The sequence below is a fragment of the Marinomonas spartinae genome, from assembly GCF_900089775.1.
GTDB classification, from domain to species: domain Bacteria; phylum Pseudomonadota; class Gammaproteobacteria; order Pseudomonadales; family Marinomonadaceae; genus Marinomonas; species Marinomonas spartinae.
Map to the genome: position 1 here is coordinate 115,343 of NZ_FLOB01000005.1, position 57,671 is coordinate 173,013.

54 protein-coding genes (2 of these 54 running past the window's edge) are annotated in these 57,671 nt (G+C 43.4%); 46 read left to right on the forward strand and 8 right to left on the reverse strand.

Going from position 1 to position 57,671, the window contains the following annotated elements; translation table 11 throughout:
• Positions 1–3,264: the 5' portion of an autotransporter outer membrane beta-barrel domain-containing protein gene (locus MSP8886_RS12325; RefSeq protein WP_067016830.1), read on the reverse strand. The gene continues 321 nt to the left of window position 1, outside the view; the window shows 3,264 of its 3,585 coding nt (coding positions 1–3,264); the start codon lies at positions 3,262–3,264; the stop codon falls past the left edge of the window.
• Between the two features lie 251 nt (positions 3,265–3,515).
• On the opposite strand from MSP8886_RS12325, the gene MSP8886_RS12330 reads away from it, so the two are divergent.
• From MSP8886_RS12330 to MSP8886_RS12385, 12 genes are all read left to right on the forward strand, one after another.
• On the forward strand, positions 3,516–5,363 hold the full coding sequence (locus tag MSP8886_RS12330) for a M3 family metallopeptidase (protein ID WP_067016832.1): 1,848 nt from the start codon (positions 3,516–3,518) through the stop codon (positions 5,361–5,363).
• A 94-nt stretch (positions 5,364–5,457) separates the two neighbouring features.
• Positions 5,458–6,243, forward strand: coding sequence for a GNAT family N-acetyltransferase (locus MSP8886_RS12335; protein WP_067016835.1), 786 nt, complete (start codon positions 5,458–5,460; stop codon positions 6,241–6,243).
• Positions 6,244–6,519: 276 nt separating this feature from the next.
• Entirely contained in the window at positions 6,520–7,008 is a 489-nt protein-coding gene (locus MSP8886_RS12340; protein ID WP_067016837.1) for a DoxX family membrane protein, read from the forward strand.
• A 158-nt stretch (positions 7,009–7,166) separates the two neighbouring features.
• The gene (locus MSP8886_RS12345; protein WP_067016839.1) at positions 7,167–7,727 is read left to right on the forward strand and encodes a nucleotidyltransferase family protein; all 561 of its coding nucleotides are present in this window, start codon (positions 7,167–7,169) and stop codon (positions 7,725–7,727) included.
• Between the two features lie 414 nt (positions 7,728–8,141).
• Positions 8,142–8,771 (forward strand): TetR/AcrR family transcriptional regulator, encoded by a 630-nt coding sequence (locus MSP8886_RS12350; protein WP_067016841.1) that lies wholly within the window; start codon positions 8,142–8,144, stop codon positions 8,769–8,771.
• Positions 8,755–12,210, forward strand: a complete 3,456-nt coding sequence (locus MSP8886_RS12355) for an acyl-[ACP]--phospholipid O-acyltransferase (RefSeq protein WP_067016843.1) — start codon at positions 8,755–8,757, stop codon at positions 12,208–12,210. The genes MSP8886_RS12350 and MSP8886_RS12355 overlap by 17 nt, the downstream gene beginning before the upstream one ends.
• A gap of 117 nt (positions 12,211–12,327) precedes the next feature.
• Entirely contained in the window at positions 12,328–12,738 is a 411-nt protein-coding gene (locus tag MSP8886_RS12360) for a hypothetical protein (protein ID WP_067016845.1), read from the forward strand.
• 45 nt (positions 12,739–12,783) lie between these two features.
• Positions 12,784–13,884, forward strand: a complete 1,101-nt coding sequence (locus MSP8886_RS12365; RefSeq protein ID WP_067016846.1) for a DKNYY domain-containing protein — start codon at positions 12,784–12,786, stop codon at positions 13,882–13,884.
• Between the two features lie 29 nt (positions 13,885–13,913).
• Positions 13,914–14,360, forward strand: a complete 447-nt coding sequence (locus MSP8886_RS12370; protein ID WP_067016848.1) for a GNAT family N-acetyltransferase — start codon at positions 13,914–13,916, stop codon at positions 14,358–14,360.
• Between the two features lie 37 nt (positions 14,361–14,397).
• Positions 14,398–14,832 carry a GNAT family N-acetyltransferase gene (locus MSP8886_RS12375; RefSeq protein ID WP_067016850.1) on the forward strand — a complete coding sequence of 145 codons (435 nt, stop codon included), beginning with the start codon at positions 14,398–14,400 and terminating at the stop codon, positions 14,830–14,832.
• A 70-nt stretch (positions 14,833–14,902) separates the two neighbouring features.
• Positions 14,903–15,262, forward strand: a complete 360-nt coding sequence (locus MSP8886_RS12380; RefSeq protein WP_067016852.1) for a VOC family protein — start codon at positions 14,903–14,905, stop codon at positions 15,260–15,262.
• An 81-nt stretch (positions 15,263–15,343) separates the two neighbouring features.
• Positions 15,344–15,709, forward strand: a complete 366-nt coding sequence (locus MSP8886_RS12385; RefSeq protein ID WP_217491100.1) for a GNAT family N-acetyltransferase — start codon at positions 15,344–15,346, stop codon at positions 15,707–15,709.
• 37 nt (positions 15,710–15,746) lie between these two features.
• Here MSP8886_RS12385 and MSP8886_RS12390 read toward each other — a convergent pair whose 3' ends face one another.
• Positions 15,747–16,232: a DUF2938 domain-containing protein gene (locus MSP8886_RS12390; RefSeq protein WP_067016854.1), complete on the reverse strand. Its 486-nt coding sequence runs from the start codon at positions 16,230–16,232 to the stop codon at positions 15,747–15,749.
• Between the two features lie 727 nt (positions 16,233–16,959).
• Between MSP8886_RS12390 and MSP8886_RS12395 the strand changes: the two genes are divergently transcribed.
• The 11 genes from MSP8886_RS12395 (at position 16,960) to MSP8886_RS12445 (ending at position 26,600) form a co-directional block, all read left to right on the forward strand.
• Positions 16,960–18,444, forward strand: a complete 1,485-nt coding sequence (locus MSP8886_RS12395; protein ID WP_067016856.1) for an endo-1,4-beta-xylanase — start codon at positions 16,960–16,962, stop codon at positions 18,442–18,444.
• A gap of 331 nt (positions 18,445–18,775) precedes the next feature.
• On the forward strand, positions 18,776–19,198 hold the full coding sequence (locus tag MSP8886_RS12400) for a helix-turn-helix domain-containing protein (protein WP_067016857.1): 423 nt from the start codon (positions 18,776–18,778) through the stop codon (positions 19,196–19,198).
• Positions 19,199–19,241: 43 nt separating this feature from the next.
• Positions 19,242–19,862: a nucleotidyltransferase domain-containing protein gene (locus tag MSP8886_RS12405; protein ID WP_067016859.1), complete on the forward strand. Its 621-nt coding sequence runs from the start codon at positions 19,242–19,244 to the stop codon at positions 19,860–19,862.
• A 34-nt stretch (positions 19,863–19,896) separates the two neighbouring features.
• A complete protein-coding gene (locus MSP8886_RS12410) occupies positions 19,897–20,433 on the forward strand; it encodes an NADPH-dependent FMN reductase (RefSeq protein ID WP_067016861.1) in 537 nt (178 codons plus the stop codon).
• A 23-nt stretch (positions 20,434–20,456) separates the two neighbouring features.
• Positions 20,457–20,873, forward strand: a complete 417-nt coding sequence (locus MSP8886_RS12415) for a hypothetical protein (protein WP_067016864.1) — start codon at positions 20,457–20,459, stop codon at positions 20,871–20,873.
• Positions 20,874–21,194, forward strand: a complete 321-nt coding sequence (locus MSP8886_RS12420; RefSeq protein ID WP_067016865.1) for an antibiotic biosynthesis monooxygenase family protein — start codon at positions 20,874–20,876, stop codon at positions 21,192–21,194.
• 116 nt (positions 21,195–21,310) lie between these two features.
• Positions 21,311–22,003 (forward strand): aspartate/glutamate racemase family protein, encoded by a 693-nt coding sequence (locus MSP8886_RS12425; RefSeq protein ID WP_067017132.1) that lies wholly within the window; start codon positions 21,311–21,313, stop codon positions 22,001–22,003.
• 139 nt (positions 22,004–22,142) lie between these two features.
• Positions 22,143–22,499: a GNAT family N-acetyltransferase gene (locus MSP8886_RS12430; protein ID WP_370737028.1), complete on the forward strand. Its 357-nt coding sequence runs from the start codon at positions 22,143–22,145 to the stop codon at positions 22,497–22,499.
• A 65-nt stretch (positions 22,500–22,564) separates the two neighbouring features.
• Positions 22,565–23,302 carry an SDR family NAD(P)-dependent oxidoreductase gene (locus MSP8886_RS12435; RefSeq protein WP_067016870.1) on the forward strand — a complete coding sequence of 246 codons (738 nt, stop codon included), beginning with the start codon at positions 22,565–22,567 and terminating at the stop codon, positions 23,300–23,302.
• Positions 23,303–23,641: 339 nt separating this feature from the next.
• Entirely contained in the window at positions 23,642–24,979 is a 1,338-nt protein-coding gene (locus MSP8886_RS12440; protein ID WP_067016871.1) for an MFS transporter, read from the forward strand.
• A gap of 466 nt (positions 24,980–25,445) precedes the next feature.
• Positions 25,446–26,600 carry an N-acetylmuramoyl-L-alanine amidase gene (locus MSP8886_RS12445; RefSeq protein ID WP_067016873.1) on the forward strand — a complete coding sequence of 385 codons (1,155 nt, stop codon included), beginning with the start codon at positions 25,446–25,448 and terminating at the stop codon, positions 26,598–26,600.
• A gap of 79 nt (positions 26,601–26,679) precedes the next feature.
• Here the strand turns inward: MSP8886_RS12445 and MSP8886_RS12450 are convergent, their stop codons facing one another.
• The 4 genes from MSP8886_RS12450 to MSP8886_RS12465 form a co-directional block, all read right to left on the reverse strand.
• Complete coding sequence (locus MSP8886_RS12450) at positions 26,680–27,324, reverse strand: SDR family oxidoreductase (RefSeq protein ID WP_067016875.1); 645 nt, start codon at positions 27,322–27,324, stop codon at positions 26,680–26,682.
• Between the two features lie 179 nt (positions 27,325–27,503).
• Positions 27,504–29,384 carry a 1-deoxy-D-xylulose-5-phosphate synthase gene (gene dxs / locus MSP8886_RS12455; protein ID WP_067016877.1) on the reverse strand — a complete coding sequence of 627 codons (1,881 nt, stop codon included), beginning with the start codon at positions 29,382–29,384 and terminating at the stop codon, positions 27,504–27,506.
• Positions 29,385–29,434: 50 nt separating this feature from the next.
• The gene (gene ispA, locus MSP8886_RS12460) at positions 29,435–30,316 is read right to left on the reverse strand and encodes a (2E,6E)-farnesyl diphosphate synthase (RefSeq protein ID WP_067016879.1); all 882 of its coding nucleotides are present in this window, start codon (positions 30,314–30,316) and stop codon (positions 29,435–29,437) included.
• Positions 30,313–30,555: an exodeoxyribonuclease VII small subunit gene (locus MSP8886_RS12465; RefSeq protein WP_067016881.1), complete on the reverse strand. Its 243-nt coding sequence runs from the start codon at positions 30,553–30,555 to the stop codon at positions 30,313–30,315. Before MSP8886_RS12465 ends, ispA begins: the two co-directional genes overlap by 4 nt.
• Positions 30,556–30,726: 171 nt before the next feature.
• Here MSP8886_RS12465 and pomA point away from each other — a divergent pair, with 171 nt between their 5' ends.
• Together pomA and MSP8886_RS12475 are read left to right on the forward strand one after the other, a co-directional pair.
• Complete coding sequence (pomA, locus tag MSP8886_RS12470) at positions 30,727–31,482, forward strand: flagellar motor protein PomA (protein ID WP_067016883.1); 756 nt, start codon at positions 30,727–30,729, stop codon at positions 31,480–31,482.
• A 43-nt stretch (positions 31,483–31,525) separates the two neighbouring features.
• Positions 31,526–32,521 carry a flagellar motor protein MotB gene (locus MSP8886_RS12475; protein WP_067016885.1) on the forward strand — a complete coding sequence of 332 codons (996 nt, stop codon included), beginning with the start codon at positions 31,526–31,528 and terminating at the stop codon, positions 32,519–32,521.
• A 68-nt stretch (positions 32,522–32,589) separates the two neighbouring features.
• Here the strand turns inward: MSP8886_RS12475 and bioA are convergent, their stop codons facing one another.
• Together bioA and MSP8886_RS12485 are read right to left on the reverse strand one after the other, a co-directional pair.
• Complete coding sequence (gene bioA / locus MSP8886_RS12480; RefSeq protein ID WP_067016887.1) at positions 32,590–33,891, reverse strand: adenosylmethionine--8-amino-7-oxononanoate transaminase; 1,302 nt, start codon at positions 33,889–33,891, stop codon at positions 32,590–32,592.
• Between the two features lie 111 nt (positions 33,892–34,002).
• Positions 34,003–34,788, reverse strand: a complete 786-nt coding sequence (locus MSP8886_RS12485; RefSeq protein WP_245659096.1) for a ComF family protein — start codon at positions 34,786–34,788, stop codon at positions 34,003–34,005.
• A gap of 28 nt (positions 34,789–34,816) precedes the next feature.
• Between MSP8886_RS12485 and bioB the strand changes: the two genes are divergently transcribed.
• The 21 genes from bioB to fliM all read left to right on the forward strand — a co-directional run.
• Positions 34,817–35,872 (forward strand): biotin synthase BioB, encoded by a 1,056-nt coding sequence (bioB, locus tag MSP8886_RS12490; protein ID WP_067016891.1) that lies wholly within the window; start codon positions 34,817–34,819, stop codon positions 35,870–35,872.
• On the forward strand, positions 35,865–37,049 hold the full coding sequence (gene bioF, locus MSP8886_RS12495) for an 8-amino-7-oxononanoate synthase (RefSeq protein ID WP_370737027.1): 1,185 nt from the start codon (positions 35,865–35,867) through the stop codon (positions 37,047–37,049). The genes bioB and bioF overlap by 8 nt, the downstream gene beginning before the upstream one ends.
• 39 nt (positions 37,050–37,088) lie before the next feature.
• A complete protein-coding gene (locus MSP8886_RS12500; RefSeq protein ID WP_067016895.1) occupies positions 37,089–37,892 on the forward strand; it encodes an alpha/beta fold hydrolase in 804 nt (267 codons plus the stop codon).
• Positions 37,837–38,682 carry a malonyl-ACP O-methyltransferase BioC gene (bioC, locus tag MSP8886_RS12505; protein WP_083200941.1) on the forward strand — a complete coding sequence of 282 codons (846 nt, stop codon included), beginning with the start codon at positions 37,837–37,839 and terminating at the stop codon, positions 38,680–38,682. The genes MSP8886_RS12500 and bioC overlap by 56 nt, the downstream gene beginning before the upstream one ends.
• Before the next feature lie 94 nt (positions 38,683–38,776).
• Positions 38,777–39,454: a dethiobiotin synthase gene (gene bioD / locus MSP8886_RS12510; RefSeq protein ID WP_067016899.1), complete on the forward strand. Its 678-nt coding sequence runs from the start codon at positions 38,777–38,779 to the stop codon at positions 39,452–39,454.
• A 95-nt stretch (positions 39,455–39,549) separates the two neighbouring features.
• The gene (locus MSP8886_RS12515; RefSeq protein WP_067016901.1) at positions 39,550–40,059 is read left to right on the forward strand and encodes a helix-turn-helix domain-containing protein; all 510 of its coding nucleotides are present in this window, start codon (positions 39,550–39,552) and stop codon (positions 40,057–40,059) included.
• Positions 40,059–41,213 carry a sensor histidine kinase gene (locus MSP8886_RS12520; RefSeq protein ID WP_067016902.1) on the forward strand — a complete coding sequence of 385 codons (1,155 nt, stop codon included), beginning with the start codon at positions 40,059–40,061 and terminating at the stop codon, positions 41,211–41,213. Before MSP8886_RS12515 ends, MSP8886_RS12520 begins: the two co-directional genes overlap by 1 nt.
• Position 41,214: 1 nt before the next feature.
• Positions 41,215–42,564, forward strand: a complete 1,350-nt coding sequence (locus MSP8886_RS12525) for a sigma-54-dependent transcriptional regulator (protein ID WP_067016904.1) — start codon at positions 41,215–41,217, stop codon at positions 42,562–42,564.
• A gap of 89 nt (positions 42,565–42,653) precedes the next feature.
• Positions 42,654–43,016 carry a flagellar hook-basal body complex protein FliE gene (fliE, locus tag MSP8886_RS12530; protein WP_067016906.1) on the forward strand — a complete coding sequence of 121 codons (363 nt, stop codon included), beginning with the start codon at positions 42,654–42,656 and terminating at the stop codon, positions 43,014–43,016.
• Positions 43,017–43,043: 27 nt separating this feature from the next.
• Positions 43,044–44,723, forward strand: a complete 1,680-nt coding sequence (gene fliF, locus MSP8886_RS12535) for a flagellar basal-body MS-ring/collar protein FliF (protein ID WP_067016908.1) — start codon at positions 43,044–43,046, stop codon at positions 44,721–44,723.
• On the forward strand, positions 44,724–45,734 hold the full coding sequence (fliG, locus tag MSP8886_RS12540) for a flagellar motor switch protein FliG (protein WP_067016909.1): 1,011 nt from the start codon (positions 44,724–44,726) through the stop codon (positions 45,732–45,734).
• Between the two features lie 7 nt (positions 45,735–45,741).
• Positions 45,742–46,545 carry a FliH/SctL family protein gene (locus tag MSP8886_RS12545; protein ID WP_067016911.1) on the forward strand — a complete coding sequence of 268 codons (804 nt, stop codon included), beginning with the start codon at positions 45,742–45,744 and terminating at the stop codon, positions 46,543–46,545.
• A 10-nt stretch (positions 46,546–46,555) separates the two neighbouring features.
• Positions 46,556–47,884 (forward strand): flagellar protein export ATPase FliI, encoded by a 1,329-nt coding sequence (gene fliI, locus MSP8886_RS12550; RefSeq protein ID WP_067016913.1) that lies wholly within the window; start codon positions 46,556–46,558, stop codon positions 47,882–47,884.
• Between the two features lie 213 nt (positions 47,885–48,097).
• Positions 48,098–48,535 (forward strand): flagellar export protein FliJ, encoded by a 438-nt coding sequence (gene fliJ, locus MSP8886_RS12555; RefSeq protein WP_067016915.1) that lies wholly within the window; start codon positions 48,098–48,100, stop codon positions 48,533–48,535.
• Positions 48,536–48,570: 35 nt separating this feature from the next.
• Entirely contained in the window at positions 48,571–50,430 is a 1,860-nt protein-coding gene (locus MSP8886_RS12560) for a hypothetical protein (RefSeq protein WP_067016917.1), read from the forward strand.
• A gap of 6 nt (positions 50,431–50,436) precedes the next feature.
• Positions 50,437–52,371: a methyl-accepting chemotaxis protein gene (locus MSP8886_RS12565; RefSeq protein ID WP_067016919.1), complete on the forward strand. Its 1,935-nt coding sequence runs from the start codon at positions 50,437–50,439 to the stop codon at positions 52,369–52,371.
• 33 nt (positions 52,372–52,404) lie between these two features.
• On the forward strand, positions 52,405–52,707 hold the full coding sequence (locus MSP8886_RS12570; protein ID WP_083200943.1) for an STAS domain-containing protein: 303 nt from the start codon (positions 52,405–52,407) through the stop codon (positions 52,705–52,707).
• 3 nt (positions 52,708–52,710) lie between these two features.
• Complete coding sequence (locus MSP8886_RS12575; protein ID WP_067016923.1) at positions 52,711–54,420, forward strand: fused response regulator/phosphatase; 1,710 nt, start codon at positions 52,711–52,713, stop codon at positions 54,418–54,420.
• 45 nt (positions 54,421–54,465) lie between these two features.
• Positions 54,466–56,931: a flagellar hook-length control protein FliK gene (locus MSP8886_RS12580; RefSeq protein ID WP_067016925.1), complete on the forward strand. Its 2,466-nt coding sequence runs from the start codon at positions 54,466–54,468 to the stop codon at positions 56,929–56,931.
• A gap of 103 nt (positions 56,932–57,034) precedes the next feature.
• Positions 57,035–57,568, forward strand: a complete 534-nt coding sequence (locus tag MSP8886_RS12585; RefSeq protein WP_067016928.1) for a flagellar basal body-associated FliL family protein — start codon at positions 57,035–57,037, stop codon at positions 57,566–57,568.
• A gap of 5 nt (positions 57,569–57,573) precedes the next feature.
• On the forward strand, positions 57,574–57,671 hold the 5' portion of the coding sequence (gene fliM, locus MSP8886_RS12590) for a flagellar motor switch protein FliM (RefSeq protein WP_067016930.1). 880 nt of this gene lie beyond the right edge of the window; the window shows 98 of its 978 coding nt (coding positions 1–98); its start codon is at positions 57,574–57,576; the stop codon falls past the right edge of the window.

Genomic DNA, 57,671 nt, shown 5'->3' on the forward strand with positions numbered 1-57,671 from the left:
ATCGTCCTGTGGGTCATATACCTTCAATGCCGATGATCCTCCTGTTTCAGTGAAGTTGGCCGACCCCGTGTGTACATAAGCAGCACTTAAAAAGGGCTCAATTTTGACATCACTGAAGGTGAAACGATAACGGGTTTCCCCAAAGGTTTGAAAGGAACCAGAGTGATAATCCCCTTTAATGTTCTCGTTAAAGCCCGAAAAAGTAACATGGCGTGTGCTGTTAACATGGTGTAAAGAATAGGCGAGCGCGCCGTTCACTGACCAGGCCCCCCACCCTGTACTGGCATAGGTACCCACATCATAAGTGTGTATTTTGCCGGAAGAGGATCGTGCATCAACATCATAGGTACTTTGACTGTAGCCCGTGAACACCCCAAGACGAGTTTGTTTGCCGATCATGCTGTCTGTGCCTATTACCACTCCTCCTACTCGACTTTTGATGTCTGCGGCGTTGGTTTGCCCATTGGTATGATTCCAACCACCATAGGTTTGCACCCAAAAGGATGAAGATGGTGGCGCTTTCTCAAGGTTATTGGCTAACGCAAAAACGTTGATTGGTTTTGGGTGTAGTTTTTCTTGACCGTATGCGACTTGCTGTGCGTAGTCTACCTGTTCTGCGTAGGCTAGTTGTATATGGCTAAGTGCTCTGAGTCGACGTTCAGCGATAGAGGATGAAGAGCGGCCTGACGATGCACGTGCTGCAATGCGCGTATTAACGACGGTACGCAAGCTACTGGTTTGTTGAGTGATGGCAGAGCTTGTTGAGGCTTGAGCTTCACCTGATACGGCATTATAGGCTGTCGCAACATCGGCTTTTTTCAAGGCGATAAAAGCGTCAAACACTGGGTTGTTTTGCCCCAGCGATTGTACTGCACTGGCTGTGCTTTTTTGGTTGGGCGTATCGGCATAGGATACAAAACTGGAGGCATCATCGTAGACTAAGGTTAGGTTTATTTGCTTGTTTTGATAGTCGAGTACGGGTTTGAGGAAGGCGGCATCGGTGTCTATTTTGTTTGAAAATTTACCCGTAATGCCCACATCGGAACGCATAATTTCGTAGCTTTTATTCTTCTCATAAGTGGCATTTTGGGCCTTGATAGTTACTTTTGCGCCGCTATCAATGCTTATCTCATCCGTTGCGGTGAGTTGGCTGACATTGTTAGGCGGTGTGACATAAATTAAGTAAGTCGAACCGGATTTAAAGTCGGTCGTGCCCTTGATGTTGAGAGTACCAGGGGTGACCGAGCTGCCAGGTGCTATGGTGCCGCCATTATTGATAACAGTTGAACCCACAGTGCCTGTTCCTGTTAACATACCGTTGGAGATCGAAACAGAAGAGGATGCTAAAGAAGCGTTGTTTAAAGTGACGGTAGCTGAATCTGTGATGTTAGTGTTGCCGGAAAAATCACTTTGCCCTGACAGTGTCCAAGTGGATTCGCTAGCGAAGGTTAATAATTCGAAGTGTTGATAGGTCGCAGTATTACCGAGTAAGGAAAGGTCAAAAGCGCCGGCTTTCTCCCCTAGTTTGAATGTATCAGTGCCGCCCTCAGCGTCTACATTGCCTGTGACGGAACTGCCATCTTGGTAGACGAATGTATCATCACCATTGCCCATTGCGACGGCAAAGTTTGTGCCTGTGATGGAACCATAGTTGATGATGGTATTCGCGAATGTTCCGGCTGAGTTGACCATCTTAATACCAAAGCCATCGAGGCCTGTAATCGTGCCATAGTTGGTGACAGACAGGGCTTCGAAGGCATCGCCATTATCGCTATTGTCGTCAAGAATACCATTATTAGCGCCGGAAATTAGGGCGTTGGTGTTGTCCGCTGTGCCGTTGATAATAGTGCCGCCACCGATGGCAATGGCTTCGCTGGTACTTGTTTTGGTTTCGCCATCTTTGACACCTTTGGAGCCTAAGCCTTTTATGGTGCCATAGTTACTGATGGTGCCAGCCTTGTCGAAATCGATGCCATCGCCATCGCCAAATGTAGCCGCGTTATCAAACGATCCTGTGATTTCACCGTAATTGGTCACGGTACCAGTACCATTGGAATTCACCCCTGAGCCATTTTTACCGGTTATTTTTCCGCCAGCCTGATTGATCACAGTTAAGTTATCTTCTAATCCCGATGCTTTGATACCGTGATAGGCGCCTGAAATAACGCCACTGGATTGGTTGGTGATAGTGGCGCTGAAGGCGCCTGTATCGCCGCCATCGATTCGAATAGCGGAATTCTTCTGACTACTGGCTTTACCATCCGCATAAGAGGAAGAAATAGTGCCACTATTGTTAATGATGGTGCTTTTGCCTCCTTTGATGGCGTCATTATCTGCCGCAGAGATGGTCGCGTCTGCACGGTTGGTAATGGAAACGTGGGCATTTGTTGACGTGATGTCTCCGAGATCAAGAGCTTGACCATCTTTGTTTGAGGTAATGGTGCCAGCGTTGTCGATATGCACTTGTGCTGAGGCGGTGCTGGTTGCTGTCGATTTGATTTTTAATGCATCACCAGAGCCTTTAATCACACCACCCGTTTGGTTGGTGATGGTCAGTGATTTCAGAGTATCAAAATTTTCGTCGGTATCAAAACTGATGGCTCGATCACCTGACGATGTGCTTTTTATCGTACCTGAATTGGTGATTTTAATGGTCCCACCACCAAGGCGAATCCCATCTGAAGAGGACGATGTAATGGTCCCACCATTATTGTTGATGGTTATGTTCGCGCTACTTGAGGTGGCTGAGTCGAAGTCGAGAGCTTGACTACCACCAGAGGTGATTGAACCGGAATTATTGATGGTAAAAGAGCCGTTTTCAAATGGATTGTTGATCCGAATAGCGTCTGATTTGCTAGAGGTTATCGTACCCGTATTATCGAGTTGAAAAGCGCCAGATGTGTTGCCACTGGTGTCAATGGCTCGCCCTTTGTTGCCATCGATAGTGCCCTTATTGGTGATAGTAATGCCTTTTCCTGTTGCATTGCCATTCCACTCAATAACCGGCTTACCACCTGTTAATGTTGCTCCTGCATTAATGATCCCTATATCCTGACCTGAGACGGTTTGTTGGCCTGAGGCGTCTGGAACGACAAAACTTTCGGCTGAAACTGGTGAAGCGATTAGGAGTAAAGAGCTTAGGGTGTAGATCTGTTTCCTGATCAGATTCTCTTTTCTGTTAAATTTTACGCTTCGTATACTAAGCATCTTTGGCGTTATCACAAGAAGACTATTGGAGGGCTGGAGTCGACCTTTCATTGTCATACTACTTCACCAGTATATTTAAGGAATAAAAGTGTATTCTATATTCTAAATAATGACTATTCAATGACAAAGCCTTGAGGTTTTATAATCAATCTAAGGGGGGGCTGTGTGACTATGATTTAAAAAGATCGAGTAGACTGTTTTTCAATCGGTAACGGGTTGTCACGAACATGTATCGTTTTTTTATTTGATATAGAATCGAAAGCGGTATTACGGCAGCTACCGATACATACATATTATTAAGGACTACCATGACGTCAACTGACTATCTTAATCAGCTCAACCAAGAATATCTTACTATTCATCGTGTTAAAGAAGATTTCTTCTGGGACACCTACATGGGCATCAGTGATGACAACGATGGCGCCACTCAAGCTCAAACAAAGTGGACGCATTTCTTAAGCGATGCCAAGCATATTGACGCGATTAAAGCACAGCTTATCGAAGCAGAAGCGATCAGTGACAGTGACGAAAAAGCACAGACGGTAACCGGCTTGAAGGGTTGGCTGGCCATGTTTGAGTCACATGCGATTTCCTCTCCTGAAGCACAAGCGCTACAAAATCACCTTATCCAGCTTGAAGCGAAACTGTTTGAGAAAAAACAGCAACACGTGATGACTTATCAAGACGAAAACGGCCATGAGGTAGAAGCCTCGTTAGTGGCGATTCGGTCTGTGATTCACTCCAATAGCAATGAAGGCGTGCGACAAAGTGCTCATCAAGCCTTGTTGGATTTAGAGCTATGGATATTGGGCAATGGCTTTATTGAATTGGTCAAACTGCGCAATGAGTTTGCTCGTTCTTTGGGGTTTGATAGCTTTTTTGATTACTCGGTTCGCAAAGGCGAACGTATGTCCAGTGACGAATTGTTTGCTATTTTGGACGATTTTGAACAGCGTACTCGTGAACGCAACTTACAAAGTCTACAAACGTTGGGAGAAGAAAAGGGCGAGTCTGCCCTATTAGGTCATAACTTCTCTTACGCCTATGCGGGCGATGCGATGCGCGAGTTGGATCCCTATGTGCCGTTCTCCCAATCATTGCGTCGTTGGGTTGAGTCTTTTGGTCGCCTTAATATTGATTACTCTGGCGCTGAGTTAACCTTGGATTTATTAGACCGCAAAGGCAAATATCCTAATGGGTTTTGTCACGCGCCTATTCCTGCTTTCTACGATCAAAGCAAATGGATAGCAGGTAAAGTGAACTTCACCAGTAATGCCAAACCGGACCAGGTGGGCAGTGGCTTCGATGGCATCAATACCTTGTTTCACGAAGGCGGACACGCGGCGCATTTTGCAAATGTAAAAATGAACGCGCCTTGCTTCTCTCAAGAGTTTGCGCCAACCTCAATGGCCTATGCGGAAACCCAATCGATGTTTTGCGATAGCCTACTGAACGATGCCGATTGGCTAAAAACCTATGCGAAAAATGCGCAAAGCCAGGTGATTCCTGATGATGTGATCAAAGCTATGGTGACCAGTAGCCAACCTTTTAAAGCCTACGAAGAGCGTAGTATTTTAGTTGTTCCTTATTTTGAGCGGGCGCTTTATCAACTCAGCGACGAAGAGCTAACACCAGAGCATATTACTCAATTAGCACGCGATACTGAGAAACGCATTTTGGGGCTTACTTGTAGCCCTCGACCACTTCTGTCTATTCCGCATTTGCTATCGGATGAGTCGGCCTGTGCCTACCATGGTTATTTGTTGGCACATATGGCGGTGTACCAAACTCGTGCTTACTTTGTATCCGAGTTCGGTTACCTGAGCGATAACCCACAAATTGGCCCGCTGTTAGCCAAGCATTATTGGCATTGCGGTAACAGTCAGACTCATAATGAGACGATTAAAGCGCTCACTGGCGAAGGGTTTAACGCAAAATATTTGGCGGACGAATGTAACTTAACGGTTGGGCAAGCTTGGCAAGCTCAGCAAGAAAAAATGGCTCATCTTGAACAACGTGAGTTATCCTCACCAGCTTCCTTGAATGCTAATATTCGTGTGGTCGATGGTGAGCGTGAATTGGCTTCAAACCAAGAGTCAGACCTGCAATTGTGTGAGCAGTTTGAAGGCTATATCGCAGAACAATACGGCTGCTAATAACAGGAATGGTCAGCCTTTCAGAATCAAATAAAATGGTATTCTGAAGGGCTGATGATGCTTTTGGTTATACCGTTTAACAATAAGGAAATGAATGATCCCTCAAACAGTAAAAGACGCTTTTACATCGTATTTTCGCTTTAATAATGAACGTACTTTATCTACAGATCTGCCGAGTGAACTGAGTATTATTGAGTCAGATAATGTTACCGCTTATGTGGATAAAACGCGTCGTTATGATAACCAAATTGTGATCCATGATGTTTGTAAAATAGACAAGCTAGAACAAATTTTAAACCTATATAGCTCAGAATTCTCTCCTGAAATCAGTCTAGAACCAAAAGCGCAGAATGCGGAGATTCATTCGTTTTTGCAAAGTAAGGGATTCCATCAAGAGTTTTTACATGAGTTTTTGTATTTACTCCCCAAGAGCGGTCAATCATTACCCTCTCATTCAAACACCATCAATATTGAACGATGGGAAGGTGACCAAGTGAATGACTTTTTGACGTTGTTAAAAACCTCTGGTTTACAATGTACGGCTGAGGTTTGGCAAGAAAAGCGTCATTTGTATTGCACTGATACATTCCGTTGTTTTGTTGCCAGTGTGGATGGCGTGCCTTGTGCTTGGGCCACCACCTTCATAGATGGAGAAGTGGCCACGCTGGCGAATGCTTATACACAAGAAGCGTTCAGAGGGAAAGGCTGCCAGACAGCGTTACTCCATGCCCGCATTGAGGATGCAGTTGAGCAGGGAGCTAGCCTGTTATTAACCGATGTTATGCCAGACAGTGTGAGCAGTAGAAACTGTCAGACAGTTGGCTTTGTAACCGATTGCGTGAAAGAAGTGTGGTGTATTGAGGAGTCGCTCTTTCTATGAGTATGTTAGCAATAGTAACGCAAAGATGTGTGGTTAAAAAACATCAGTCAGTTTTTATTAATGAATATGCATATATTTAATAAGATTAAGAATATATCATCTATTAAGATGATGTCTTTTTTATTTTAATTGGCTTAATCGATTTTTAATTGATTAAGCCAATTAAAATGTCATAAAAGATATTTTTTATTCCATGCCGTAAATTGACTTATATCAATTTTTTATTATTCCAATATAAATATACTGTTAACACCAAATTTAAAAAGGAGTGTTGATATGTCTGATATAGTTAGTAAACGGTTTCTTCTTGCTTTACGTTTAGGAATGGCTTGGACGTTTTTATATGCTTGTACTCATCAAGTATTTGTTCCCAACTTTAGTATCGTTGGTTTTTTAAATAGTACGAAGACCTTTCATGGTTTCTTCTCTTACTTCACAGGGCCTGTCATTGCGCCTATCGTGTCGTTTATGGTGGCTTATGGCCACTTAGCGATTGGTTTGTCTTTGCTTTTTGGTGTATTTGTGCGTATCAGTGCACCTATTGGGGCTTTGGTTCTATTCATGTATTGGATGGCAAATATGAATTTTCCATATGTTGTTAATCACGAAAACTTTATTATTGATTCACATATTATCTATTGTATTGTATTAATTATGTTAGCGGTGAAAAAAGCAGGTCACTATTACGGGTTGGATAATGTTTTAGCTCAGACAGATTTGTTTAAAAACGGATCGCTTTCTAAACTTAAACCTGTTGTAGGGTAATAGGGTAAACATCCAAAAGCTTATTATATGGTGCATTGTAAAATAGGTTTCAATGTGTCATATAATAAAAGTCAATCAAAGGGAATGTTGTTGAAACTTTTCTAATTAAAAGATAATCTCTTCAGGTTTTTATTTAAAGCAGGAAGTGTATTTTTAATATGAAGCATGAACAGCAGGTAATTAGCTGGCTTGAGCAAGATGAAATGCGTATGGACGCCTTGCGCATCGCCCAGCAAGTTGGACTGAATGATTGGTGTATCGGTGCTGGTTTTGTGAGAAATTTAATCTGGGATAAGCTCCATGGTTATGCACATACGACCTCATTGAATGATCTGGATTTAATCTATTTTGACCCAGTAAACATCAGTGTCGAAGCAGACGAGCGTATTGAAAAAGAGTTGACCTCTCATTCTGTTTTACCATGGTCTGTTAAGAACCAAGCTCGTATGCATTGTCGTAATAACGACGCACCTTATCGGTCAACCTGTCATGCCATGAGTTATTGGGTCGAGCTAGAAACGGCTATAGGGGCTCGGTTATCTTCTTTAGGTCAGGTAGAGCTGGTGGCTCCTTTTGGGGTCGATGTGTTGTTTAGAAAGAACATTACTATGAACCCTGATCGTCTTAAACCGATTGATTTTGATCAGCGTATTAATAGTAAGCGTTGGTTGCAGTTGTGGCCAGATCTCACCGTTGTGCGGCCTAAGATCAAAGTGTGATCGAGCGTTCGAAACCATCGCGTAATCTTCTCTATTTGCCAATTTTTTGTCTAATAATGAAAGGGGGTTATCACTCTCTCTTTCTAACCCTAAATAGAGGACAAATCGCCAAGTAACAGAATCAAGCTTCATAGGGCTGTTGGCATCGCCATACCAGATAGTGTTGAGAAAAGCGCGCCGCTAGCAAGCAGTGGATTCGTTATTAGCTTACTTACGAAAATAGCCCCCAATGTCCATATAATTAAGACACCATAGATAATGATAATCAATACATATTGATATGAGAGGTTCACAATAACTTAATTGAGAATGGTAATGTGCCAGAGTTTTGTTTTTAGTGAGTTCTATTGACTTATTAAACGCTGTTCATTATATTTATTGAACACTGTTTAATAATGGTTTCAGGGAGAACAAATGGCTCGCCGTAACGATCATAGTCGAGAAGAATTAAAGGAGTTGGCACTAACTGCTGGCGAACAGCTAATAGATGAAGAGGGTATTCATGCGCTGTCAGCGCGTAAGATCGCCCAGAGGATTGGCTATTCTGCTGGCGCATTGTATCTGGTTTTTACCAATTTGGACGATCTATGTTGGCATATCAATGGCCGAACTATGGCGATGTTGAATACTCTGCTGTCAGCTCAAATTGAACAAGAGAAAGTAAACCGTCCACCTCAAGAAGCCTTGCGTCTTATCGCAAAAACCTATCTTAACTTTTCCGCTGAGTGGCCTAATCGTTGGGCGTTGATGTTTGAACATCATACTCCGGAAAGTATTATTTGCCCTGATTGGTTAATTCATGCGGTTAACCAATTGTTCGGTTTTGTTCAAGCGCCGTTGCGTCAATTAGCACCCAATGTCAATGACGAATCACTACAGCTTGCAGTGCGTACCCTATGGTGTGGGGTTCATGGTATCGCTGCGCTGAGTTCCCGAGGTAAGCTATTTCTTGAAGGGGATCAAACGGATGCATTGATTGATAACTTATTGACTCATTATCTAACTAATTGGATTCAGGAGAGCACCAATGAACAGTTTGTATAAGGTTCGCGGTTTTGCTGCTTTTATTAGTGTGGCTTTTCTCAATAGCTTTGTAGATTTAGGCCACAAAATTATTATTCAGAATACTTTGTTTAAAAGTTACGATGGCAGTCATCAAGTTTTATTGACGGCATTAGTCAATGCCTTAGTGTTATTACCCTATATCTTATTAGTGACTCCTGCTGGCTTTTTATCTGATCGATATAAGAAAAAACGCGTGATGCAAATGTCTGCTGCCATCGCGATTCTTATCACTCTCATGATAACGTGGTGTTATTACCATGGGCGCTTTATAGAGGCTTTTGCCTTTACCTTTATTTTGGGGCTACAAAGTGCCATTTATTCCCCTGCTAAATATGGCTATATACGTGAAATGGCGGGAGTGAACCGCTTAAGTGAAGGCAATGGCTGGATCCAAGGGGTCACCATGATTGCTATCTTAAGTGGTATTGTGGTCTTTTCTGCTTTATTTGAACTCTTGCTACCAATGCAGAGCATGTATTCTCCTGATAGTGTATTCAGTGCTATTGCGCCATTAGGCTGGTTGCTTGTTATCGGATCCTGTTTTGAGTTTTATTTGACATTGCGCTTACCGGAAGGGAATGCAGTGACCTCGTCTGAGGCGTTCAACTGGTCTAACTATGCCCATGGTCGCACGTTAAAACAGAATATATCCTTGCTGGGTAAGCATAAGGCTATTTGGCAATCAATTCTTGGTTTGACATTGTTTTGGTCTATAAGTCAGGTGCTACTAGCCGTTTTTCCCGCTTATAGCAAAGAGCATTTGGGAATGACTAACGCCTTTGTTATTCAAGCAACTATTGCTGTGTCCGGCATAGGGGTTTTATTGGGCTCTATGTGGGCCAACAGCATGTCACGCAATCAAATCAATTTATCTCTTATTCCGGTTGGGATCGCGGGGGTGACCCTTGGTGCCTTTATCATCCCAATGGCACACTCTTTTCTTATCTTGGCCTGTGCTTTTTTTATCATCGGTCTGTTTGGGGCTATGTTTAGTGTGCCATTAAATGCGTTGATTCAGTTCCACGCTAAGAATGATCAGCTAGGCCGCACCTTGGCGGGCAGCAATTATATTCAAAACATCGGTATGTTGGCCTTTTTAGGTCTCACTATTGTCTTTTCACTTACCGATCTGGATGTAAGTTACCTGCTGTGGGGATTGGGATTCATTGTTTTAGCTGGGACGTTAATCGTCATTCACATACTTCCAGAAGCCTTACTCCGTGGTGTTATGGCCATTATTCTTGCCCGTAAATATCGGCTTAATGTGCTTGGTTTAGAGCATTTAAAGCAGTCAGGTCAGGGTGTTTTGTTACTGGGTAACCACATCAGTTGGTTGGATTGGGCTATGGTGCAAATGGCCTGCCCACGTCATGTGCATTTTGTAATGGATAGAGGTATTTACCAGCGTTGGTATTTGAAGTGGTTTTTTGATCGCTATAAGGTGATTCCTATTTCCGGTGGGCAAAGTCGTCAGGCTTTAGAACAAGTGACTGAGTTACTTAACCAAGGTGAAGTGGTGTGTTTGTTTCCAGAGGGGGCGATCAGCCATTTGGGGCAACTTGGCGAATTTAAGCACGGTTTTGAGCGCGCTTGCGCAGACGCAAAAGGTGTCATTGTGCCTTTTTATCTACGGGGTATGTGGGGGAGTGTCTTTTCCCGCTCATCGCAAAAACTGTCTCAGTTGAGAAAAAGTGGTCTGAAACGAGATGTGACCATCGCGTTTGGTGCGCCTATGGATATTCATTCCACAGCGGAGATGGTGAAGCAAAAGGTATTTGAGATGTCAGTGACGAGCTGGAACGATTATACCGATACGCTTGAGCCCTTAGCCCATTCGTGGATTCGTACTGCGAAAGCAAAACCAACAGATTGGGCCGTTGTTGACAGTAAAGGTGAACCATTGGGCCACCAAAAACTACTGACCATGACCGCATTATTGCAACGTCGCATTAAAAAACTTCCAGGGAAAAATCTTGGCCTACTTGTGCCAACGTCTTCTCCTGGCGTAGCGGCTAATATGGCCGCATTAATGGCAGGTAAGACGATAGTAAACATTAACTATACGTCCACACCTGAAGCGCAGCTTCATGCCGTAAAACAGGCGGATATTCAGAGTTTTGTCACCGCCCATCGTTTTATTCAGCAGTTAGAAAAGCGTGGCATTGATTGTCAGGCATTATTGGCGGGTAAAAATGTTATTTACCTAGAAGATTTCCATAAAGAGCTGAGTAAAGTCGAGGCGGTGAGTACCGCTGTTATGGCGGCACTATTGCCCACCAGTTGGTTGCAGTGGTTATGGTGTTCCCATTGCGAGTTAGATGATGCCGCTGCGATTTTGTTTTCATCGGGCAGTGAAGGTACGCCTAAAGGAGTGGTGTTAAGCCATAGGAATATTATGGCGAATATTCGCCAAGTGTCTGATGTGTTAAATGTGCGCGACAATGACCGAATTATGGCCACATTACCACTGTTTCATGCTTTTGGTCTAACTGTCACGGGGTTATTACCATTGCTTGAAGGCGTTCCCGCGATTTGCCATCCCGATCCTACCGACGGTTTAAACATTGCCAAGGCAGTAACGAAACATGAAGCGACTTTGATGTGTGCTACGTCAACCTTTTTACGGCTGTACACCCGTAATCGTCGTATTCATCCTCTTATGTTCAGTAGTTTGCGAGCTGTCGTAAGCGGTGCAGAGAAATTGGACCCACAAGTAAGAGATGCTTTCAGTCAGCGGTTTGGTAAAACGATCTTAGAAGGCTATGGCACGACGGAAACCACACCGGTGGCCAGTGTGAATCTGCCAGGCTACATTAATCGTGATACGGCTCAAGTGCAGGAAGCGGCTCGTACTGGGACGGTCGGTATGGCATTACCAGGCACAACCTTCCGTATTGTTGATCCGAATTCATTAGAAGCGTTGCCCGTTGGAGAAGATGGACTGATTCTGATTGGTGGAGCGCAAATTATGAAAGGCTACTTAGAGGATCCAGAAAAAACCGCTGATGTGATTGTCGAAATGGATGGATTGCGCTGGTACAAAACAGGGGATAAAGGACACTTAGATGAAGACGGTTATTTAACTGTGGTGGATCGCTATTCACGTTTTGCCAAGTTAGGCGGAGAGATGGTTAGCTTAGGTGCGGTGGAACAGCAGATTCGGACAATTCTACAGTCGACTGACTTATCCATGGTGGCAGTGAATGTGCCTGATGAGAAAAAAGGTGAAAGGGTTATCTTACTGGTGGATGATGACGCGAACCCAGAGGATATCCGCCAGTCTTTGATCGAGGCGAAAATGCCTGCTTTGATGATGCCCAGCGAGATTATTCAAGTCGATGAGTTGCCTATTTTAGGAAGCGGCAAACTCGACTTTAAAGCCGCTAAGCAATTAGCATTGGAGAAAGCTAAAGGGTAACAGTGTGTTTCACTCGGCTCGCTTTGACTGGGCGGGCCGAGTGATGATGCTTATTGGAATGTATTTACATGATGTTGGACATCATTTTATAGGGTAATTCTATAATAGGAAGTTGAAATGAAAAAAATCTATACAGCTAAGCAAATGATGTGGGGCAGTTTTTTGGGCGGTCCAGTTGCCGCAATCTACTTTTTGACAACTGGGTTTGATGCAATCGGGCGCCGCGATTTTGCGAAGCGGTCTTTGTTGATCGGTATTGCTGCTATGTTTGCCCTTATTTTTCTGAGCCCTTATATACCTGATAGTGTGCCCAGTGCTACTTTCTCTATTTTATTTGCCGCACCAGTTGCCGTGCTATCCAAAGACTACTTTTTAACGAAAATGCAAATAGAAAAATCAACAGAATTTTACCTTCAATCTACTTGGAAAGTGTTTGGTATTATTATTCTATCGGTTTTTCTTTATGTGATTATTTCTATCGTTTGCTTTTATTTTTTCGAGTCAATTGGACTGATCAATATAGAGTAATTATTTTCATTATTTTGTATTGCTTAAAGGAATAAGGAGTGACTAATGAGTATCGTGATTAATATAATTATTACATTTTTTATTTTATTTTGGCCTGGTATATTAATGATGTCGCCAATGATTTTTGATGCGCCAGGTTCAGAGAACGACCAAGGAAAGGTTTTAGGATGTGTTTTATTTATGTCTTACCCTGTAATTATTTTTTTAATTCTAGGTGCATTTGGCGGACACTACTTTGGCCTAAATCCTTTCATTCTCTCTGGAGTTTGTCTATTGATTGTCTCGCTCTTTTTCTTCTTGTTTGGTTATACGGAAATGGTCGTGAATGTGATTAGAGGAGTCCCTAATTCGGGTTATGGTGTTGTAAGAGATAAGGTATATTATAATGGTTGCCAAATAATTGAAGCGGACCCTCTCACCTTCAAAATGTTTAAAAAAGAAGATTATCAATATGAACATAGTGCTAGTTTATATGCTACCGATAAGAATTATTTCTATTATAGAGGTGTCAAAATCCCCGATGTCAGTGTCGATAACTTACGTGGAAAAATCGTTGCCGATGATCTCTACTGGCTCAATGATCAGTATGTTATAAAACACGGAAAAATATTAGAACACCGTGATCCCAACACGTTTGGTGGTTATGAAAACAGCGCCCATTGGACTTATGCAAAGGATGGTCAGTATTACAAGCTCTACTATAATGATAGGTTGGTTGAAGCGGCTGATTTTAATACTTTTACCCCTTTATCTGAACCATTTGCAAAAGATAATAATATCGTCTTTTATAACGATAACCCTATCGAACTAAAAGTAGATGTTCATAGCTTTGACGTGCTTCCGATATATGGGTTTGCTAAAGATAAAGATTATTTGTATTGCTTTAGTCCAGAGAATGAGCAAAGGGTAGAAGCGGCGGATTCGAATACTTTTGAGGAAATTGGTGGACGATATTATAAAGATAAACATAAAGTTTATTATCGCAATGAAGAAGAAATAACGGTTGTCGAGCAAGCGAATCCTGATGTATTCCAGTTAGTCCATTACCACGAGTCGAAAGACTATGACGCGAAAGATAATCAGCAATGTTACCAAAATGGAAAGGCCTTCCGTTGCGACCCGCTTCAAGAGAGCATAACTGATTAAAAGAGTTCTTTGATTTAACTGGAGTAATCATGGACTATGTTCAGGTGCAAGCAGATATGATCCCTATCGCATTACTGCTTGAGGCGGATCCATCGGAAGAAAACATACACTCTTATCTGCATCACTCTATGTGTTTTGTTGCGAAAGATACTCATCAGGTGGTTGCTGCCTCTATTGTGCAGAGAAAGTCGGATGCGTTAGCGGAAATACTCAATGTATCGGTTTTAGCAAGCCACCAGAGGCAGGGAATCGGTTCTCAATTGTTACAATTTTCCTTGTCACAGTTGAAAGCCAAAGGTGTCTTTCGTGTGGAGTTAGGGACAGGTGCTTTTGGTTATCCATTAATTTATTATCAACGATTAGGGTTTCGTGTTGATGCTGTCATCAAAGATTACTTTCTTGAGCACTATTCTGAACCTATTTACGAGTATGGAATACGCCATAAAGATATGTTGAGGTTGTCTATAGACCTTTAAATAAAGGGTATTTACCGTGTCGCTGTTGGAGTGAGACATGATCGTTATTAGAGAAATGACCATAGCAGACTATGACTCTGTTATTGAACTGTGGCGCCAGACGGAAAGCATGTCGTTACGAGAGGCTGATTCACGCGAGAGTATTGAGCGCTATCTTAATCGCAATACAGGGCTGAGCTTTGTGGCGGTGAATGAGGATGAGGTGGTCGGTGCTGTATTGGTGGGAACCGATGGGCGACGTGGCTACTTGCAGCATCTTGCTGTTTCGTTGCCACTGCGTGGTCAAAAAATTGGCCAAGCGCTCGTGGATAAGTCGATTAAAGCATTGGCATTGATTGGTATTCATAAAACCCATCTATTTGTTCACAACGACAATCTAAATGCTCAAGGCTTTTATGAAATGCTTGGGTGGTTTCCTCGGGATGAAGTTCGCATGTATTCCTTTAATAGCTCTATGAGTTGTAATGTATAGCTGACTTTTTATTCGTTTATTAGGGAAAGAAACTTTTACACAGCAGGTGTGTAAAGGTCTCGGAGAGAATATGACACCTACTGCAATATTAGTGCATGTACCCGATGTACCATTAGGTTTGGCTTGGTATCAAAAGGCTTTCCCTCAGGCGGTACCTAAGTATTTAGCCGATTTTGACTTTACCATTTTGGATATCAATGGCTTTTCGCTAGAAATTGTTTTGGCCGATGAAAAGGTTGGAGCGGGAAAGTCGGGAACTGTTCTGTATTGGTCTGTTGACTCCCTTGAAGCATCCTTGAGGCATTTTGAATCCTTAGGGGCGAGTGTATACCGTGGTCCAATGGCAATAGAGAGCGGCTTTGGCATGTGCCAGGTAGCGGATCCTTTTGGTAACCTCATTGGCTTACGAGGTAAGTGGCAAGTCTGTTAATACATTGAAGGGCGTTATATGGAATACACACAAGCGGTTCAAGAAGATGGTTATTAGTTAGCTGAAGTTCGGACTTTAGCGATGCGACCAGGCCTCGAAGTATTAGGTCGTTTTGATGAAAAGCGAGTGAGAAGCCGTTTTCTAGAGACCTTCACGCCGAGTGATACGTTCAAAATAGTGGATGATGAGACGTTATTGGGCTTCTTTGTGGTACGCGTCAAAGCAGACCATCATTACTTGGATCATCTGTATATCAAGCCAGAGCATCAAGGTAGAGCACTTGGTAAATTGGTGCTTCAAAAGATTGTTTCAATGGCTCATAAAAAAGGGTTGCCTGTTCGGTTAGGTGCGCTTAAAGGCAGCCGCTCCAATGATTTTTATATCAATAATGGCTTTATAAAAACACATGAAGAAGAATTTGATATTTATTATGAGAGCCCAGCTTAGCAAGAGAAACTGGGCTCTGTACCTATGTTGTTTCTCATTAATTCTGCAATAAATGAGAGAGCCAGCCTGAACCATAAAGACCAAGACCAAACACCGTATGAATGGCAAGGCTATGTATACGAGTAATCGTTGGTCTTGGTGTTTTTGATGCCGCAATACCTGCGCCCATGCAAGGCTGCATCACTAAAAAGGGGAGTGTAACGGTCGCGACACCAACCAACAAAGCGGGTATTAGGGTTGGTCTGTTTAGCCATTCGCTTCCCCATATTACTATTAGTAATGCTGAAAAAAGGATTCCCGTTAGGTAATGGGCCGTCCATCCTAGAGTACGTTCACTTTTTATTGGTGGTGACGTCGCTATGTTCTGATGCAGAAGGCGTCCATTTCTCATGGCGCCTATCCATCTCCCTAAAAAGTCATAGTTTACTGGTATACCGAAGAAAAATTGTCGAGTTAGTGCCCATAAATCCATGACAATTGTCGCGCCAACTCCAATGAAAATAATCCATACTATCTCGTTCATAACATATCTCCATAAATTGTTTTTCATCCGAGGTGGTGCTAGTTTACAACTTCAAGTCAGCTTGAAGTAAAGAGGATGTTTTTTGATATTTCTGAAGCGCCTAAACGCTCAAACATATCAGCTCGGCATATGCTATTAGGAAGATAAAAGGGTTAGTTGAGCGGGTACTTCGATGTTTAATGTGGCTTTCCGTTTTTAGTTAGACTTTTCTGGAATTTTTAAATAAATGGTATTTAATGCCTTAAGAGCAAAAAACAACATAAAAAATTAAAAAATCACGTTAGAGAGTAGCTCTTTCATAAAGTTTCAAGTTCGAAAAATAAAAAATACTTTTTATGGTTTTTGCATATTTTTCGAAACGTATCATAAAAAATAAACGAAAAATTCAACTGGTTGATTATCTTAAATATATCTCTAAAATACTCACTTTTTTAAAAATCTATATCCAATTTTATTAGCCTCAATTGTCAGCAAAACAAAAAGTCAATATAAATGTCTCACAAAAAAGTCAATGTAAATGTCTCACCTTGAAATAGATAGGGCTAATCAGAAAAGTTAAGATAATAATTAAGTTTTTATTAGTACTATTTTTATTTAGTACTATCTTTATATGTGACTTGATTTATATGTCGAGTCCATAGGTGAGCATTTTATCATGATATGCTCCGCTACAGGAGGTAGACACTGATAAATAGCGATATAAGCGATTAACGCGAAGGAGAGAACAATGAAGGGAATAAAACAACAAAAATGGTTGGGCTTTGGGAAATCTCATATCTACACAGTAAAGGCTTTGGTCGCTTTTACTGCCATGACAATGCCAGTTATGAGCATAGCGGCAGACAGCAGTGCTGTGGTGCCATCAGGTTTTGATGCGTACTATGCGTCTGCTTCATATACAGCAATAGCCAATAATGGTGACGTTGAAAACGGGTTAAGTGGGTGGTCGTCAATTGGAGGCAATATTTATCGTACGACTCAAGATAGCTATAGTGGTATGGCCAGTGTTCATATTTATAACCGTAATGCAACTTGGAATGGCGTCACGTTTAAACCTGCACCGTTAGTTAATGGGAAGCAATATAACGTATCGGTATGGGTGAAATTAGCACCTGGTGTCCAAAGTGCGAACATTATTCTAACAGGTAAGCGAACAGATGATGCTGATACCTCGACGAATAATGAGTATGTACGTATTGCCAGCGCAAGTGCTAATACTTATGGCTGGACTGAGTTGAAAGGCTCGTATACCCAATCGGGTACACCATTTCAATACTTTATTATTGAATCTGATAATAGTCAGGTCAGCTATTTTGTCGATGCCATGAAAGTTGAGGATATTGGTGGTGGTTCTGGTGATCCTGGTAATAACGGCAAAAAATTTGTCGGTAATATTACCACTTCTGGACAGGTTCGCGGTGATTTCTCTCAATATTGGGATCAGATAACACCAGAAAATGAAGGGAAATGGGGATCAGTTGAAAGAACACGTGATGTGTACAATTGGAGTGGTATTGATGCCGCTTACAATTATGCGAAACAACACAATATGCCATTTAAACAGCATACGTTTGTTTGGGGAAGTCAATATCCTGCTTGGATCGATAACTTGAGCCCATCAGAGCAAGCTGGTGAAATTGAGGAGTGGATTCGCGATTTTTGTAATCGCTATCCTGATGTTGCAATGATTGACGTTGTCAATGAAGCAACGCCAGGTCATGCTCCTGCTAAGTATGCCAGAAGCGCGTTTGGTAATGACTGGATCATTAAATCCTTCCAACTAGCCCATAAATATTGTCCGAATGCGACATTGATTCTCAATGATTATAATGTCCTTAGCTGGAATACCGATGAATTCATTCGGATGGCAAGACCTGCGGTACAAGCAGGGGTTGTCGATGCAATAGGTCTACAGTCTCATGGCTTAGAAGATTTCTCTGTATCTCAATTGCAAGAGAAGTTAAATAAAATCGCGGCTTTAGGGCTACCAATCTATATTTCTGAATATGACATCGCAAGATCAAATGATCAGGAACAACTGAATATTATGAAGCAGCAGTTCCCGTTATTTTATAACTCCGATGCTGTGGCAGGCATTACCCTTTGGGGATATGTTGTCGGCAAAACTTGGGTTGATGGTAGTGGCTTAATTTATGAAAATGGTGCACAACGTCCAGCAATGCAATGGCTAATGAATTACTTAGGCCGATAATTGGTACGTTAATCGATCTGTCTCGCGGTTATCATAATGATGGATCAATGTAGTGCCTTTTCAGCCCCTCAGGAATCATACTGAGGGGCTTTTTTACTATTCTTTCGCAAAAATTGAACCGCTTTAGTGGGCCTCAAGGCTGAGCGAGTGAAATGATGTGAATAATATCTTCCAGTACCGTTACCTTCTACTTGATGAGTAATTTTTTCGTTCCGCTCACGCATAAACCAACTGATATCCATTAAGCTCTGTCGATGGTCCTCGAAATTGTTTTTAGTCCGGTGTGGTGATAGTTTATAACTTCAAGTGAACTTGAAGAGAAGAGGACGTCATGGATATTTCTGAAGTAGCTAAACGTTCTAATATATCTGCGTCGGCATTGCGCTATTACGAAGAAAAAGGGTTAATTGAGTCGGTTGGACGTAGAGGGTTGCGCCGAGTGTTTCATAAAAATGTCCTAGATCGCTTAGCGCTGATTTCTCTTGGACGTGCCGCCGGCTTCTCATTGGATGACATTGCGCAAATGTTGAGTGCTAATTCACCGCCTCAAATAGACAGGCAAATGTTACTAGACAAGGCCGAGGAGCTCGATAGGTCCATTCGCAGGTTAACCTTAATGCGAGATGGACTGAAACACGCTGCGGTTTGTTCTGCCCCGAGTCATTTGGAGTGTCCAAAATTTCGACGTTTAATGGGACTCGCAGCCTCTGGGTTGATTGAACCCTCTAGTAAGACACCTGCGGGTAAAAAATGATGAAATCTGTATCTATTCAACAAGGTAAAGAGACTGCTATTTTATGGATAAACTGATTCGTTTAGCTGTTGAGGATCTGATAAAACGTTATCAGCCACATACCATTATTCTCTACGGCTCTAGAGCAAGGGGCGAGGCGACGCAGGCGAGTGATATTGATATCGCATGTTTTGTAGATAGCGATACAGAAACCAAAGAGGCGCGTTTGTTTCATGGCGTGTATTTGGACGCTTGGGTATATCCCTCTGAGAAGATGACCTTAGTCTCGGACGATGCATTGCGTTTTGGTGATGGCATCTGTTTATTGGATCAACGAGGCCTTGGTGGTCAGTACCTTGCGGCGATACAAGAGCGAATCGAGGCAGGGCCGGAGATATTAGATGAGACAGACCGTTCACATACTTTTGAATGGATCTCTAAAATGTTGTCTCGAATTGAATTAGATGACTTGGAAGGGAAATATCGACGCCATTGGTTGCAGTTTGAGTTATTAGAAATCTATTTTCAGCTTCGCGGGTTATGGTTTTTTGGCCCTAAGAAAAGCCTGCGTTATTTGCAAGAAAATGATGCCGTTGCTTATCAGTTATTTTACGATGTTTATGATGACCCTATGGATGTAGATCGATTGAAATTATTGGTTCAGTGTGTGGTTGGCAAGTCATAGGTTATTAATTGAATGGTAGGAAAGGATCGAAGGAATGAAAATACTCGCCTTATCAGGCAGTTTGCGTGAATGTTCTTATAATACGGCGGCACTTAAAGCCTTAGGTGAGCTTTCGCCTGATGATGTGATCGTGGAAATAGGTGAGATTAAAGCCCTTCCTTTGTTTAACCCTGATTTGGATGAGGCTCAGATTCCAGCACTACAGAGATTAAAAGCACAGCTTACGCAAGCCTCCGGTTTAATTATTGCTAGTCCAGAATACGCACACGGCATCAGTGGCCCCATGAAAAACGCATTGGACTGGTTGGTCAGCGGGGTAGAGTTTCCCTATAAGCCCATTATGTTGATTAATACCTCGCCACGAGCTAGTCACGGTTTGGCGGCTTTGCGGGAAGTATTAACGACTATGTCGGGTGTCATTATCGACAGTGCGTTTGTCTCGATTCCTTTATTAAGTAGCGAACTGGATAAAGAGGGGATTCTTGAAAATCCTGAATTATCAGGAATGCTAAAGGCCGGGCTGGAGGCATTTTTCTGCCAAATAAAGCGCTCTGGAGAGAGTGCTTTATAAAAAATCAATAATGGAGAGTGAGTTTGACTATTGTGATTCAAGAAGAAGCGACGGGCTGTGGCATTGCGTCAGTGGCGAATATTGTTGGCAAAACCTATTCACAAATGAAAGCAATCGCCAATGATTTAGGTATTTTTGCCTCAGATACCTCGCTCTGGTCTGATACGGGTTATGTTAGACGCATGTTGCTAGCATGCGGGGTGAAAGCCTCAGATAATGAAACACCATTTTTCTCTTGGGACGCCTTGCCGGATTTGGCGTTGTTAGCGATTAAGCATCATCAAAAAGACGGCAAGGATTTTGGGCATTGGGTTGTATTTAAGCGATTCAACGGTCAGCCTGTCGTTCTGGATTCTGCCAGTTATCTCCCCTCTAACAGTCGAACAGATTTTGCTGAAATGCAGCCAAAGTGGTTTATTGAAGTGGTTAAGGAGGTGTAAGTGATTGCTCGTGAATGGAAAGCCAAATGCCCAAAAATACATGAAGAAGGCTTCATTGCGTATTTATATGAAACAGGTGTAAAAGATACCGCTAAAACGGATGGCTTTCTTGGCGCTCAAATATTTAATCGTGATAGTAGTGAAGGGGCCGAAATCACCTTGATTACTTATTGGACGGATGTTGAGAGTATAAAAGCTTTTGCTGGTGAAGACATTGGGGTAGCAAAGCTCTACCCAGAAGACGATAAGTATGAGTTACAACCGGATCATTATGTAACCCATTATAACGTAAGAGAAAATACTTGGGTTAATGCAGATTAAGTTGCAGTCTATCAAAGGCGTGTTTTAAATGCTTCGAGAAGCAAATGTCGCCCGATGCCACCCAATATTTTCAACCTGTGTTTGTTCATTTATATCTAAAACAATATGGAGAGATCATGAAAACGATTGGCATGTTAGGAGGCATGAGTTGGGAATCAACTGTGACTTACTACGAGGCGCTCAATAAAGGCATTAAAGCCGCATTAGGTGGTTTACATTCTGCGAAAATTTGTCTTCATAGCGTGGATTTTGAGGAGATTAAAACCTTACAACATGAGGGAAAGTGGGAGGAAACGGCTGCCATTTTAGCCAATGGGGCAAAGTCTGTCGAAGCGGGTGGGGCGGATTTTCTACTGATTTGTACGAATACTATGCATCAGGTGGCGCCTCAAATTGCCGAGCAGATTTCCATCCCCATTTTGCACATAGCCGACGCAACAGCGGACGTGTTAAAAGCTGATGGCATTACTAAAGTGGGGTTGTTGGGAACACGTTTTACCATGGAACAGGACTTTTATAAAAATCGCTTAATCGAGCATTTTGGCATTGATGTGGTGGTTCCTGGTGAAGCGGATCGAGAGTCCGTGCACACTATTATTTATGATGAATTGTGCCAAGGGCAAATTTATACGGAGTCGCGAGAGCGCTATTTAGCCATCATTGATTTGCTTCATAAACGTGGCGCCCAAGCGGTGATTTTAGGTTGTACTGAGATTGGGCTGTTGGTGCAGCAGCGTCATACCCATGTGCCCTTGTACGACACCACAAAACTGCATGCGGATGCAGCCGTAGCCTTTGCGCTTTCTTAAAAAGGATAAATAGGTGTATCAAATAAGATTGCTTGAGCCCCATAAAGCCAGTGTTTATTGAGAGATTAGGCTAGAAGCGCTAAACACTTATCCAGATTGTTTTGCGGCGGATTATGAGCAGCAAAAAGCCTTGCCAACCTTGTACTTTGAGCGTTTGATAAAGGAAGGCTCTACGAAAGGAAAGATGGCAGGCGTGTTTATCAATGCAGAGCTTGTCGGAATTTGTGGTGTAACCTTTGAAACAACACTATTGCCAGACGCTGGTGAAATTATTCAAATGTACGTGAAGCCGACCAGTCAACATTTGGGGATCGGCAGGGCATTGATGAGATTTATGGAAACTGTGTCTCTAGACTGTTCTATTAAAACCTTAGTGTTAGGCGTTGAGCCGTCTAATAAAACCGCTTTTGGCTGGTATCAAGGTTTGGGCTATCGCTTCGATCAAGTATTATCCAAAGAGGCTAATGTTCAATATATGAAATTATCACTCCTATAGATACTCATTAATAGGTTGTCTTATTTATTTGTGAGAACGGATGCTAAACGCAGAAAAGGGGTTTTATGAAAGTTGTATTTGTTTCAGGTGGAAGTAAAGGCATCGGGCTTGCTTCTGTATTGCGTTTTGTTGAGCTGGGTTATCAAGTGGTTACATGCTCTCGTGAACCGGCAGTATGGGGTGATGTGTTGTCTCAGCACCCTGAACTTCATGCTGTTGATTATGTCCAAGCAGATTTATCGAAAGAAGAAGCGGTCTCTCAATTATTTGTTTATATTGAAAAACAGTATGGTAAGTTAGATATTGCGATTAATAATGCCTCACCGTTATTAGCCTCTAAGGGGCGTTTTGAATCGGTTTCTGTAGATGCATTAAAAGAAACCATGCTCAATGATTATTGGTCGTATGCATTATGCCTTAAGTATGAGTTGGCGTTGATGTCTGCTGGGGCCAGTGTGGTGAATATCAGCTCGGTTAATGGTTTGCGTCCAACTCCTAATGCCGCTATGTACAGTTCGGCAAAGCATGGATTAGAAGGTTTAACGCGTTCTGTTGCCTTAGAGGCTATTGAAAAAGGTGTGCGTGTCAATGGGGTTGCTCCTGGGGTGACCTGGACACCTCGTTGGCAAGAACGGCAACGAGAAACACCAAGGATCAAAGAAGAGGTAGCTGATGTGGTGCCAATTAAACGCTTTGCTGAGGCGGAAGAAATTGTGGGGGCGATTGAGTTTTTATCTTCTGATAAAGCCAATTACATTGTTGGGCATACGTTAGTGGTGGATGGCGGTATTTCTTTAGTCTGATGGGCTGAATATGGCTAAAGTGCCTATATATGGCTGTAAATTATTAACAGCGTTGCTTATTGTTGGTTCTTGAAAATGGCCTATTTTCTTGGCTTGTGCACTTTTTAATTGAGCTGAAAATACATTTAGGCTTTTTTCGTGTCTACGGAATAATTTGTCGACAAAACCAACAAAATTTCTTTATTTTGTTGTGTCTCATCAGTAAACTTCATTCCCCCTGTTTGAAAATACTTCATATCGCACTCGTGAATTTGCCTTCATGAAATAAAATATAACCGTGGTAGAAGCAGGCAGGACTCTTAAACAAAAGTATCCTTTAAAAGTAGTTGTCTATCAATCATGAATACAAAAACAAGCTCTCAACCTAATCAAGCCGAGGGTGGGTCAGATGCTCATCGTCGTCTAAATCGAAGTGATGCAAAAACGTTAAGTCTATCCGCCCTTGGTGGCGCGTTGGAGTTTTACGATTTTGTTATTTTCGTTTATTTTGCCAATGTTGTTGGCAGTCTTTTCTTTCCGGCCGATATGCCTGAATGGCTTCGCCAAGTACAAACCTACGGGATTTTCGCTGCTGGTTACTTAGCTCGTCCATTGGGCGGTGTGATTATGGCGCACTTTGGTGACATACTGGGTCGTAAACGTATGTTTATGATGAGTATTTTGCTGATGGCTGTACCTACTTTAGCCATTGGTCTTATGCCAACCTATGAGACGATTGGTATTGCCGCACCTTTACTCTTGTTGTTCTTCCGTGTCTTGCAAGGTGCCGCGATTGGTGGCGAAGCGCCTGGGGCGTGGGTCTTTGTGACAGAGCACGTGTCTAAGCGTCATGTGGGATTTGCGTGTGGGGTCTTGTCGTCAGGTCTTGTCGCAGGGATTTTGATCGGATCTTTGGTTGCCACCTTTATGCATTCTATTTACAGTGCTGCTGAGATTCACAGTTATGCTTGGCGTTATCCTTTTATTCTAGGTGGTTTGTTTGGTTTTATTACCATGTACTTACGTCGCTGGCTACAGGAAACGCCCGTATTTAAGGAAATGGAATCACGTAAAGAATTAGCGCAAGAGTTGCCCATTAAATCTGTGGTTAAAAAACACATTCCTTCTGTGTTGGTTTCTATGGCGGTGACTTGGGTGTTAACGGCTGCAGTGGTAGTGACGATTTTAATGACGCCAGCCTTATTACAGAAGCTGATTCATCTGGATCCTCAAACTTCGTTAGAAGCAAACAGCTTAGCGATAATTTGCGTTATCATCGGTTGCTGGGTTTGCGGTGCGCTGGCAGATCGCTTTGGTAATGGCCCCATTTTGGCGATTTTCAGTATTGGTCTGGGCGTGAGCTATTGGATGTTTTACAGCACCATGTTGCATGACACGACTTTGTTGTTTCCTATGTATGCATTAGTCGGTTTCTTTGTTGGTTTGACGGGTGTGGTGCCTGCTATCGCCGTAAAGAGCTTTCCAGCCGCTATTCGTTTTTCAGGGTTGTCTTTCTCTTATAATTTAGCTTATGCCATTTTTGGTGGGACGACGCCGTTAGTCGTGAGTACTTTGTTAAGAGAAGACCCACTTGCTCCTGCTTATTATGTGGCGTTTGTATGCGGTGTTGGGGTGTTAGCAAGCCTTGCCGTCATGGGATTTAGAAGACGTTTAGACTTGGTGGCTCATCCGGTCTAAGTCTTTGCTTACCCTTTGCGTTGGGGTATATGCATCCAAAAAGGGAACTAGATAGAGATGCTATCTTGCTCCCTTTTTTGATTCTTGTCGGGTGTTTTACCGGAAAATTGCAGAAAATGCTGTCTTTTTTGCTCGTAATTCAAGCGTAAAGTTTTTGGAAGTGCTGGGTATTTTTTTGAGATTTTAGTTTATTCGTGGTTACATAACTGCGTTAACTTAGTCTAGGGAAGGTATGAATAGGTTCTCTTTTCTCTAAATTTGAACAAAAAGTTTGCTCAACTGAGCACGCATCCCGTATTAATAGTCTATCTATTAATTGAGGGTATGTGCAGTGAATACTGGCTTTTAAAACGCGCTCTTTGACGTTTTTCGAAAACTTGAGATATAAAGAAGACCCATCTTCCTCTTCTCCCATAAGGCTTTGTTGTTGTAAACAATTTGCTCAAACGAAGATGGCGTATTTCCTATGTCAAGTACTACTCGACGTGAATTTATTCAACGGCTCCTAATGGCATCTGGTGCTGTTTTATTATCTGCCCCAGTTTTGGCGGCGACCCGCTCTAACATTTTAAAAGCGGTTCATTCTTCTCATGATGGTAAGCTAACTCGCCTAACATTTGACTTAGCCCAGGTTCCCCATTACAACGTCTTTAAGCTGTCAAATCCCGCTAGGTTGGTAGTGGATTTACATGATACAGCCAATCACAGTAACCTAGAGTCGCTGAAAAGGAGTGGTCTATTCGATAATGTTCGTTGGGCTGTTCACCATGATAAAACGCTACGGGTTGTCTTTGATTTACCCCATCAAACCTCTTTTGATGGGGCGTCTATTGATAAGCATACAGGGCATCTGGCTTTAGATTTTACTAATAGTTTAGTACATCATGCTGTTGCGAAAAGGCATCCGGTTAAGCGCGATATTATTGTGGTTGTGGATCCCGGTCATGGTGGGAAAGACCCGGGTGCGACTGGAAAATACGGCACCCATGAAAAAAATGTCGTGTTAGAAATTAGTCGTATGCTGAAGCGTAAGCTGGATAATACCCAAGGTTTTAGAGTCGTCATGACGCGGGATAAAGATATATTTATTCCACTGCGTCAACGGGTCAATATTGCCCATAAGCATAAGGCTGATATTTTTGTTTCTGTCCACGCGGATGCCTGTGATGATCGCTCTGTAAAAGGCTCTTCTGTTTATATTTTGTCAAATAAAGGCGCTAGTAGTGTGATGGCACGTCGTTTAGCGCATCGAGAAAATAATGCGGATTTGATTGGTGGTGTATCTCTCAAAAATAAAGGCACTATGCTGGCTAAAGTGTTATTAGATCTGTCTCAGACTGGCACTATATCGGCCAGTTCCGATCTTGCTCATACCATGATTCGCAATCTAGCGGAAAATGAGCGTGTGCTTCACCGCAAAGTGGAGCGAGCGGCATTTGCTGTATTGAAATCCCCTGATATCCCATCTGCTTTAGTGGAAACCGCCTTTATTTCTAATCCGACTCAAGAGAAGAAATTGAGAACAAAGGCGTTCCAAAACAAGATTGCCAATGCGCTTCATGATGGAATAAAAAGCTACTGTTTGGCGAACATTCCAGAACGCAACCTCATTATTAGCTAATTACAACAGGATAAAATTCCCCAAATTGAGCGTCTGACTCAGTTTGGGGAATGCTTGTTTATTAGCATTAGAGATTAAATTAAGCAGACGGTACCAGTACGTTATCAAAGTCGTAGGTGCCATTAAACAGTTCAAAGATCTTTCCGTTCAAATTGTCTTTACTTAAAATATGCATAACCGCTTTGGCCACATCGGCACGAGGTATCGCCATTTCTGAGCGCGAATCAGGACGTTTTATAGTGATTTTTCCCAGGCTTTTGTCATTCGTGAGAGGGCCTGGGCGAACAATGGTATACGGAACACCCGATTTTATTAGGTAATCATCCGCCATGTGTTTCGCAACAAGGTAAGGTTTGATGTTAGATTCTAGTGCATCTGGATCATCGGCGCCTATGCTGCTAACTAAGATGAACTGTTTCACCTGAGCTTCTTTTGCGTAGTCAATTGCCTTTTTGGCTGCCCATAAATCAATCAGTAAGGTTTTGTCAGGCCCGGTCTGAGCGCCTGAACCAGCTGTGAAAATGACGCGATCAATCCCTTCAAAGGCGTCACGAAAATCCCCCTCTAGATCCGCTTCCATGATATCAAGTTGCTTTCCCTCAAGATTGCTGAGTTTGCTTTTGTCACGGACCAGAGCACGCGTAGGCTGATTCGTTTGTGCCATTGTTTGAGTGATGGTTTTGCCAATTTGGCCGCTTGCACCAATGATTAAGGTTTTACTCATTATCTGACTCCCTAAGTTAGTTGCCTTTATTTACTATATTAGGCGGGAGTTTCAAAGTTAAACCCTTTCGTTGAGGTTTGCATACTTGGTGGACATTTTTAGGTCGGTTGCTGAATATGAAAAGCCGATTTTTACGTCGGCTTTTCATATTTGATTGCGTTGTAGAAAAGGGTAGTGAATTAGATTTGCTCTAATTTCTGTTTGATCTGCTGTTCTATACCGTCAGCATCTAATCTGATTCGTTTAAGCATTGCCCCATGGCTTGCATGTTCTTCGTATTGGTCAGGCAGTCCGATATGCAGGGTAGGAACATTGATATTATTAGCTAGTAAGAACTCACTGACTGCTGAGCCAGCGCCCCCCATGATGGCATTTTCTTCCACTGTCACAATAAGCTTGGCATGTTGGTGATTCAGTAACGCTGCTTCGTCTAATGGTTTAACAAAACGCATGTCCAGTAGTGTCGCATCTAAATGGTTGGCTGCTTGTAATGCATCGTAGGTGGGTCGTCCAAAGCTACAAATGAGAATGTCGGAGTGGCCAGTATGGAGTGTGCGTGCTTCGCCTATTTTAATGGTTTCAAGGGTGTTTTCTATCTCGATACCTCTTCCTGTGCCGCGTGGGTAACGAACAGCCGCAGGGCCTTGGTATTCGTACCCTGTTTGTAGCATTTTTCGGCATTCATCTTCATCAGATGGAGCCATGATCACCATGTTTGGAATGCAGCGTAAATAACTTAAATCGTAAGCTCCTGCATGGGTAGGGCCATCTTCCCCTACGAGCCCAGCTCGGTCGATAGCGAAAAGAACATCCAAATTTTGCAGAGCGACATCGTGGATCAATTGGTCATAGGCGCGTTGTAAAAAGGTGGAGTAAATCGCGACAACAGGTTTTAAGCCATCACAGGCCATACCTGCCGCTAAAGTGACGGCATGCTGTTCGGCAATGGCGACATCAAAATAGCGTGTCGGAAAGCGCTCCGCGAAAGCAATCAGGTCAGAACCTTCTTTCATGGCAGGGGTGATGGCAACAAGTTGGCTATCGTGCTCGGCGGCATCACAAATCCATTTACCAAAAATGTTACAGTATTTTGGTAGGTTCTTTTTAGGTGTATCGTTCGGGCCGTCTTGCTCTATTTTGCTGATAGCATGGAAACCAATCGGGTCACCTTCAGCCGGTTCGAAGCCCTTGCCTTTTTTGGTGATGATATGCAAGAACTGCGGGCCAGAGCGATCTTTCATATTGTTAATGGTGGTGAGTAGATGATCCATATCGTGACCGTCGATTGGGCCTATGTAGTTAAACCCTAACTCTTCAAACATGGTGGCAGGAGATACCAAACCTTTCATATGCTCTTCGGCTTTTCGAGCGAGTTCTTCAAGTGCTGATGGGAGCCCGGAAAAGACTTTTTGACCACCTTTTCGAATATGATCGTAGGTTTTGCTGGCCCACATACGAGCAAAGTAGCTGGATAATGCACCGACTGGTTTGGAGATGGACATTTCGTTGTCGTTTAAGATAACCAGCATATCGGCTTTCACATCACCTGCGTGATTCAATGCTTCAAAGGCCATACCAGCCGACATTGCACCATCACCGATGACGGCTACCGCTTTGCGTTGGCTGTGAAGAAGACGAGAAGCGAGTGACATACCTAAAGCGGCACCAATAGACGTACTGGAATGGCCAACGCCAAAGGTGTCATATTCGCTTTCTTCACGCTTAGGGAAGCCTGAAATGCCATTTTCCTGACGAATATTGAGTAACGCATCGCGGCGTCCCGTCAATATTTTATGTGGATAAGCCTGATGACCAACGTCCCATACGATACGGTCTTCTGGCGTGTTATATAAATAATGTAAGGCGACAGTCAGTTCTATGACGCCCAAACCTGCTCCAAAGTGTCCACCTGTCTGTCCCACGCTAAAGAGCATATATTCACGAAGCTCGCGTACAAATTTAGGCAGCTGCTCTTTTTTTAACTTGCGCAGGTCTGCCGGAGAGTTTACCTGATCAAGTAGTGGGGTGTTGGGTCGTGAGGTTGGGATTTCGTCGAACATGGGCACCAGTATGGTCACATTAATAAAGTTATTATAAGCGGGCTAGTATATCAGTGGTTGCGACCAATAATATAGTTCGCAAGCTCTATTAAAGGTTGCGCAGCGTCACCAAAAGGCGAAATTTTTTCAATTGCTTGTTGATTAAGGTTTTTTGCTAACTTTTTTGCCCCTTCTAAGCCAAGTAGTTTGGGGTAAGTTGGCTTGTTAGCATCCGCATCGGCAAATTGTGTTTTTCCTAGAGTCTGCGTATCACTGGTGATATCGATAATGTCGTCTTGAACTTGAAATGCCAACCCAATGGCATTGGCATAGTCATCCAGCGCGGCTAGTTGATTGGCATCCTCTAGTCCAACGCTGATGGCTCCCATGCGCACACTGGCACGGATCAGGGCGCCTGTTTTGTGGGCATGCATTTCTTCTAACGCCTGAATATTGATGTCCTGTCCGACGTTTGATAAATCAATCATTTGTCCGGTCACCATCCCATGTCGTCCAGACGCACGGGCTAACTCCTGAATGAGTTGTAATTGGCGCTGAGCTTGGTTAAGGGATGGGCAGCTGAGTAATTCAAAGGCGAAAGTTTGCAAAGCGTCTCCAGCAAGGATTGCTGTGGCTTCATCAAATTGGATATGGCAGGTTGGTTTACCTCTACGCAAATCATCATCGTCCATCGCTGGTAGGTCATCGTGAATCAATGAATAGGCGTGAATCGACTCAATGGCTGCAGCACAGGCGTCCGTCAGCGGAGTGGGTTCAGCAAAGAGGGCTGCGCTAGCGTATGTCAGCATGGGGCGAATGCGCTTACCGCCATTAAATAGACTATAATCCATGGCAGTCTGTAAGGAAGCCGCAGGTTGATATAGGTCTAACGTTTGCTTTAAGTAACAGTCGACTCGTTGACGCGCGTAATTGGAGAATTGGTCTAGGTTCACGAATTTGTTTCCGGATCAAAAGGTTCTAAGTGTTCACCATCTTGCTTATCAAGTAGAATTTGCACTTTTTGCTCGGCCTGTGTTAGCACTCGTTGGCATTCTTGGCTTAATTTTACGCCTTTTTCAAAGGCTTTAAGCGCGTCTTCTAGGGACAGTTGGTTGGACTCTAGTTGCGTTACTATGGCGTCCAAGTCGGTTAAGTTGTCTTCGAAGTGACGGACAGTTGTTTTAGGGGGCATGATAATATCTCTCGTTGCTATCTACAATTTTTAACAGAAAAAGACGAAATCTTCGAGTTCAATTGTAGGGAAATTACAAAAATAAAGGATCAAGGAGTGAACCTTTTCTTCTCTTTCGTTTAGAATTAAGAAAGTTGTTGAGCATTATAGCTTTTTTCGTAGGAGACGTGTGTGGATATCGCAACGTTAATCGGGCTTATTGGTTCGTTAGCAATTGTTTTTATGGCCATTATGTTAGGGGGGTCGCTCGGTGAGTTTGTCGATCCCGCCTCCATCTTGATTGTATTGGTGGGTTCGCTTTTTGTTGTGCTCATTCAGTACCCATTAAGCCAGTTTTTATCAACTGGCAAAGTGGTTGTAAAAGCGTTTATGTTTAAGAGTGTGCCTGTAGATGCTTTGATCGATGAAATTTACGCTTTAGCCGATGAAGCTAGAAAAGGCGGCTTGCTGTCTTTGGAAGGGAAAGAGGTGAGTCATCCTTTTTTATCGAAAGGTATTCAAATGCTTGTCGATGGTCACGATGGCAGTGTGGTTCGCGCTCAACTGTCTAAAGACATGAATATGTCGTATACCCGCCATGATAATGGCGCGAAGATTTTTAAAGCGTTTGGTGACACAGGTCCCGCGATGGGGATGATTGGAACGCTAGTTGGTTTGGTGCAGATGTTGGCCAATATGAGTGATCCTAAGGCCATTGGTCCAGCCATGGCGGTTGCTTTGTTGACGACTTTATACGGTGCAATGTTAGCCAATATGGTGTGTTTACCTATCCAAGCTAAGTTAATGAATCGTGCAAACGAAGAGTTAACCTGTCAGAAGCTGATTCTTGACGCTTTGTTAGCGATTCAATCAGGGCAAAACCCTCGTATTATCGATGGCGTGTTGAAAACCTATCTTGCAGAAGGTAAGCGTGTTGAACGTGAATAAAACCGCTGTTAATGAACAGTCAAGTTGTGACCGGATTAACTAAATGAGTGATGAAGAAGAACAAGAGTGTCCTGAATGCGTAGAAGGCTTACCTGCCTATATGGGGACATTCGCAGACTTAATGTCTCTATTGATGTGTTTCTTTGTGCTGTTGCTGTCTTTTTCTGAAATGGATGTCTTAAAATTTAAACAGCTAGCTGGCTCAATGCGTGAAGCATTTGGTGTTCAAAAAGAGCTTAAAGCTGAGTCTATTCCTATGGGAACATCCATTATTGCTCAGGAGTTTAGCCCAGGAAGACCGGATCCAACCCCCATCAATGAGGTTAGGCAAAAAACGGATAATATCCCTAAAAATACGCTAGAAGTTCTGTGTAAGCCTGGTCAAGCGGATTTAAATAATAAAGACAGTGCGGGTTTACCGTCTAAACAGATTTTTGTGGATCAATCAAAAGCGAATTTGGAGCAAGAAAAGAAAATTAAACAAACGGAAGAAGATGCACAGCAAGTGGCGTCAGTGCTACGAGAGGAAATTTCTAAAGGGACTGTTGAGGTTGAAACACAAGAACAAACTATCACGATTCGTTTGAAAGACAATGGCTCATTTAAATCCGGGTCAGCGGAATTAAACTACGATTTTATTCCGGTAATCGACATGATTCGTGATGTTTTAGTCGGTATCAAAGGGACTATTTCTGTTGAAGGGCATACTGATAATGTGCCTATTGTGAGTAAGAAGTTTAAATCAAACTGGGCACTATCGTCTGCTCGAGCTTTGTCGGTGGCAGAAGAGTTATTTGCTGATGGTAGGTTGGATCAAAATCGTTTTGCGGTAACAGGTTTTGCTGATACCAGACCCTTGGTGCCAAACGATACGCCAGCACATCGAGCGATGAATCGACGAGTTGAAATTGTAATTAGGCAAAATGACCTGTCGAGACCGAAAATGCAAACGGATGATAAGCCCATTAATGATGGCGCCATTGAGTACGATAAATCAGACTTGAAGAACTTTGACCTATCGCCAGGTGAGATTTTCTAGCCGTTGATTTTGACGATAGGTCAGTTTTGATGGTTGTTAGGTGTGTAAGTTGATAGAGAGGCCAGCCTTTATACTGGGTTGGCCTCTTCACCGGCGACTTTATAAATCGCTTTTCCTAACGTGTTGATTTGTTCTTTAGTGATGATATAGGGAGGCATCAAGTAAATCAGCTTGCCAAATGGCCTTATCCAAACACCTTGTTCAACAAATTTTGGTTGTATTTCATGCTGATTAACCGCTTGTTTTAACTCAACGACACCAATTGCTCCAAAGCAGCGCACATCTTGTACCTGATCTAAGGTGCGGCAAGGTTCTAACGCCTCTTTCATCCAATCTTCTATTTGTTTGACAGTATTTTCTATGTCGTAGCTCACCAATAATTCGAGGCTAGCATTGGCTGCAGAACAAGCTAGAGGATTCCCCATGAAGGTTGGACCATGCATAAAGACACCGCCATTATCACTGATACCAAGGGCGACTTTGTCGCTGGCAAGTGTGGCGGCTAAGGTAAGGTAACCACCCGTTAGCGCTTTGCCAACACACATGATATCTGGGCTAATGCGTGTATGGTCGGTTGCGAATGGTTTGCCTGTTCGGCCGAATCCGGTAGCGATTTCATCGAAAATTAATAGGATATCGAACTCATCACACAGTGCTCGTAAACGGTTAAGGTAGTCCGGATTGTAGAAGCGCATACCGCCCGCATTTTGTACGACGGGCTCAATGATAAAGCCGGCAATCTTGTGATGATTCGTAGCAAAAAGTGTCCGAATTTCGTCTATATAACTGTCTTTAACGGGCGTATCTATGCCTGTTGGTGGCGGGGAGATAAAGAACTGTTGAGTGACAGCACCATTGAATAAGTTATGCATGCCATTTTCTGGGTCACAGACAGACATAGCGGCAAAGGTATCACCATGGTAACCACTTTTGGGAGTGGCAAAGAATTGTTTGTCTGCTTTTCCCTGAGTGTGCCAATACTGGATGGCCATTTTTAATGCTACTTCTACTGACACGGAACCCGAGTCGGAAAAAAATACTCGGGTGAGTGTTTGTGGGGTCATAGCGACCAATTTCTGGGCGAGTTCAATGGCGGGTTTGTGTGTCAGTCCACCAAACATGACATGGGAAAATTGATCGAGCTGCAGCTTTATTGCTTGGTTCATGGTTGGATGGTTGTAACCATGGATGACGCTCCACCAGGAGGACATACCATCGATCAGTGTTTGACCGCTAGCCAAATGAATTTCGCAACCTGAGGCGTGTTCTACCAAATACTGGGGCGTTGGTGAGCTCATTGAGGTATAGGGGTGCCAAAGTAGTTGTTTGTCTAGCTCTATATCACTTTGATGGGAGGTATAATCTTGCATTGTAAAACCATTTCTTCTTGTGGAGGCGTTTGGAGTCTAAACAAAGCGACACGCCTTTGCTACCAGTCTGTAGCGTTTAAAGTGGGTAAACTGGCTGTGAGAAAGCATAGGTTAGCCGTGTTTTTCATCGGGCGTTCTGGCAATGACCCATATGTCGATACGTTTTGCCCCTTTTCTTTGTAGTGCCTTAGCACAGCTCTCTAGCGTACTGCCTGTGGTCATGACATCGTCGAATAACGCAACATGTTCTTCTATTGGTTCCTGAATTTGATAAACGCCTTGTTGGTTTTGCATTCGCAGTTTCCGGCTTAAGGTGTGTTGTGCTTGTGTGTGAATACTTTTTTGAATTGGGTTACGGCTGGCTATATAAGGCGTGCTGCTGGTTAGGGTGGGTTTGAGGAGTGAGCATAATGTATTGGCCATTATTTGAGTCTGACAGAAGCCGCGTTCTTTTATGCGCTGCGGATGGCTTGGTACGAACAATAGTTGGCTTGGCCAAGGTGTCGTGTGCGAATAATAAGCGATGAGATAGTCTCTTACTATTTCCATTAATGGTTGGATAAAATGGGCTTGTTGGTGAAATTTAATGTTTTGGATCAAGACTCTCGTTGTACCTTCGTAGCGTAAAGGGGCTAAACAGCGATAATAGGGAGGTGGGGTTGCTTGGCATTTGTCACATAGACTTTGTGAGGCATTTTGTGCCATTTGCTGTTGCGGCAGAGGACGTTGGCACACAGCACAAGCGTGGTGATTATATTCGAGTCCTGTTTTGCAATATTCACAGATGGCTGCTTTGCTATGGGCTTGGCAGATGCTGCATTGGTTTGAAAATATACTGTAGTAAACTCTTGATAAAAATGAGGTTGACAGTTGTAACCAGTCCATTAGTATTGCCATCCTTAACGCCATATTTTTTGAGGATATTATGCCTGCCACTAACTCGATTGAGCCACGTTTTGATTGGACTCATGCTGAAATTACAGAACTTTTTAATCTGCCTTTTATGGATCTGATGTTTCGCGCTCAAACGGTCCATCGTCAAAATTTTGCACCCAACGAAGTGCAGGTGAGTATGTTATTATCAATTAAGACCGGTGCTTGTCCAGAAGATTGTAAATATTGCCCGCAGAGTGGCCATTACAATACGGAGCTGGAAAAAGAGAAACTGATGGAAGTTCAAAAAGTGCTGGAAGAAGCGCAGCTGGCTAAAGAAAAGGGCGCGAGCCGTTTCTGTATGGGGGCGGCTTGGAAGCACCCCTCAGAAAAAGATTTTCCCTATGTGCTTGAAATGATCAAAGGGGTAAAAGCCCTAGGGCTTGAGTCTTGTGTCACTCTAGGGACACTGAATGATGAGCAAGCACAGCGTTTATCAGACGTTGGCTTGGACTATTACAACCACAACTTGGATACGTCGGCAGAATTTTACGACAGTATTATCACGACTCGAACCTACCAAGATCGTCTGGATACCCTGTCACGAGTGCGAGATTCAGGCATTAAATTATGTTGTGGTGGTATTATGGGAATGGGAGAAGAGCAAAAGGATCGTGTGGGTCTGATTCGCCAGTTGTCCCAAATGATGCCTCACCCCGAAAGTGTGCCAATTAATATGCTGGTAAAAGTGGAAGGGACGCCAATGGCCAATGTGGATGATCTTGATGAGTTCGAGTTTATCCGCACCATTGCAGTGGCGCGTATTGTCATGCCGATGTCTCATGTACGCTTGTCCGCGGGTCGTCAGGGTATGAGTGAGCAAACGCAAGCCTTGTGTTTTATGGCGGGCGCTAATTCTATTTTTTATGGTGAAAAATTGCTGACTACAGCCAACCCTGAAGCGGATAAGGACATGAACTTATTCAACAAGTTGGGTATTACACCTGAAAAGCGTGAAGAACATTCTGACCAAGCGGTGATGGAAGCCATTGCAGATCAGGTTGTGAAGCAGGAAGAATCTAAACTGTTTTACGATGCCAATGCCTAATACACCACTCTGGATAAAGACGGCACTTGACGAGCGCCGTCAACAGGCCTTACTGCGTCAAACGGTGACGTTAGATGGTCCACAAACACCAACAGCGCGCTTTAACGGTTCTATTTATACTTCTTTTTGTTCAAATGATTACTTGGGGTTGGCTAATCATCCTGATTTGATTCGCGCAGTGCAGGCTAGCGCGGAGCAATATGGTGTCGGTGGGGGCGCATCGCATTTAGTTTGTGGTCATTTGGCGCCCCATCAAGCATTAGAAGAAGCGCTGGCAGATTGGCTCGGTTATGAGAGGGTGATGTTATTTAGCACCGGATACATGGCTAATCTGGGAGTGATTTCTGCGTTGGCTTCGAAAACATGTCCTGTCGTTCAGGATAAACTTAACCATGCGTCCTTAATCGATGGTAGCGTATTGGCTCAATCGTTATTGCGTCGTTACCTTCATGGTGATGTGTCTAGTGCCCGCAAACTGTTGCAGAAAATTGCCATCCCTGGTCTATTGGTGACGGATGGCGTGTTTAGTATGGATGGTGACCTTGCGCCCTTGGCTTCTTTAGCGGCATTGGCTCAGGAGGAAAATTGGCTTTTTATGGTTGATGATGCTCATGGGCTGGGTTGTTTAGGTAATAATGGGCGAGGCAGTCTCTCTTTAGAAAGCTTGGATGCTCGTGCAGTGCCTGTATTAGTGGGGACATTTGGCAAGGCGTTTGGCACATCAGGGGCTTTTGTGGCCACCTCGAATGAAATTGCTGATTATTTGACACAATTTGCTCGCCCTTACATATACACTACCTCTATGTCACCTGCGATAGCGGGTGCAACCTTGGCGGCTTTGCGCCTGATTCAGTCAAGTGAAGGGGAGGAGAGGCGAGCAATATTAGCTAGTCATATTCGTTACTTTCGTCAACGAATGGCTGAACTTCCTGTTCGTTTGATGCCATCAGATACGGCGATACAACCAATTGTCATTGGTGATAGTGATAAAACGCTTGCGGCGAGCGAGGCATTAAAGACCTTAGGTGTATGGTGTACGGCGATTCGTCCACCAACCGTTCCAATTGGCAGTGCTCGGCTACGTATTACGTTGAGTGCCTCGCATAGTAAAGACGATTTGGCTTTGTTGTGTGATTCGCTAGAGTCAGTATTGGTCGCTAAGGTAAAGTGCGAATAAGTCCTAGTTAAGTAAAGGTAGTTGAGCTGAAGGGGAAACATGCGCAGACCAATAGAAACAGAACAGTTAGGGGATTCGATGAATCCAGCGATTTTTATGGTACCTGGCTGGGGAATGCCAAAGGAAGTGATGCGTCCTTTAGCGGAGCGCTTGAGTGACCGATTTTATGTTGTCTTGGCAAATCTGCCGGGGGTTTCATTAGATGAGGGCTGGATTGACCGGACTCGAATTGGTCCTAATTATGATATTGACGCCTTGAGCGAGCAGTTGATCGCAGTAGCACCGAAAGATTGTTGGTGGATCGGCTGGTCTCTTGGTGGCATGGTGTCGGCATATGTTGCGGCACGACGCTCAAGTTGTGTGAAAGGGTTAATCACGTTATCTGCATCGCCTAGTTTCTTGCGACGAGAAGGATGGCCTCATGGGATGGAGGTAGCGTTATTCGATGAATTCGCGACGCTAACGGCAAATCAGCCAGAGCAAGGCCTAAAGCGTTTTGTGATGTTGCAAACCAAAGGGGCTGTGAATGAACGGAGGTTGGTAAAACAGCTACAGTCTCTGCTACCGACTGGCACGCTGAACAAAGCGGCTTTGGTTGGCGGGTTGCGCTTGTTGAAAACGTTAGATGTGCGACGCGAATGGTCGCTTTTGGATCGTCCTAATCTTCATATTCTTGGGCGGGGTGATGCGCTTGTGTCTTATCAAACATTAACCACTCAAACTGATGTTAATCCACATCAAGAGGTCATTGTTATGCCAGATATAGCGCATCAAAGCTTTATGGAAAATGAGTCTGCCTGTTTACGTCATATTGAACAATTTATTAATGCCAACTCTCTCTAGTCGTGAAAATTTAACGTCGTATAAGCAACAAGTTGCCCAGCGCTTTGATCGTGCCGCCGTGACGTATGATGTTTATGCGCGTTTTCAGCAACAGGTTCTTGAGCGCCTTTTCCAAGTGTTGCCGCAGATGACGGTGGACTCTGTGTTAGATCTGGGGACAGGGACAGGGCGGGCTATTCCTCTGCTGCGTTCTTTATTCTCCCCTAATAGGTTGCTTGCCATGGACTTGTCCCAGCAGATGTTGTCGCAAGCCAGAATAGGAGTCCACTCCCAAGAGACATCTTTTATTTGTGCTGATGCCGAAGCTTTGCCCTTTGCGGATGAAACATTTGACTTGGTGTTGTCTAGCCTCGCATTGCAATGGTGTCTTCGACCTGATGTTTTATTTGATGGTTTGTATCAAGCGGTTAAACCTGGCGGCTATATAGTATTTTCCACCCTGTGTCACGGCTCTATGCCACAAATTGATCAGGCGTGGAAAAGTCTGGACGATAATATTCACGTGAATCAATACTCGACTTATGCGTCTTTGCTTGAGCAGGTGAGTAAGGGGGGCTGGGCGGTAACCGCTGCCGCTTTAGAGTCTATAACCATGTGGTTTGATTCGCCGGAGGAAGCGATTGATTCCATTAAAAAAGTGGGGGCGGGACTGGTTACAGGTCAAGCGCCGAAAGGCATGTCGCCCTCGAAGTGGCGGGCATTTTTGCAGCAATACGCTCAGTTGCGTCAAGCCGCTGGGGTGCCATTAAGTTATCAGGTGGCGTTTATTGTGGCGCAAAAGCCTTGTTAGCAATGGATCGCATTTCTTTGGTTAAGAAGAGTCTTTGATTAAAAGCTCTTTGAGTCATCGATTTTTTGAGTTAGATAAGAGAGTAGAGTGTTTTATGGGAAAGAAGTTTTTTGTCACCGCGACGGATACAGACGCCGGTAAAACCTATGTGACTACAGGGTTATTAAGAGCTGCGGGGCGTGCGGGTCTGCGTTCTCTTGGGCTTAAACCGATTGCCGCAGGGGCGGATAAGGTTGATGGTGTATTACGCAATGACGATGCCCTACTGATTCAGACCTCAAGCAGTGTTCAATTGCCTTATGAGCAAGTCAACCCTGTGGTGCTAGCGCCAGCCATTGCACCGCATATTGCGGCAGCGGATGAAGGTCGGTTGGTAACAGTTTCTCGTTTGGAAGGTTATTTAAAGGGAGCTTTGTTAACACCTAATGACTTAGCTCTAATTGAAGGTGCGGGTGGTTGGCGTGTTCCGTTAAATGATAGGGAGATGTTATCTGATTTGGCGAAATCGCTTGGTTTTCCTGTGATTCTAGTCGTTAATATGAAGTTGGGCTGCCTGAATCATGCGTTGTTAAGTGCTGAAGCGATTGTGCGCGATGGGCTGCCTTTGGCTGGGTGGGTAGCAAATGGTGGTCAAGAAAGTATGCCTCGTTACGAGGAAAATTTAGCCAGTTTGCAAGCGTTATTATCCGCCCCTTTATTAGGTACGTTGAGTTGGCAAGATGACGTGACAAAGTCAAATAAAGAGTTTGATCATATACTGGCTCAGTTATAATAAAAGCGATGGTCAAGCCTTTTAAAATCTGGCGCTTATTTAACTTTTAAGGGTTGAAACCTCAGATAAAAATCGCATTATTTAGGTTAAGAGATGTGTCGCGCATCTTAATTGTTATTACAGAGGGTAGCAAATTGAAGGCCTGGTTATGTGGATTAGATGATGAAGAGTTGACGTCTGTATCGAGTGTGCTGACGTTTATCGGCATTGAGCACAGTGCCTCTTTCACTGCGTTTCAGTTGCCTGATTTTGTTGTGATAGGTCAATCTATTGAGTCAATTGAGTTAGATGAGTCCATTTCTATCGTGTCTCTAAGCGAGACTTTGTCTATAATACCCCAAGATAATGTGTGGTTTTGTCCTTTGCCGTGGCGTTCCCAGACCTTATGGAGTGTTCTTAAAGAAATTCAGCAGAGGCGTCGTATGCCTCAGCCGTCTGGAGTGAACTTAAATTTACATGTTCGTCATTTGGAAGCGCTATTGATTCGTCAGGCGTTGGTGTCAGCGCAAGGTGTGGTGTCAAAAGCCGCTCAAAATTTACAGATTCAGCGTACTACCTTGATTGAAAAAATGCGTCGTTACAATATTGATAAGTCGGAGTTTTAGTGACTAAGGATGAAGAAATCGCCGAGTTAAAGGCTGCTTTTTATGCGTTTTCTGAGTCATCTGAGATCCTCGCTAAGTCCTATTTGGATTTACAAAAGCAAGTTGAACAATTATCTGCTCAACTTGAAAAGTCAGAGCAAGATCGTCTAGAAGAACAAGATAAAAACCGTGTTTTGGTCCAACAGTTCCAGCAGCTCTTTGAGTCTATGCCTGTAGGCGTTCTGTTACTTAATGCAGAAGGCATTATTGTAATGGCGAACCCTGTGGCAGATGGTCTTTTTGATATGAGGTTAGTGGGTGAGTCTTGGTCTGATATTGTACCAATATGCTTCACTCCCCAAAAAGACGATGGTCATGAGGTGAGTATGACATCGGGTCGGCGTGTTCGTGTAGAAACGGCATCGCTTGGTGATGTTCCTGGTCAATTATTGATCTTTGTTGATTTGACCGAAGCATATTTATTACAAAAAAAACTCACGCACCATGAACGCCTATCGACAATGGGGAAAATGGTGGCGGCGTTGGCTCATCAAGTTCGTACCCCTCTCTCTTCTGCTACTCTTTACGCAGGGCATCTGCAAAAACCGGATTTATCCCCTATTATGCGCCAGCGATTTGCGGATAAATTGGTAGATCGTCTGGCCAATATTGAGCGTCAGATTCGAGATATGCTGATTTTCTCTCGTAGTGACATTAAATTAAGTGACCATGTTAATGGGGAGGTGTTTCTTGAGGAGTTGATTGCGGAAGGGCGTGAGGTATGTGAACAAAAAAATATGGCTCTTATTGTTGACGGGGAAGGCAATACTGCATCTGTGTGGATACACTGTAATAAAGATACCCTAAAAGGTGCTTTACTAAACTTATTGAACAATGCCATCGATGCTCAGTCAGAAGGCACTAATATTCGTCTCCATTGGTATTGTGATGATAGGGTGATGCGTTTTTCGTTTGTTGATAGTGGCAAAGGCATGTCTGCTGAGCAGTTAGCGCATGTTCAGGAGGGGTTTGTTACCACAAAGCAGCACGGCACAGGATTAGGCTTGATGGTGGTGAAGGCGATTGCCAGAGCGCATCATGGAATTTTTGAAATAGATAGTAAAGAGGGTGTCGGGACGACAGCAACGCTGCAGCTTCCTCTTATAAAGGTGTGATATGTCTGATGTTAAATTACTGATTGTTGAAGATGATAAAGGACTGGCGGAAGCATTAGAAGATACCCTTATGTTAGCTGGCTATCAATGTAAGCTGGTTTTTTCGGCAGAAGACGCGGTTGTGGCTCTTAAGCAAAGTGTCTTTGATATGGTGGTGTCTGATGTCAATTTACCTGGCATGGATGGTTATGAGTTACTACGTCATGTAATTGATGGCTATCCAGAATTGCCTATTATGTTAATGACCGCTTATGGAGACATTGCCCATGCAGTTGAGGCCATGCGTGATGGGGCGGTGGATTATTTATTAAAGCCGTTTCAAGAGACTGAACTGTTGGCTGCCATTGAAAAATATACGGTCAAAAAAGTTGCAGCGCAAGGAAATCAGCCTATTGCTAAAGATCCATCCAGTATTGCTATGTTGGAGTTAGCGAAGCGTGTCGCGGTGACGGATTCAACGGTTCTTATATGTGGTGAAAGCGGAACCGGTAAAGAAGTATTGGCGAACTATATTCATCAAGAGTCCAGTCGCCATAAAGCCCCCTTTGTGGCTATTAATTGCGCGGCAATTCCTGAAAATATGCTAGAAGCAATTTTATTCGGCTATGAAAAAGGAGCTTACACAGGGGCGGTATCATCCCAAGCAGGGAAGTTTGAGCAGGCTAACGGAGGAACCTTGCTGCTGGATGAAATCTCCGAAATGGATATTGGTTTACAAGCGAAAATTTTGCGAGTGTTACAAGAGCACGAAGTCGAACGATTAGGTGGCAAAAAGGCCATACCGTTAGATGTGCGTATTATTGCCACGACTAACCGAGATTTGGCGGAGTATGTTCGTGAAGGGGGATTTCGAGAGGATTTGTACTACCGTTTGAATGTCTTTCCCTTGCGCTGGTTGCCCATTCGGGAGCGTAAAGGAGACATTTTGCCTATTGCGCAAAGTTCGTTAGAAAGGCATGCTGCAAAAATGCGTGTATCCAATGCGGTACTAAAACCTTCAGCACAAAGTAAACTTGAAGCTCATCCTTGGCCGGGTAATGTCCGTGAGCTGGATAATGTGATTCAAAGGGCGTTAATTTTGAGTCCCAATGGACTGATACATGAGGACCATATAGTTTTTGATATGATGAGTGCGCCTGCCACCAGTGATAGCAGTGAAGAGCCAGAGGAAAATAGTGCCGCTTCCATTTTAGGGAAAGGGGTGCAGCAACATGAATTTAGAATAATCGCACAAGCTTTGATTGATGCAAACGGAAAGCGTAAGCTTGTTGCTGATAAATTGGGCATTAGTCCAAGGACATTGCGCTATAAAATTGCTAAAATGCGAGAGTGTGGCATTGATGTGGATTGATTTTCGAGTCTTCTTTTAAATCTGTATATGCTAAAGTTTTATGAATGTTATGCTAAGCTATATATACATGTTTTTTGTAGGTGGGAAGTATGGTCACTAACAGACCAGACATTAATCAAGTTCTCTCTCAAATGAGGGAGATGAAGGCGCAAGTTCAATCGCCCGATTTATCCATGCCAAATATTTCCAAAATCGGTGGGGAGAAAGATGGTGGCACTGCCATTGAGCGTCCAGATTTTGCAGAAATGTTGAAAACGGCAGTTGATAACGTGAATGAGTTGCAGAAGAATGCATCGAATCTTGCTCAGGCTTATGAGCGTGGAGACCAAGGAGTGGACTTGCCTCAGGTCATGATAGGTCTGCAAAAATCGAGTGTTTCATTTGAAGCTATGACTCAGGTACGTAATAAATTGGTCGATGCGTATGAAAAAATCATGAATATGCCTATTTAGGTATGATACATCGCTTGGCGCTTTTAAATGGATAATGTCCCTGCAGAACAATCAGAACAAAAGCTCTACCTTGAGCTTCTGACAGGCTTTAATAAGTTAACGGTCATTAGACAGTTAGCATTAATGGTCGGCCTTGCTGCGTCTATAGCTATTGCGCTTGCGGCGGTGTTGTGGTCAAACGGAACAGATTACAAGCCTGTTCTAAGCAGCATTACGAATTATAATGCTGACCAAATCGTAGATATCCTCAATTCGAATAGTATCCCTTTCAAAATCGACGAAAATACAGGCGCTTTACTGGTGGCGTCTGATAAATACCAACAAGCCCGTCTTAAGTTGGCCGGCTCCGGTATTGTTTCTGACAAAAATGTGGGTATGGAAATCATGGATAAAGACCAAGGTTTCGGTACCTCTCAGTTCGTTGAAAATGCTCGTTATCGGCGAGGCTTGGAGGGCGAGTTAAGTAAAACCATTGCCAGCTTACAAAGTGTCAAATCGGCGCGGGTGCATCTGGCTATTCCCAAAGAGTCCGTGTTTGTTCGTGACACGCGAAAGCCGACGGCTTCTGTGTTTGTGGAGCTTTACCCTGGTCGTCGTTTGGATCACAGTCAGGTGGATGCCATTGTTAACTTGGTGTCTTCAAGTATTTCTCAGTTAACTGATGACAATGTCACTGTGGTAGATCAGCGAGGTACACTTTTAACCGAAAAGGATAAATCATCGGATCTGTCTGTGGCAGGGAAGCAATTTGAGTATACCCGAAAAGTGGAAGATGCGCTCCAGCAACGAGTCAATAGTATTCTCGATCCGGTGGTCGGGAGTGGCCATTTTAAAGCCGAAGTATCGGCGGATGTGGATTTTAATGCCGTTGAGCAAACGGCGGAGCAATACAATCCAGATTTGTTGGCTTTGCGCAGTGAGCAAACCCTGAAAGAAAATAAAACTGGGGGAGCGGCAAAGGGAGGGATACCAGGGGCATTGAGTAACCAGCCTCCAGGAGCCGTGTCCGCACCAGAAACGGTTGATGAAAACGGGGCGCCAATTGGTGCTTCGACAACGAATAAGGTGACGGACGGCCAGTCTAAAGTTGAGACCACGCGGAATTTTGAGCTTGACCGTAGTATTAGTTATACCAAACATCAGCAAGGGAAAATTAAACGTCTTTCTGTGGCTGTTGTGGTTGATGATATTACCTCTATTGACCCCAAAACGAATAAAGTGGTCAGAACGCCTTGGAGTGATGAAGAATTGGGTCGTCTGACGCTCTTGGTTCGTGATGCGGTAGGTTATGATCCGTCAAGAGGGGACAGTGTCAGTGTTATTAATTCACCGTTTGCTCCCGTTGAATCTCAAGAACCTGCACCAGAACCCCCTTTTTACAAGCAAACTTGGTTCTTGGATTTATTGAAGCCAAGCTTAGTTGGGATTTTTGTTCTATTGTTATTGTTGGTTGTTGTTCGTCCAATTTTGAAGTCGCTTAGTGATCAGAATAAGATCGCTGTTGCGGAGGATACCGAAGCAAATATTTTCTCCGATGAGACTGATGAAATTTCCGATGATCAAGTGTCTTTAGTCAGTGCGGAAGATGTGATGGTGCCAGGATCGCCAGAGAAAATTGATCGTCAGATTAACGCAATTCGAGGCCTGATTGCTGAAGAGCCAGAGCGGGTGGCGCAGGTTGTTAAACAATGGGTGATGGAAGGGTAAATGAGCAATACTGGGCAAACTGATTTAAGCTCCTTAGAAAAAGCTGCCATCCTCTTGATGTCGTTGGGTGAGTCTGATGCTGCGCAAATTCTAAAGCACATGGGGCCAAAGGAAGTACAACGTATTGGTCAAACGATGGCGCAGCTTTCCAACGTGCAGCGCCATCAAGTAGAAAAAGTATTGGACGATTTTTTAGTCTTGGTTGGCGATCAAACTGGCCTTGGTTTGGGAGCCGATGGTTATATTCGAAATATGCTGAAAGAAGCGCTTGGTGATGAGAAAGCGGGTAGTTTGATCGATCGCATATTGTTGGGCGGAAACACTACAGGTCTTGATACACTCAAATGGATGGAACCTCGTGCTGTCGCCGATGTGATTCGCTATGAGCATCCGCAGATTCAAGCGATTGTTATCTCTTATTTGGATCCTGATCAAGCTGCAGATATTTTAGCGAACTTTGATGAACGTGTCCGTCTGGATATCGTGTTACGGGTCGCCTCGCTGGAAACGGTTCAGCCAGCGGCCCTACAAGAACTGAACGATATTCTCGAAAGACAATTTTCTGGTAATCAATCCACTCAGTCTACTTCGATTGGTGGGGTTCGTACCGCTGCCAATATCATGAACTTTATTGATAGTTCTGTTGAGTCTGAGTTGATGGAATCTATTCGCGATGTGGATGAAGATTTAGCGAATACCATTCAGGACCTTATGTTTGTCTTTGATAATTTATTGGATGTGGATGATCGTGGTATTCAGGTGATTTTGCGTGAAGTAGAATCTGAAACATTGATTTTGGCACTCAAAGGTGCTGATCCGGATATGCAAGAAAAGGTCTTCAAAAATATGTCATCTCGTGCGGCAGACATGCTTAAAGATGATCTTGAGGCAAAAGGCCCTGTTCGAGTCAGTGAAGTAGAAGTTGCGCAAAAAGAAATTCTGGCTGTTGCCAGACGTCTCGCTGAAAATGGGGAAATCGTACTCGGTGGTGGCGGTGAGCAGATGGTTTAATTAAGTAATGTCAGATAAAAAAAAGGATGACTCCGAGCGTAAGCTAACTGCTTATGAGCGTTGGGAGTTGCCACACTTAGAAAGTAATCAAGAAAAAAAGGCTTTCTCTCCTGGTATTCTTGTTCAGAAAGAAGAAACCGTCACGATGGAAGAAGTGGACCAAGATAGCTTGGTTTACGAGCCCTTAACCGCCTCTCAGTTGGAAGAAATAAGATCGGCAGCCTATGAAGAAGGTTTCATTCAAGGCGAAGCAGAGGGTCATGCGAAAGGCTATGAAGATGGACGCGCACAAGGTGAGATAAATGGCTTTGAGTCTGGGTTTGAAAAAGGGGCTGAAAAGGGTAAGGAAGAAGGCCACTCCGAAGCCATAGACCTTGCTAAAACACAGTTAGAAGCGTTAGAGAACGTGTTAGCCAACGTGGTTCAGGAAATCGTCCATCCTCTGGAAGAAAGTCGTGCTGGTGTTGAGGTTCTACTGTACAAAACGATGGTACGCATGGTCGAAAATATTTGTTTATCGCAAATGAAGGAAGAAGGTCATCGTGTATTGAAAGATCAATTGGCGCGCATTTTTGACGAAATGGGGGAATTTGAAGGACGTATACGCTTGAAATTGCATCCTGATACAGTCGATGTATTGGAGTCTTTAGATGTTGATGATCGTCTTGTCTTGCAAGTCGAGCCAGATGCCAGTCTGATCGAAGGCGGTTTTGTGTTGGATTGTAAGTCATTTCACGTGGATGGTCGTGTCGAGCAGCGTTTAGAATCTGTATGTAACGAGCTGCACAACCTTTCTGATTCCGAACAATAAGGCCTTATTGGTGTCAACTCTCGAAGAACGCTTGCAAAAGCTACTCAGTATCTCATCTACCTCTTTACTCCCTCAGTTGGAAGGGAAGGTAACACGCATGGTGGGGCTAACCATGGAAGCGGTAGGCTGTATTGTGGCTTTGGGGGATCGTTGCTTAGTTCAAGTCCGTAAAGACCGTTGGGTTGAATCTGAAGTGGTTGGTTTTACCGGTAATTTAACCTATTTAATGCCCACTGAGGCCATTGATGGTATTTCCCCTGGAGCACGTGTCCGGCCGATGCTTGAAGAAGGTAGATTGCCAATAGGGGAGGAGTTATTAGGCCGTGTTATTAATGGTTTAGGTAAGCCATTAGATGGTAAAGGCACAGTGAAAGCCAAAGACTCGGTTGGGTTACAGTGTGACGCTATTAATCCTTTGCAGCGTAAGCCGATTAGTGAACCGTTAGACGTTGGTATTAAAGCGATTAATAGCCTTCTAACAGTTGGTAAGGGGCAGCGCTTGGGTTTATTTGCTGGTAGTGGGGTGGGGAAAAGTATGCTATTGGGCATGATGACACGCTTTACTGAAGCCGATATCACCATTGTTGGTCTGATTGGTGAGCGGGGACGAGAGGTAAAAGAGTTTATTGAGCAAATTTTGGGAGAAGAGGGGCTAGCTCGTTCTGTTGTTGTGGCTTCTCCAGCGGATGATTCTGCATTGATGCGCTTGCGAGCAGCTATGCTCACTACGCGTATTGCCGAGTATTACCGAGATCAAGGAAAAAGTGTTTTGCTTTTGATGGATTCATTGACTCGATATGCTCAAGCTCAGCGAGAAATTGCATTGTCGGTCGGTGAGCCGCCGGCAACCAAAGGTTATCCACCTTCAGTTTTTTCGAAATTACCTCAATTAGTCGAACGGGCGGGAAATGGCCGTGATGGTGGTGGCTCTATAACAGCTTTTTATACGGTTTTAACAGAAGGGGATGATCAGCAAGATCCCATTGCTGACGCTGCCCGTGCGATTCTGGATGGGCACTTAGTCTTGTCGCGCCGTTTGGCAGAAGAGGGGCATTATCCTGCCATTGATATAGAGGCATCCATTTCTCGAGCCATGCCAAATATTGTGAGTGAGGCGCATTTGCAAGGTGCAATGCGCATAAAGCAGCTTTACTCGAAGTACCAGCAAAATCAGGACTTAATCGCTATTGGTGCTTATAATCAGGGTAGTGATCCGGATTTGGATCAAGCGATTTATCGTATGCCAGACATTAGAGCGTTTCTTCAGCAATCCCTCACCGAAAAATTCACCATTGATGAAAGCCTAGAGGCACTCGTTGCTGCTATGACAAAAGAGTAAGAGTACGTTTTTGTTAAGCAATTTATACATTGAAGCCTGATATCGTCTAGTATTTAATAAGGAATAGGCATAAAAGGTGCAAATAAATACCCTTTTTTTCTATGGTTTGTCATTATTACTTTATTGTCATCGTCTAAAAAGACAAGATGGCCCTTGTGGTTGTTTTAAGTGCACAATACGGATTCGAGCGTTAAGCCTAGATAGAGAGTGAATATGAAGCCTAAATCACAACGAGTACAGCTTTTAATTGATCTCGCTAAGCGAAAAGAGGAGGCCATTTCTAGGCAACTCGCTAACGATAGAGCTAAAGTAGAATACGATAAAAACAAGCTTAACGAGTTGAAAGAGTATGCGGGTCAGTACGAGTCAGAACGTAACTTGTTAGGGTTAAGTCCATATTTGACAACCAATTACCAGCATTTTGTGGATCGTGTTCAGCAGGCCATTCATCAACAAGAAGCCGCTATAGGTCGATCTGAACAGCAAGCCGATATGACAATGCGAGGGTGGCAGGAGGCAAAAGTCAAAACGCAAAGCATGGATTGGTTAAAAAACAAATATAAGAAAATTGAGCAAGCGCAGGAAGATAGAAAGGAACAGCAGCAAAATGATGAGCTTTCTATGCGGCGTTTTTTCAATAATAACGATTGAATGTTTAAAGGAAAAGATGGACGAGGGGGGAAAGGATGTTGCTAGAAAACCATACGCCTACCGTTTTTTCCTCTCTGAGTAGCCTTTCTTCTGCACTCTATTTGTATTCGTCTTCGCCAAAACAAGGAATGATAGCGCTAGGAAAGGCCATTTCATTGCTTCGTCAGCAAGCAAAACAGGATGTTAATTCCCTCTCCTTTCTGGCTCGTTTAGAGTTAATGCAGGAGGCTGTGGAGTCTTCGATTAGGCTGGGTGCTGTTTATGATGCCGATTTATATCAGGCGTTCTTTGAGGCATCGGATGCCTTGGAACAAGTTATTTATGCGTCTTCTCTTGAGGGGGATTATAGCGAACAAGCCCTGTTTTTATTAGATCGGCAGCGTACTTGTTGGCAAGTATTAGAGGCTTCACTTGGGCGTCGGGCTTATTCCCCTGTATGCCATTATTATACTGAATTCAAGGAGTCTTCTCGTTTCCCATTAAGCAAGATATTGCAATCATTATCTCAAATTGGTGAGGTAGCTTTCCATCTTGACAGTGCCTCTTCAGAAGAAGAGCTTAATGGCATTATTAACCTGAAAACGCCTCAGCCAATGGCTTGGTTACAGTCGCAGTATACTCACCTTACATGGCGTCTTGGTGTTGAAGAAGAGAGTAAGAAAACAAATTCAGTACAGCAGATCACTTTTCCTGCCGCCACTTATTCAAGCCTTTTTTTGTCAAGTTACTTACCAAGGCAAGAGCATTATTATGTATTGGATACTTTAGCAGCGTGGATTCATTCTAATGTTTACCAAGCTTTTGCTGAATGTTTTTCTCCTGTGAACTTTGTGGGACAGATTGAACAGGCTTCTCGTCGAGTTCCCTTTACTGACTTAGTTCATCCAATATCATTCGATAGCCCTACTCTGTCTGCTTTGCCAATAAGAATATCCGGTGCTTTTTGGGCATACTTTCAAGGTGAAAAGAATGATTCGTCGTCCATGTTGAGTCAGGATAAGTGCAATGCGCTTATTTATTTGGGGAGGGATCACCTTTCCTCCAATGTATATGTGGTAGAAAGTAAACATCATGTTTTTGTGTTGGATCAAGGCGATTGCCAAGGCGTTTACCCTTTTGATCCTTTAGCTCTATACCAAGTAGATGGTCATGAAAATAAATGGTGCTATAGCTATCAAGAAGGGCGTATAGCACAAGTTGTCTTTGCTGCTACAACATTAGATGAAATGAGTGAGAAGAGTGCTGTCTTAGAGGGGGGCAAGCAAGTTGTCTTGATTTCGCAAGGTGGGAAACTGTATGCAGTTGTTTGTTCCAAGGTAACGGTTTCTGAAGCCGTATGTGGGTACTGTGATTGTATTGGACAATTGGCGAAAAATATCTGGCTTACGAGCTATGGAGATGTCTTTTTAGAGCCTTGGTTAATGGAAAATGTGTCTTTCGTAAATTATGTCGCCCCTAAAAGGAATGACATCAAAGAGGCGACAAAAAATGGTTATTATCAATTGACTGTATCAGGTGTTTCTATTTGGCTTGAAGCTAGTCTAGTTCAAGCTATATTGCCCTATGATGTGTGTAAAAAAGTCGGGGAAGTATTGGTTTATGGTATACAGTATTTTCAGCGCTTTATTAGAGGGATAGGCGATAAAACGGTAGCTTTCTCTATAGTAATAAAAGGTTTAGGAGGTTTTGTTATTGATGCTCAAACGTGTGTATGGCACGAGAAAGTATCAATAGAGCCATGTGAAGACATCGCTTCTTTTATAGTGCAAAAAGAGACTGACTTTGTTGTGACTCTTTGTAGTAATGAAAATAATAAAGACTATATTCTTAATACAAGAAACGTTGATGACTTTGTTGCCTTTGTTTGGCCGGCGTTGTCTTTACCAAAGGAATAATGAATTATGAAAAAGCCACATTCTCCTTTTAGTCAGCCAAGGGCGCAGCTAGTAAATGCAATGCAAAAAGGGTTTTTCTGTATTGTTTTATTGTTGATTATTAGCGCTTTTGGCTTATATAAGTTTATGGATATTGGATCCCATCAGAGCTCCTCACATAATAATGATTTGCTATCGTTAGAAAATAGGCTTCATCATGCTGAAATTGATTGGTTGGAGTGGCTTTCTATTAGTGATAGTCAGATTGCCGCCCCGCAAAATGTACATTCTGTCGAGGAGATACATAATTCTCTAGTGAATGAATATTCTGAAATCAATTTGCAGTTAGGTGTGCTGAAAAAAGAAGACTATCAACTGTCTGAACTCAATGTTGATGATGTATTGTCTTTTTTGAGAAAGATTGAAAAAAAAGTAAAAGAGAATGTTCCGATAAGTGCCCAAGAGCGTTCTTATATTTATGGCATTATCAAAAAGAATAACCGCATTGACATTAAATTGATGGAGGTGGAAGTCTCGGAGGATTTTAATTATACAGTCTTCACTCATAAAATGACTTGGCTGCTTTTTGCCATACTTGGTGGGTTGGCCGTTATTGTTATTTTGTTTGGTTATTATTTTGTTCGACGATTATCTAAAGGTTTATCTCACTTGCAGCTTGTCATTGAGCACCATAAGCAGGGTGGTTTGACGCAGGATGTCAATTATCATCGTATAGATGAATTCACTGATATAGGGCGTCTTTTGGATAATGAATTGTCGTCACGGGAGTTTGATCGCCAAGCTGCACTAGATCGCTTGGATGTGATCCAGTTGGCAATAGGCCAGTTAAACTCCCCTTTTCTGATTGCCAAGCATAATGGTGATGTTGTTTGGGTGAGTCAGGGATTGATGGCGCTATGGAAAAACAATATTGAAAAATTTGAAGCGTATTTTGAGATTGATGATGGTTTGGACAGTCCGTTAGGTGAGCAATTATCTAGCCGTGTATTATTAGGACTAAATGAGGCGCGTCTGCTATTAGCGGAAGGTAATTATGTTATTCACATTCAACGGATCGGTGATGGCAAGACCAATGTTGAAGAAGAGCAGGAAGCTTCTGATTACTATTTGATGACACTAACCTCTTTGTCTGAGGTAGCTGAGATTGAGGTGATTCGCAAAAGTGTCGAGCTAATGAGGCAAGATGTTTGGAGTTTACCTATTCGAATTTTGCGTGAAGACTCGCCTTTTTCAACATTTTCTAGTGACTTGGAAGGGGTAAGACAGAGGGTGCTGTCTTTACTTGAGTGCGCGCAAGAGCAGCAAAACGAGGCTGATTATAAGGTCAAGATTACTAAACTACAACAAATCGAAACCCTTTTAAATAAAGAAATAAACGACAATCATTCTTATGATAAAGATGTCTTAGTGGTGCCTAAAGAAGTGGTTCATCCACTGCCAGACTTGCAGTTACTGGATGAGCTTGGATCTATGTCGTATTTATCTGAGCAGATTCATGATTCCGTATTAGTTGGTTACGAGTTGCTGTTGCAAAGGCTAACAATGGTAGAAAAAGATATAGCAGGTGATGCTATGTTGCTGGACGAAGTCTATCGTTGCCTTAACGAGGTTAGAGCAGGCGTCCTATCGAGTTTAGCAGCAACAGAAGGAGAAAGTGAAGCGGTACGTCGACGTTTTTCGATGGACTTGAATCACGACATTGATACGGTTCAAAGGCATATTGAGTCTATTAAAGAAATGGTTGATTCAACCCTGTCCCTGTTATCAGCAGATAGAAGTGTCGGATTGGCTAGGCTGGAACGAGCAAAACAATCAGTCGTTGAGCTAGGGGAGCGTATTCATGTCTTGCTGGACAAAGAGCGCTCTTATCAGCAGGGTGAGGCTTCACAGGTTGGCTTGATTTCCAAGAATGATAATAACAGCCAAATAGATGAGTTCTAGTGACTTCAATTGCTATAACTCAAGGAGTATATAGTGGTTGAAAATGTATTTGATGCAAATGTTGAGCACCTCGTAATACGTGTTAATGGCCGTTTTGATTACAGTTGTCATAAGGTTTTTCGAGATGCTTTTGTTTTGGCTCCACGAGCCAAAAGTTACGAAGTGGATCTTGCGCATGTTGAGTACCTTGATAGCTCGGCTTTAGGGATGCTGCTCTTGTTAAGGGACTATGCGGGCGGTGAAGAGTCCCATGTCGCTTTAACAAATAGTTCAAAGGCGGTAAATGATTTATTGAAAATGGCAAACTTTAACCGTTTGTTCGATATATCTGAGTAGTATATGAAAAGTGCTTTAACTATTTTAATTGCTGATGATAATCCATCGGATCGATTGCTGTTGGGTGCCATGCTAAAGCAGTTTGGTCATCATGTGATTGTTGCGAAAGATGGACAAGAGGCTGTTGATCTTTTTGATCCAGAGGTTATTCAACTAGTCTGTTTAGATGTCAGAATGCCGCATAAAAATGGTTGGGAAGCTGCTGTTGAAATTCAGAACCTTGCTCTAGATAGTTTTATTCCTATTGTATTTCTTTCCGGGGTGACAGACCCTGTTGCTTTGTCTAATTGCCTCGAAGTCGGTGGCGCAGACTTTATTGCCAAGCCTTATAATCCTGCATTGGTTACGGCAAAACTGAATGCTATTGCGCGTTTGTTAGTAATGCAAAAAACGCTAGAAGATCAGCGTGATGCCATGGCTTGGTACAATGAACAGTTGGTTCATGAACAAGAGATGGCGAAAGAAATTTATGAAAATATCACTCACTCCAACTGTCTTAATGATCCTGCGATAACGACTTACCATCATGCTAGTCATACATTTAATGGTGATGTGATTTTAGCGGCTTATAAACCTAATGGTGGTATGCATTTATTATTAGGGGATTTTACTGGTCATGGTTTATCCGCTGCGATTGGTGCATTGCCGCTCGCCGATATTTTCTTCGATTGGACAAAAAAAGGCTTTTTGATGCGGCAAATTATTCCGGAGATGAATGCTCGGTTGAAAAGCATTTTGCCGGCGAATATGTTTTGCAGCGCCGCTTTTATTGATATTAAAGCGAATGAAAAAAATGTTGAGGTTTGGAATGGCGGGTTGCCAGATTTATTGTTTTTTTCGCAATCGAAAAAGGAGCCAAGGCACTTAATTTCTAAAAATTTTCCCCTTGGTGCAGTGTCACCTACTCGGTTTGAGTGTGTTGTTGAACCTATCTCTTATGTGCCTGGTGACACGCTTATTTCCTACTCTGATGGTGTCTATGAGGCAGCTGACCGCAATGGCGTGATGTTTTGTGAGTCAGTTCTCAAGCCGCTTTACGAGGGAGACGTTAAGCCCAGCGACAGTATTCACTGGTTGGTCGATCGTTTAAAGGTTGAGGGGGTGTTAGATAACCCCCATGATGATATTTCCTGCTTGGGTATATCTCTTGATACTTGTATCGGTGTAAATTCTCTGTCTGATCAAGAGGTTGCTGGCTCGGTGGATTTGCCAGCTGATTTTTCGTTTGAATACAAACTCAGTGCAGAGTCTCTTAGAACTACGGATCCTCTGCCTTATGTCTTGCAAATCATCACCACTGTGCCTGGACTGAGTAGCTATTCTAGCCAAGTGTTTATGATATTGTCGGAGTTGTATTCTAATGCGCTAGAGCATGGTGTATTAGGTTTGGATTCCAGTAAGAAAAATACCCTAGATGGTTTTTCTGTTTATTATAAAGAGCGTGAACAGGCATTAGCTTCTTTGCAAGATGGTTTTGTGAAGATTTCTGCCAAGGTTGTCTCGGATAAACAGTTAGGGCAATTGATTTTAGAAGTGGAGGATAGTGGTAAAGGCTTTGATTATGAATCATTAGACTTCACTTTAGGGTCTACTGATGTGCCTTATAATCGCGGCTTGGCATTATTGTATCAGATTTGTCAGAAAATCAGTTTTTCTAATGGCGGTCGAACGGTAACCGCCCATTTCCATTGGCGTCCAGAAAAGAATACCTAGGTTGGCCTCTGTCTTGCATGGCTTGTTATATCGCTGGAGGGTATTATGCAAGCAACAGTCAACTCGGTGTTATCACCGTCATCAAATGTGTCGTCTAAATCTACCTTATCGCCTGAGGCATCTGAGCCATCGCAAGGACAGTTTGCTGATGACTTTAATCGAGCAAAGCAAGCCTTAGACTCGTCTGCATCTAGTGACGGCCGTTCAATGAAAGAGCCGACAAATGACACACGGCAATCCTCTTCATCCATACCTCCTGATCCAACGCCTAAAGATGCTGATGGCGTCCAAGAGAGCAAAGCACAAAAAGGAGCTGGGGGACTTGAAAATGGTGTCAGTAATACATCCGTTAAAACTGACGTAAGCGGCAATAGATTGCAGTCTGAAGGTGAATCCTCGCCAGAGGAAAACCATGGTACGGATGGGAAGTTGAAGGGGGTTAACTCCAGTGAAGGTGGAGTAAAGACTAAAAGTAGCAATCCCCATATTGTTGTATCTTCAGGGGCGGGAACAGATTCAGCTATTCAGCTTGAAAAGCCTTCTTCGCATTTCTCCCAATCAGGGGAGACAACCCCTTCAACAACGGGGATGATTTCATCGCAAGAGCAGCTAAACACCACGCAAACCGGCAAGTCTGTCAATGGTACGGTGAGTGTTGATGGTCATGTTGCTAATAACCTGATTAATAGCGATAGTGTTGAGCATAGTAAGTTAGTTAAAAGCGCTCCAAATCTCACTGGCTCGCAAGAGCCATCTAGCGAGAGTAAGGTAGGAGAGGCCGTCAGTAAGCAAGTCTCTTCGAGTGGCCATGAGAATACCCTCCACCGATCTAGTCAAAACGGTATGGTGCAGATGGTTGACGGCCAGCCTCATTTGGCTGTGAGTAAAACCGCTGCTAATGGTGTCACTGGCCATCTGACTCTTAAAGGGAAAGAAGGAGAGCAACAACTATTAGATGCAAAAGGAGATAAAGTAGTCCCTTCAGCTGCCGGCGCCCTTGGTTTGAAAGCGTTAAATACTGAAGCGACCCATGTTCAAACAACAGCTGTACATCTTGATCAAAATGGCCAACCAACGAAAGCGGTTTTACCTGATACTGTTCAGCTTGATCAAAATGGTCATCCTGTGAAAAATTCGTCTCTGAATAGCGTTCAGCTTGATCAAAACGGAAACCCCGTGATGGAGAACACTGAGGCCTTGCAAAAAGGGGAGGTTGTCTCGCCACAGACGAAAGAAACGACAGACCTTTTATTAAAAGCAAATAGTGGTGAGCTCGTATCCCATGGTCAAAAAGGTGTCCAGGGGGATGGCGGTAAAAGCAATGTTGTTTCGTCAAAAATGAGTAAAATACCGCCAGAAGTACGGGCATTAATGGCGGCAGAAAATAACGAGGGTAAAGCGAAGGCCGCTGCCTCGAGTGTTGATTTAAGTGCCTTGTCTCCTATGGCTCAAAAACAAGCGTTAGCAAGTGCTAAAAAGGCGTCCGAGAAGGGGGCTGAAAAAGTAACAGATCCATCTTCCAATGATAAAAAAGAGACTAAAAAGTCGGGAGATGGAGAGCTTTCTTGGGTGTTATCCCAAATGGGGGCAAATCCCATTGCGCCAGTGAGTGCTGCTGTGGCAGGTGTTTCAGCTGCCGCTCGTGGTACAGGTTCAGCACCGAAATCGTCAAGTGCAACCCCGTCTATAAGCGATCAGGTTTCGACAAGTAAGGTTGCCGACCAAGTGGCGCTCGCAAATGCATTAAAAAGTCCTATGACAGGGGGGGGGGATACGCCTCTTATCTTAGCGAATGCTGACTCAACGACGGAGGCCTCTGGTCTTCTTAATGGTAAGGGGGCTTCCAAGGCTAGTTTGTCAGCCAATGAACCCATAGAGCTACGAAAAAAAGAGCAGGAGGCCATGATAGGGAAAATGGTTGGGCAATTGGATGGTGTGGCTAAGGATTCAGATCCAGGAGGGATGGGCAGTTCTCTTGCAAACAATGGCGGTCGTTTAGCGGCTACTGGGCCAGCGTTAGGAGCTACGAATCCGGCACAGCTAACACCAACTCAGCAGCAAAATCTAGCCATGTCTGTTCCACCAAATCACCCAGGTTGGGCGGGGGAAATGAGTCAAAAAGTGGCTTGGGTTGCTCATAATGGCGCTCATAGTGCGCATATTAAGCTTGATCCTCCCGAGTTAGGCAGTTTAACGGTGAAAGTCTCTGTAGACAGTGGCAATAATAATACTCAAGTGAGTTTTGTAGCAGCAACTCATCATACGCGAGATTTACTAGAAGGCCAGATGGGGCGTCTTCGTGATATGTTAGCTCAACAGGGGATGGATCTAGGTAGTGTCAATGTGGATGTGTCACAGCAAGACATGTCTGGCACTCAATACCAGACGGCAGAAAGTTATCAACCTCAACTTAATTTAGGCTCTTTAAAAGGGCAAGAGAATGGTGAAGAAGAGCCAGTTTCTGGAAATATATCCTATGTCACACCAGCAGGAATTGATTACTACGCCTAAAATGAAGGAAAGTGATGGTGCTATTCATTATTCTTTGTAGAATAGGGTTCCTTAAAGCGTATTGTGCGTTGTTTTATAAGTCTGTGTTTCCAAGGATTTTATTATGGCAGAAGAAGATAATTTAGAGGTTGATGCCGAAGAGGGCAAAAAAGGTGGTAAGAAGAAGCTTATTATCATCATTGCTCTTGCTGTGGTGCTATTAGGTGGTGGTGGAGCTGCTGCTTACTTTTTCTTTTTTAGTGGATCTGATGAAGCGGCCAGCGCAGAAGCGGATGGCGGGGCATCATCTGCTGAAGCTGCCGCAGAGCTTTCTAAACAGCCTTCTATTTATTTGAAGTTCGATGAGCCTTTTGTATTGGATTTTGTTGTGGATGGCCAACAGCGTTATTTGCAGCTTACTATGACGGTTAAATCTAAAGACCAGTCACAAATTGACGCCCTAAAATTAAATATGCCTTTGATTCGTAATAGCCTTGTGCTGCTGTTTTCCAGCCAATCTTTTAACGATTTAAAAACGATGGAAGGCAAGTTGGCTCTGAAAAAATCTGCTCTGGAGGCCATCAATAAGTTGCTGAAACAACAGACAGGTAAAGGTGGTATCGATGCGGTTTTATTCACTAGCTTTGTGATGCAATAAGTCTTATGTCAGCACAAGATTTACTTTCTCAAGATGAAATTGATGCCCTCTTACATGGCCCTGATGAAAAGCCAGAAGAAGAGGACGATAGAGATGCTAATGG

Bases quoted from the DNA above. Each gene is read 5' to 3' on its own strand.
- MSP8886_RS12330 (WP_067016832.1), top strand. From the start codon at position 3,516: ATGACGTCAACTGACTATCTTAATCAGCTCAACCAAGAATATCTTACT.
- MSP8886_RS12335 (WP_067016835.1), top strand. From the start codon at position 5,458: ATGATCCCTCAAACAGTAAAAGACGCTTTTACATCGTATTTTCGCTTT.
- MSP8886_RS12340 (WP_067016837.1), top strand. From the start codon at position 6,520: ATGTCTGATATAGTTAGTAAACGGTTTCTTCTTGCTTTACGTTTAGGA.
- MSP8886_RS12345 (WP_067016839.1), top strand. From the start codon at position 7,167: ATGAAGCATGAACAGCAGGTAATTAGCTGGCTTGAGCAAGATGAAATG.
- MSP8886_RS12350 (WP_067016841.1), top strand. From the start codon at position 8,142: ATGGCTCGCCGTAACGATCATAGTCGAGAAGAATTAAAGGAGTTGGCA.
- MSP8886_RS12355 (WP_067016843.1), top strand. From the start codon at position 8,755: ATGAACAGTTTGTATAAGGTTCGCGGTTTTGCTGCTTTTATTAGTGTG.
- MSP8886_RS12360 (WP_067016845.1), top strand. From the start codon at position 12,328: ATGAAAAAAATCTATACAGCTAAGCAAATGATGTGGGGCAGTTTTTTG.
- MSP8886_RS12365 (WP_067016846.1), top strand. From the start codon at position 12,784: ATGAGTATCGTGATTAATATAATTATTACATTTTTTATTTTATTTTGG.
- MSP8886_RS12370 (WP_067016848.1), top strand. From the start codon at position 13,914: ATGGACTATGTTCAGGTGCAAGCAGATATGATCCCTATCGCATTACTG.
- MSP8886_RS12375 (WP_067016850.1), top strand. From the start codon at position 14,398: ATGATCGTTATTAGAGAAATGACCATAGCAGACTATGACTCTGTTATT.
- MSP8886_RS12380 (WP_067016852.1), top strand. From the start codon at position 14,903: ATGACACCTACTGCAATATTAGTGCATGTACCCGATGTACCATTAGGT.
- MSP8886_RS12385 (WP_217491100.1), top strand. From the start codon at position 15,344: ATGCGACCAGGCCTCGAAGTATTAGGTCGTTTTGATGAAAAGCGAGTG.
- MSP8886_RS12390 (WP_067016854.1), bottom strand. From the start codon at position 16,232: ATGAACGAGATAGTATGGATTATTTTCATTGGAGTTGGCGCGACAATT.
- MSP8886_RS12395 (WP_067016856.1), top strand. From the start codon at position 16,960: ATGAAGGGAATAAAACAACAAAAATGGTTGGGCTTTGGGAAATCTCAT.
- MSP8886_RS12400 (WP_067016857.1), top strand. From the start codon at position 18,776: ATGGATATTTCTGAAGTAGCTAAACGTTCTAATATATCTGCGTCGGCA.
- MSP8886_RS12405 (WP_067016859.1), top strand. From the start codon at position 19,242: ATGGATAAACTGATTCGTTTAGCTGTTGAGGATCTGATAAAACGTTAT.
- MSP8886_RS12410 (WP_067016861.1), top strand. From the start codon at position 19,897: ATGAAAATACTCGCCTTATCAGGCAGTTTGCGTGAATGTTCTTATAAT.
- MSP8886_RS12425 (WP_067017132.1), top strand. From the start codon at position 21,311: ATGAAAACGATTGGCATGTTAGGAGGCATGAGTTGGGAATCAACTGTG.
- MSP8886_RS12435 (WP_067016870.1), top strand. From the start codon at position 22,565: ATGAAAGTTGTATTTGTTTCAGGTGGAAGTAAAGGCATCGGGCTTGCT.
- MSP8886_RS12440 (WP_067016871.1), top strand. From the start codon at position 23,642: ATGAATACAAAAACAAGCTCTCAACCTAATCAAGCCGAGGGTGGGTCA.
- MSP8886_RS12445 (WP_067016873.1), top strand. From the start codon at position 25,446: ATGTCAAGTACTACTCGACGTGAATTTATTCAACGGCTCCTAATGGCA.
- MSP8886_RS12450 (WP_067016875.1), bottom strand. From the start codon at position 27,324: ATGAGTAAAACCTTAATCATTGGTGCAAGCGGCCAAATTGGCAAAACC.
- dxs (WP_067016877.1), bottom strand. From the start codon at position 29,384: ATGTTCGACGAAATCCCAACCTCACGACCCAACACCCCACTACTTGAT.
- MSP8886_RS12465 (WP_067016881.1), bottom strand. From the start codon at position 30,555: ATGCCCCCTAAAACAACTGTCCGTCACTTCGAAGACAACTTAACCGAC.
- MSP8886_RS12475 (WP_067016885.1), top strand. From the start codon at position 31,526: ATGAGTGATGAAGAAGAACAAGAGTGTCCTGAATGCGTAGAAGGCTTA.
- bioA (WP_067016887.1), bottom strand. From the start codon at position 33,891: ATGCAAGATTATACCTCCCATCAAAGTGATATAGAGCTAGACAAACAA.
- MSP8886_RS12485 (WP_245659096.1), bottom strand. From the start codon at position 34,788: ATGGCAATACTAATGGACTGGTTACAACTGTCAACCTCATTTTTATCA.
- bioB (WP_067016891.1), top strand. From the start codon at position 34,817: ATGCCTGCCACTAACTCGATTGAGCCACGTTTTGATTGGACTCATGCT.
- bioF (WP_370737027.1), top strand. From the start codon at position 35,865: ATGCCTAATACACCACTCTGGATAAAGACGGCACTTGACGAGCGCCGT.
- MSP8886_RS12500 (WP_067016895.1), top strand. From the start codon at position 37,089: ATGCGCAGACCAATAGAAACAGAACAGTTAGGGGATTCGATGAATCCA.
- bioC (WP_083200941.1), top strand. From the start codon at position 37,837: ATGAGTCTGCCTGTTTACGTCATATTGAACAATTTATTAATGCCAACT.
- bioD (WP_067016899.1), top strand. From the start codon at position 38,777: ATGGGAAAGAAGTTTTTTGTCACCGCGACGGATACAGACGCCGGTAAA.
- MSP8886_RS12525 (WP_067016904.1), top strand. From the start codon at position 41,215: ATGTCTGATGTTAAATTACTGATTGTTGAAGATGATAAAGGACTGGCG.
- fliE (WP_067016906.1), top strand. From the start codon at position 42,654: ATGGTCACTAACAGACCAGACATTAATCAAGTTCTCTCTCAAATGAGG.
- fliF (WP_067016908.1), top strand. From the start codon at position 43,044: ATGGATAATGTCCCTGCAGAACAATCAGAACAAAAGCTCTACCTTGAG.
- fliG (WP_067016909.1), top strand. From the start codon at position 44,724: ATGAGCAATACTGGGCAAACTGATTTAAGCTCCTTAGAAAAAGCTGCC.
- MSP8886_RS12545 (WP_067016911.1), top strand. From the start codon at position 45,742: ATGTCAGATAAAAAAAAGGATGACTCCGAGCGTAAGCTAACTGCTTAT.
- fliJ (WP_067016915.1), top strand. From the start codon at position 48,098: ATGAAGCCTAAATCACAACGAGTACAGCTTTTAATTGATCTCGCTAAG.
- MSP8886_RS12560 (WP_067016917.1), top strand. From the start codon at position 48,571: ATGTTGCTAGAAAACCATACGCCTACCGTTTTTTCCTCTCTGAGTAGC.
- MSP8886_RS12565 (WP_067016919.1), top strand. From the start codon at position 50,437: ATGAAAAAGCCACATTCTCCTTTTAGTCAGCCAAGGGCGCAGCTAGTA.
- MSP8886_RS12575 (WP_067016923.1), top strand. From the start codon at position 52,711: ATGAAAAGTGCTTTAACTATTTTAATTGCTGATGATAATCCATCGGAT.
- MSP8886_RS12580 (WP_067016925.1), top strand. From the start codon at position 54,466: ATGCAAGCAACAGTCAACTCGGTGTTATCACCGTCATCAAATGTGTCG.
- MSP8886_RS12585 (WP_067016928.1), top strand. From the start codon at position 57,035: ATGGCAGAAGAAGATAATTTAGAGGTTGATGCCGAAGAGGGCAAAAAA.